This is a genomic window from Acinetobacter sp. IK40, from assembly GCF_035615075.1.
Classification (GTDB): domain Bacteria; phylum Pseudomonadota; class Gammaproteobacteria; order Pseudomonadales; family Moraxellaceae; genus Acinetobacter; species Acinetobacter courvalinii.
Genome location: NZ_JANBOE010000007.1, coordinates 230687 through 288357 on the forward strand (window position 1 = coordinate 230687; position 57671 = coordinate 288357).

53 protein-coding genes (1 of these 53 cut by a window edge) are annotated in these 57671 nt (G+C 43.1%); 19 read left to right on the forward strand and 34 right to left on the reverse strand.

Annotation, left to right across the window (positions count from 1 at the left end; genetic code table 11):
- The first annotated feature begins 73 nt into the window (after positions 1-73).
- Entirely contained in the window at positions 74-3544 is a 3471-nt protein-coding gene (locus MSG93_RS13935; RefSeq protein WP_324622240.1) for an indolepyruvate ferredoxin oxidoreductase family protein, read from the forward strand.
- 112 nt (positions 3545-3656) lie between these two features.
- Here MSG93_RS13935 and MSG93_RS13940 read toward each other — a convergent pair whose 3' ends face one another.
- The 4 genes from MSG93_RS13940 to MSG93_RS13955 form a co-directional block, all read right to left on the reverse strand.
- Positions 3657-4580, reverse strand: a complete 924-nt coding sequence (locus MSG93_RS13940) for a glyoxylate/hydroxypyruvate reductase A (protein WP_324622242.1) — start codon at positions 4578-4580, stop codon at positions 3657-3659.
- On the reverse strand, positions 4577-5332 hold the full coding sequence (locus MSG93_RS13945; RefSeq protein WP_324622243.1) for a class II aldolase/adducin family protein: 756 nt from the start codon (positions 5330-5332) through the stop codon (positions 4577-4579). The genes MSG93_RS13940 and MSG93_RS13945 overlap by 4 nt, the downstream gene beginning before the upstream one ends.
- Positions 5333-5413: 81 nt before the next feature.
- Positions 5414-6202: a 2-(1,2-epoxy-1,2-dihydrophenyl)acetyl-CoA isomerase PaaG gene (gene paaG / locus MSG93_RS13950; protein ID WP_324622245.1), complete on the reverse strand. Its 789-nt coding sequence runs from the start codon at positions 6200-6202 to the stop codon at positions 5414-5416.
- A 44-nt stretch (positions 6203-6246) separates the two neighbouring features.
- Complete coding sequence (locus MSG93_RS13955) at positions 6247-8049, reverse strand: acyl-CoA dehydrogenase C-terminal domain-containing protein (RefSeq protein WP_324622246.1); 1803 nt, start codon at positions 8047-8049, stop codon at positions 6247-6249.
- A gap of 324 nt (positions 8050-8373) precedes the next feature.
- On the opposite strand from MSG93_RS13955, the gene MSG93_RS13960 reads away from it, so the two are divergent.
- Positions 8374-8811 carry a PaaI family thioesterase gene (locus MSG93_RS13960; RefSeq protein ID WP_005287063.1) on the forward strand — a complete coding sequence of 146 codons (438 nt, stop codon included), beginning with the start codon at positions 8374-8376 and terminating at the stop codon, positions 8809-8811.
- Between the two features lie 15 nt (positions 8812-8826).
- On the opposite strand, the gene MSG93_RS13965 is transcribed toward MSG93_RS13960, so the two are convergent.
- From MSG93_RS13965 to MSG93_RS13990, 6 genes are read right to left on the reverse strand one after another with little or no spacing between them, the layout of a single operon-like run.
- Positions 8827-10044, reverse strand: a complete 1218-nt coding sequence (locus MSG93_RS13965; protein WP_324622247.1) for an MFS transporter — start codon at positions 10042-10044, stop codon at positions 8827-8829.
- 16 nt (positions 10045-10060) lie between these two features.
- Entirely contained in the window at positions 10061-11377 is a 1317-nt protein-coding gene (gene dcaP / locus MSG93_RS13970; protein WP_009515877.1) for an outer membrane trimeric porin-like protein DcaP, read from the reverse strand.
- Positions 11378-11416: 39 nt separating this feature from the next.
- Positions 11417-12070: a 3-oxoacid CoA-transferase subunit B gene (locus MSG93_RS13975; protein WP_324622248.1), complete on the reverse strand. Its 654-nt coding sequence runs from the start codon at positions 12068-12070 to the stop codon at positions 11417-11419.
- Complete coding sequence (locus MSG93_RS13980; RefSeq protein ID WP_324622249.1) at positions 12070-12738, reverse strand: 3-oxoacid CoA-transferase subunit A; 669 nt, start codon at positions 12736-12738, stop codon at positions 12070-12072. The genes MSG93_RS13975 and MSG93_RS13980 overlap by 1 nt, the downstream gene beginning before the upstream one ends.
- A gap of 47 nt (positions 12739-12785) precedes the next feature.
- Entirely contained in the window at positions 12786-14069 is a 1284-nt protein-coding gene (locus MSG93_RS13985; protein WP_324622250.1) for an MFS transporter, read from the reverse strand.
- 58 nt (positions 14070-14127) lie between these two features.
- On the reverse strand, positions 14128-15282 hold the full coding sequence (locus tag MSG93_RS13990; protein ID WP_324622251.1) for an acyl-CoA dehydrogenase family protein: 1155 nt from the start codon (positions 15280-15282) through the stop codon (positions 14128-14130).
- A gap of 315 nt (positions 15283-15597) precedes the next feature.
- Here MSG93_RS13990 and MSG93_RS13995 point away from each other — a divergent pair, with 315 nt between their 5' ends.
- From MSG93_RS13995 to MSG93_RS14020, 6 genes are all read left to right on the forward strand, one after another.
- Positions 15598-16386 (forward strand): enoyl-CoA hydratase, encoded by a 789-nt coding sequence (locus MSG93_RS13995; protein ID WP_324622252.1) that lies wholly within the window; start codon positions 15598-15600, stop codon positions 16384-16386.
- A gap of 29 nt (positions 16387-16415) precedes the next feature.
- On the forward strand, positions 16416-17177 hold the full coding sequence (locus MSG93_RS14000; RefSeq protein ID WP_324622253.1) for an SDR family oxidoreductase: 762 nt from the start codon (positions 16416-16418) through the stop codon (positions 17175-17177).
- Positions 17178-17238: 61 nt separating this feature from the next.
- Positions 17239-18762, forward strand: a complete 1524-nt coding sequence (locus tag MSG93_RS14005) for a 3-hydroxyacyl-CoA dehydrogenase (protein ID WP_324622254.1) — start codon at positions 17239-17241, stop codon at positions 18760-18762.
- A gap of 14 nt (positions 18763-18776) precedes the next feature.
- Positions 18777-19982, forward strand: a complete 1206-nt coding sequence (locus MSG93_RS14010) for a 3-oxoadipyl-CoA thiolase (protein ID WP_324622255.1) — start codon at positions 18777-18779, stop codon at positions 19980-19982.
- A 107-nt stretch (positions 19983-20089) separates the two neighbouring features.
- Complete coding sequence (locus MSG93_RS14015) at positions 20090-20932, forward strand: IclR family transcriptional regulator (protein ID WP_009515938.1); 843 nt, start codon at positions 20090-20092, stop codon at positions 20930-20932.
- Positions 20933-21001: 69 nt separating this feature from the next.
- On the forward strand, positions 21002-22177 hold the full coding sequence (locus MSG93_RS14020) for an MFS transporter (RefSeq protein ID WP_324622256.1): 1176 nt from the start codon (positions 21002-21004) through the stop codon (positions 22175-22177).
- 25 nt (positions 22178-22202) lie between these two features.
- On the opposite strand, the gene MSG93_RS14025 is transcribed toward MSG93_RS14020, so the two are convergent.
- Both MSG93_RS14025 and MSG93_RS14030 read right to left on the reverse strand, forming a co-directional pair.
- Entirely contained in the window at positions 22203-23048 is an 846-nt protein-coding gene (locus MSG93_RS14025; protein ID WP_005231232.1) for an IclR family transcriptional regulator, read from the reverse strand.
- A 162-nt stretch (positions 23049-23210) separates the two neighbouring features.
- Positions 23211-24428 (reverse strand): CaiB/BaiF CoA-transferase family protein, encoded by a 1218-nt coding sequence (locus MSG93_RS14030; protein WP_324622257.1) that lies wholly within the window; start codon positions 24426-24428, stop codon positions 23211-23213.
- A gap of 328 nt (positions 24429-24756) precedes the next feature.
- On the opposite strand from MSG93_RS14030, the gene MSG93_RS14035 reads away from it, so the two are divergent.
- Positions 24757-25908: an acyl-CoA dehydrogenase family protein gene (locus MSG93_RS14035; RefSeq protein WP_324622258.1), complete on the forward strand. Its 1152-nt coding sequence runs from the start codon at positions 24757-24759 to the stop codon at positions 25906-25908.
- Positions 25909-25971: 63 nt separating this feature from the next.
- Positions 25972-27222, forward strand: a complete 1251-nt coding sequence (locus MSG93_RS14040) for an MFS transporter (RefSeq protein WP_324622259.1) — start codon at positions 25972-25974, stop codon at positions 27220-27222.
- Positions 27223-27425: 203 nt separating this feature from the next.
- Here MSG93_RS14040 and MSG93_RS14045 read toward each other — a convergent pair whose 3' ends face one another.
- Both MSG93_RS14045 and MSG93_RS14050 read right to left on the reverse strand, forming a co-directional pair.
- A complete protein-coding gene (locus MSG93_RS14045; RefSeq protein ID WP_324622260.1) occupies positions 27426-28577 on the reverse strand; it encodes a winged helix-turn-helix domain-containing protein in 1152 nt (383 codons plus the stop codon).
- 91 nt (positions 28578-28668) lie between these two features.
- On the reverse strand, positions 28669-29445 hold the full coding sequence (locus MSG93_RS14050) for an AraC family transcriptional regulator (protein WP_199948767.1): 777 nt from the start codon (positions 29443-29445) through the stop codon (positions 28669-28671).
- Between the two features lie 150 nt (positions 29446-29595).
- Here MSG93_RS14050 and MSG93_RS14055 point away from each other — a divergent pair, with 150 nt between their 5' ends.
- A complete protein-coding gene (locus MSG93_RS14055; protein ID WP_199948766.1) occupies positions 29596-30819 on the forward strand; it encodes an MFS transporter in 1224 nt (407 codons plus the stop codon).
- 68 nt (positions 30820-30887) lie between these two features.
- Here the strand turns inward: MSG93_RS14055 and MSG93_RS14060 are convergent, their stop codons facing one another.
- The 7 genes from MSG93_RS14060 to MSG93_RS14090 all read right to left on the reverse strand — a co-directional run bounded on the left by MSG93_RS14060 (position 30888) and on the right by MSG93_RS14090 (position 37080).
- Positions 30888-32297 (reverse strand): molybdenum cofactor biosysnthesis protein MoeA, encoded by a 1410-nt coding sequence (locus MSG93_RS14060; RefSeq protein WP_324622261.1) that lies wholly within the window; start codon positions 32295-32297, stop codon positions 30888-30890.
- A 231-nt stretch (positions 32298-32528) separates the two neighbouring features.
- On the reverse strand, positions 32529-33395 hold the full coding sequence (locus tag MSG93_RS14065) for a cysteine ABC transporter substrate-binding protein (RefSeq protein ID WP_009515876.1): 867 nt from the start codon (positions 33393-33395) through the stop codon (positions 32529-32531).
- A gap of 34 nt (positions 33396-33429) precedes the next feature.
- Positions 33430-34332 (reverse strand): transporter substrate-binding domain-containing protein, encoded by a 903-nt coding sequence (locus MSG93_RS14070; protein WP_324622292.1) that lies wholly within the window; start codon positions 34330-34332, stop codon positions 33430-33432.
- Between the two features lie 18 nt (positions 34333-34350).
- Positions 34351-35082 (reverse strand): amino acid ABC transporter ATP-binding protein, encoded by a 732-nt coding sequence (locus MSG93_RS14075; protein WP_032866814.1) that lies wholly within the window; start codon positions 35080-35082, stop codon positions 34351-34353.
- Positions 35079-35750, reverse strand: coding sequence for an amino acid ABC transporter permease (locus MSG93_RS14080; protein ID WP_032866812.1), 672 nt, complete (start codon positions 35748-35750; stop codon positions 35079-35081). The genes MSG93_RS14075 and MSG93_RS14080 overlap by 4 nt, the downstream gene beginning before the upstream one ends.
- Positions 35740-36399 carry an amino acid ABC transporter permease gene (locus MSG93_RS14085; protein ID WP_324622262.1) on the reverse strand — a complete coding sequence of 220 codons (660 nt, stop codon included), beginning with the start codon at positions 36397-36399 and terminating at the stop codon, positions 35740-35742. Before MSG93_RS14085 ends, MSG93_RS14080 begins: the two co-directional genes overlap by 11 nt.
- A gap of 222 nt (positions 36400-36621) precedes the next feature.
- On the reverse strand, positions 36622-37080 hold the full coding sequence (locus tag MSG93_RS14090; RefSeq protein WP_324622263.1) for a hypothetical protein: 459 nt from the start codon (positions 37078-37080) through the stop codon (positions 36622-36624).
- Between the two features lie 308 nt (positions 37081-37388).
- On the opposite strand from MSG93_RS14090, the gene MSG93_RS14095 reads away from it, so the two are divergent.
- Complete coding sequence (locus tag MSG93_RS14095) at positions 37389-37898, forward strand: hypothetical protein (protein WP_324622264.1); 510 nt, start codon at positions 37389-37391, stop codon at positions 37896-37898.
- A 16-nt stretch (positions 37899-37914) separates the two neighbouring features.
- On the forward strand, positions 37915-38496 hold the full coding sequence (locus MSG93_RS14100) for a hypothetical protein (RefSeq protein ID WP_324622265.1): 582 nt from the start codon (positions 37915-37917) through the stop codon (positions 38494-38496).
- Between the two features lie 43 nt (positions 38497-38539).
- On the opposite strand, the gene MSG93_RS14105 is transcribed toward MSG93_RS14100, so the two are convergent.
- The 6 genes from MSG93_RS14105 to MSG93_RS14130 all read right to left on the reverse strand — a co-directional run bounded on the left by MSG93_RS14105 (position 38540) and on the right by MSG93_RS14130 (position 42081).
- Positions 38540-39394, reverse strand: a complete 855-nt coding sequence (locus MSG93_RS14105) for an Imm49 family immunity protein (protein WP_324622266.1) — start codon at positions 39392-39394, stop codon at positions 38540-38542.
- A gap of 395 nt (positions 39395-39789) precedes the next feature.
- The gene (locus MSG93_RS14110; RefSeq protein ID WP_324622268.1) at positions 39790-40149 is read right to left on the reverse strand and encodes a hypothetical protein; all 360 of its coding nucleotides are present in this window, start codon (positions 40147-40149) and stop codon (positions 39790-39792) included.
- Between the two features lie 285 nt (positions 40150-40434).
- The gene (locus MSG93_RS14115) at positions 40435-40893 is read right to left on the reverse strand and encodes a hypothetical protein (protein ID WP_324622269.1); all 459 of its coding nucleotides are present in this window, start codon (positions 40891-40893) and stop codon (positions 40435-40437) included.
- An 11-nt stretch (positions 40894-40904) separates the two neighbouring features.
- Entirely contained in the window at positions 40905-41234 is a 330-nt protein-coding gene (locus tag MSG93_RS14120; protein ID WP_324622270.1) for a hypothetical protein, read from the reverse strand.
- A gap of 98 nt (positions 41235-41332) precedes the next feature.
- Positions 41333-41782: a hypothetical protein gene (locus tag MSG93_RS14125; RefSeq protein ID WP_324622293.1), complete on the reverse strand. Its 450-nt coding sequence runs from the start codon at positions 41780-41782 to the stop codon at positions 41333-41335.
- An 11-nt stretch (positions 41783-41793) separates the two neighbouring features.
- On the reverse strand, positions 41794-42081 hold the full coding sequence (locus MSG93_RS14130) for a hypothetical protein (protein ID WP_324622271.1): 288 nt from the start codon (positions 42079-42081) through the stop codon (positions 41794-41796).
- Positions 42082-42364: 283 nt separating this feature from the next.
- Between MSG93_RS14130 and MSG93_RS14135 the strand changes: the two genes are divergently transcribed.
- From MSG93_RS14135 to xseB, 3 genes are all read left to right on the forward strand, one after another.
- Positions 42365-43723, forward strand: a complete 1359-nt coding sequence (locus MSG93_RS14135) for an amino acid permease (RefSeq protein ID WP_324622272.1) — start codon at positions 42365-42367, stop codon at positions 43721-43723.
- Between the two features lie 155 nt (positions 43724-43878).
- On the forward strand, positions 43879-45156 hold the full coding sequence (gene xseA / locus MSG93_RS14140) for an exodeoxyribonuclease VII large subunit (protein ID WP_324622273.1): 1278 nt from the start codon (positions 43879-43881) through the stop codon (positions 45154-45156).
- A complete protein-coding gene (xseB, locus tag MSG93_RS14145) occupies positions 45131-45334 on the forward strand; it encodes an exodeoxyribonuclease VII small subunit (RefSeq protein ID WP_005231258.1) in 204 nt (67 codons plus the stop codon). The genes xseA and xseB overlap by 26 nt, the downstream gene beginning before the upstream one ends.
- A gap of 81 nt (positions 45335-45415) precedes the next feature.
- Here xseB and MSG93_RS14150 read toward each other — a convergent pair whose 3' ends face one another.
- Positions 45416-46105: an LrgB family protein gene (locus tag MSG93_RS14150; protein WP_199948748.1), complete on the reverse strand. Its 690-nt coding sequence runs from the start codon at positions 46103-46105 to the stop codon at positions 45416-45418.
- Between the two features lie 11 nt (positions 46106-46116).
- Positions 46117-46548 carry a CidA/LrgA family protein gene (locus MSG93_RS14155; protein ID WP_324622274.1) on the reverse strand — a complete coding sequence of 144 codons (432 nt, stop codon included), beginning with the start codon at positions 46546-46548 and terminating at the stop codon, positions 46117-46119.
- A gap of 111 nt (positions 46549-46659) precedes the next feature.
- Between MSG93_RS14155 and MSG93_RS14160 the strand changes: the two genes are divergently transcribed.
- Positions 46660-47574, forward strand: a complete 915-nt coding sequence (locus MSG93_RS14160; RefSeq protein ID WP_324622275.1) for a LysR family transcriptional regulator — start codon at positions 46660-46662, stop codon at positions 47572-47574.
- Positions 47575-47690: 116 nt separating this feature from the next.
- The gene (gene yghU, locus MSG93_RS14165) at positions 47691-48542 is read left to right on the forward strand and encodes a glutathione-dependent disulfide-bond oxidoreductase (RefSeq protein ID WP_324622276.1); all 852 of its coding nucleotides are present in this window, start codon (positions 47691-47693) and stop codon (positions 48540-48542) included.
- 101 nt (positions 48543-48643) lie between these two features.
- Here the strand turns inward: yghU and MSG93_RS14170 are convergent, their stop codons facing one another.
- The 4 genes from MSG93_RS14170 to ptsP all read right to left on the reverse strand — a co-directional run bounded on the left by MSG93_RS14170 (position 48644) and on the right by ptsP (position 55520).
- Positions 48644-49792, reverse strand: coding sequence for a DUF1624 domain-containing protein (locus tag MSG93_RS14170; RefSeq protein WP_324622277.1), 1149 nt, complete (start codon positions 49790-49792; stop codon positions 48644-48646).
- 224 nt (positions 49793-50016) lie between these two features.
- Positions 50017-51729 carry a fructose-specific PTS transporter subunit EIIC gene (locus tag MSG93_RS14175; protein ID WP_324622278.1) on the reverse strand — a complete coding sequence of 571 codons (1713 nt, stop codon included), beginning with the start codon at positions 51727-51729 and terminating at the stop codon, positions 50017-50019.
- A complete protein-coding gene (gene pfkB, locus MSG93_RS14180) occupies positions 51716-52666 on the reverse strand; it encodes a 1-phosphofructokinase (RefSeq protein ID WP_324622279.1) in 951 nt (316 codons plus the stop codon). Before pfkB ends, MSG93_RS14175 begins: the two co-directional genes overlap by 14 nt.
- Positions 52659-55520 carry a phosphoenolpyruvate--protein phosphotransferase gene (ptsP, locus tag MSG93_RS14185; RefSeq protein ID WP_324622280.1) on the reverse strand — a complete coding sequence of 954 codons (2862 nt, stop codon included), beginning with the start codon at positions 55518-55520 and terminating at the stop codon, positions 52659-52661. The genes pfkB and ptsP overlap by 8 nt, the downstream gene beginning before the upstream one ends.
- A gap of 584 nt (positions 55521-56104) precedes the next feature.
- On the opposite strand from ptsP, the gene MSG93_RS14190 reads away from it, so the two are divergent.
- Positions 56105-57271: a hypothetical protein gene (locus MSG93_RS14190; RefSeq protein ID WP_324622281.1), complete on the forward strand. Its 1167-nt coding sequence runs from the start codon at positions 56105-56107 to the stop codon at positions 57269-57271.
- Positions 57272-57488: 217 nt separating this feature from the next.
- On the opposite strand, the gene MSG93_RS14195 is transcribed toward MSG93_RS14190, so the two are convergent.
- Positions 57489-57671, reverse strand: partial view of an RraA family protein gene (locus MSG93_RS14195; RefSeq protein WP_324622282.1) — the 3' end only. Its footprint extends 441 nt past the window's final position; only the last 183 of its 624 coding nucleotides appear in the window; the start codon falls outside the window, past its right edge — the gene reads right to left on this strand; it ends in the stop codon at positions 57489-57491.

The following is a 57671-nucleotide window of genomic DNA, read 5'->3' on the forward strand; positions in this document are numbered from 1 at the left end:
TTACTCCAAATATTCAACCGGATGTTGAAAAAAGAAAGTAGTCAAAACTACATACAATTCTAAGGAGACATAAATGAATATAGCGACAAAAGTTACTTCAAAAATGATCGCTACTAAAGATGTATCACTGGACGATAAATATATCAGTGATCACGGTTCAGCCTATATGACAGGCATTCAGGCACTCGTTCGGTTACCTCTAGCACAGACGCGCCGTGATGAATTGAACGGATTGAACACTGCCGGCTTTATTTCAGGTTATCGCGGTTCTCCAGTCGGTAACTATGACAATTTCCTTTGGCAAATTGGAGGCATACTTAAAGATCATCATGTCGTTTTTCAACCCGGTATTAATGAAGATTTAGCAGCAACCGCAATCTGGGGCACCCAGCAAGCCAATCTGGCAGGTCAGGGAAAATATGATGGCGTCACCTCATGGTGGTATGGCAAAGGCCCTGGTGTAGACCGTTCCGGCGATGTGCTGCGTCATGCCAATCTGGCTGGAACAGCTGAACATGGCGGTGTGGTCGCTTTATTTGGTGATGACCATTCCTGTAAATCATCTACCGTTCCCCATCAGTCTGAACATGTCATGATCGGTTGTGGCATTCCTATTTTCTATCCAACCTCGGTGCAACATATTCTTGATCTGGGTGTACATGCGGTTGCAATGTCACGTTTTGCTGGCGTATGGACTTCAATGAAACTGGTCAGTGAAATTGTAGAAACCTCTGCTTCTGTCAATGTGGATTTAGATCGGGTCACCCCCGTGATCCCAGAAGATGTGGACTTCCCTGCAGACGGCGTCAATATCCGCTGGCCGGATCATGGCATCCAGCAAGAACAGCGTCTGTATCAACATCGCTTACCCGCTGTGCTGGCCTATGCCCGCGCCAATCAGCTTAATCAGATTACTTGGCCGTGCGAAAATGCCCGTATCGGGATTGTGGCCAGCGGTAAAGGCTATCTCGACACCATTGAAGCCTTACGCATTCTAGGGATTGAGAACGAAACCGCACAACAGCTTGGGCTACGGGTCTATCAGGTTGGATTGATCTGGCCTTTAGAGCCACAAGGGATCCGTGAATTTGCCAAGGGCTTGCAAGAGCTGATTGTGGTTGAAGAGAAACGCCCTATTCTTGAATCACAAATCAAGGATGAACTGTATTCCCTGCCTGATCAGCAACGTCCACACGTCTTCGGCAAAGCAATTCATGGTAAAGGTGAATGGAGTACCTCAATTGAAGAAGCGCCGCTGATTGGTCATTATGAGTTCCAGCCTGAACCGATTGCCAAAATGCTGGCGGCACGTTTTCTACAACTTGATCTACCACAGAATTTAAGACAACAAATTCAGAATCGCATCGATCTATTACAAAAAGCAGAACAGGAGTCCCGCCGTGTGCTGGATCTGGCAGACCGCAAACCGTATTTCTGTAGCGGTTGTCCGCATAATACGTCCACGGTGGTTCCAGAAGGCAGTCGCGCCTTAGGCGGTATCGGTTGTCATTATATTGCGGTGTCACTGGATCGTGGGACGGAAACCTTCTCGCAAATGGGCGGTGAAGGTGTGAGTTGGGCGGGTGCATCGCACTTTACCAATGAAAAGCATATTTTTGCCAATCTTGGTGACGGTACCTATTTCCATTCAGGTTATCTGGCGATTCGGCAAGCCATTGCAGCCAATATCAATATCACCTATAAAATCCTTTATAACGATGCGGTTGCGATGACGGGTGGTCAGCATGTCGATGGACATTTGAGTGTCGCTCAACTCACGCGTCAGTTGGATGCCGAAGGCATTAAAAAACAGGTCATCGTAACGGATGAGCCAGCGTTGATTCATGCAGAAGAACACCTTGCGCCAAATGTAGAAATCCGCCACCGCAATGATCTGGACGCGGTGCAACGTGAATTGCGTGATATTTCAGGTGTCACCGCTTTGGTCTATGTGCAAACCTGTGCCAGCGAAAAACGTCGTCGCCGTAAACGTGATATGTATCCGGATCCCGCTGAACGTCTCTATATCAATAGCGATATCTGCGAAGGCTGCGGTGATTGCTCGAAAAAATCAAATTGCCTGTCGATTGAACCGGTCGAAACCGTGTTGGGCACCAAGCGTCAAATTAACCAGAGCAGTTGTAATAAGGATTTTACCTGTGTAGAAGGCTTCTGCCCAAGTTTTGTGACTGTGCATACCCGTGATATGAAACGTCCCGACAAGTTTGAAGGTTTTGCCACAGGCTGGCCTGAACGACCGATTCTTCCTCAACTCGATCGTACACCAAGCCGGATCATGGTCGGTGGTGTGGGGGGGACCGGTGTGGTCACTGTCGGGGCTTTACTCGGTATGGCAGCACATCTGGAAGGTAAAGCAGCACGCGTCATGGACATGGCTGGCCTAGCACAAAAAGGCGGTACGGTGTATTCCTACGTACAACTGGCCTCAGACGATGAACAAATTTCTGCAACCAAAATTCCCGCCGGTCAATGTGATCTTCTGATTGGTGCCGATGCCGTGGTGGCAGGCAGTAATGCCGCCCTATCACGTTTAAAACCGGATGCGATGGTGATCGTCAATGAAGATGGTTCCCCAACCTCTGACTTTATCAATAAACGTGACTGGTTTGCCCCGATTACCGATTTGATCAACCGTCTGCGTGGTCGTGTTGATCAGGGCAAACTGGTGTCTTTACCGGCTGCACGTATTGCGACACAGGTCTTGGGCGATGCCATCTTTGCCAACCAGCTCTTGCTGGGAATGGCATGGCAATCGGGGCAGATTCCATTACTGCGTGAGAGCATTGAAAAAGCCATTCAACTGAACGGTACGGCAGTCGAAAAGAATCTGGAAGCATTCCGCGTTGGTTGCCATCTCGCCAGCGATCCGGATCTGGCCAAGCGACTACTGAATAGCTTACCTAAACAGCATGTGCCGCAAACACTGCCAGAACTGATCGATGATCGTTCGGTCCGTTTGCAAGACTACTGGAATGATGCGTATGCCAATACATACCGAAATCTTGCACAACAGGCCGCGAAGGTATTGCCAGAAGAACTGGCCACCACGATTGCCACACAGCTTTATCGGGTCATGGCCTATAAAGATGAGTATGAAGTTGCCCGCTTGCTGACAGGTGCCAGCTTTAAAAAATCAATCGAATCACAGTTCGGGCGTGGCGTACGTTTATCCTATCACCTTGCCCCACCGACACTGGGTACCAACGTGCGCAAACGCATTTTTGGTTACTGGATGCGCTTCCCGATGATGTTACTCGCCCGCTTACAATGGCTGCGTGAAACCTTCCTAGACCCATTTGCACGTCAGGAAGAACGCCAACATGAACATGCTTGGCGTAATCGCTACATTGAATTTGTGAAAGCACTAGTTGCAGCACCACAACAGTATGATTTGACGGTGGCTGCACAGATTGCCGAGCTTCCAGCGGAAGTACGTGGTTTTGGCCATATTAAAACGCAGGCGATGCAATCCGCAAACCAACGCTGGGATGAGCTATCAACTCATCTGAATAACAACACTTAAAAAAACAAAAATCACTGGCTGAGTCGGTCCCAACACAAGGGAGTGGCTCCGCCAGCCGATTCAAAATCAATTGCAATAAATGATCGTCCACACAAATAGCCGTTTCCCCGATTTAATAGCCTTTTAAGGTATCCACCTGATTGAACAAAGCTTGGCCCTGCATCACCCGTTGATCATTTTCCAAAATCTGATTCACCACAATTGACCAGGGTGCATGTGAAGCAACATGCGGCGTGATCACCACTTTTTCATGTTGCCAAAGTGGATGATGTTCAGCCAAGGGCTCTTTGGTAAAAACATCCAGAATCGCGCCACGTAAACGTCCAGAATCCAGATAATTTAATAAATCCTGCTCAACCAGATGCTGACCACGACCACAATTAATAATACAGGCCTGTTCAGGAAGCTGGTCAAATAAAGATTTTGATAAAATCCCCTGATTACTTTCCGTAAGTGGCAATAAATTAATCAGAATTTCCGCCTGTGCTAAAAACTGATGAAAATCTTCAGCACCGGCATAGCATGTGACCTGTGCGATCTGTTTAGGACTACGAGACCAGCCAGCAACCTGATAACCCAGTGCGGCAAACTGTTTCGCCATATAGGCGCCCATTTGCCCGAGGCCCATAATTCCGATTTTTACTTCAGCATGCGCTCGTTGCGGATATTGTCGCCAGCGTTGTTGCTGCTTTTGTGCAAAGGCCTGATCAAAGAACCGTTGATAATATAAAACACCCCATTGCAGATAATCGAACATCCCTTGTTGATGGAGCTGATCGACCACCCGACATACTTTATATTGTGACCCAATTCTTTGTAGATTCAGGTGTTCAACGCCAGCGGCCATTGAATGAATCAGTTTTAATTTAGGTAACTTCTCCAGATGATCCAGATCGGGAAACCATGAAACTGCCGTGGTGGCAAATTGAGCCTGCTCACTGTCTGCCAGACAGTACGAACCTGGTGGAGCATATTGTAAAAATGCATCTTCAAGCCATTTTTGAACCTTGGGCACCGTGGTTGCAATTACAATCATGTACAGTATTCCTCACGCTGCTGTTCAATTAAAGACAAGGCGGCGTTCCAGGCATTTAGAATAATTTTTTCAACACCGTTAGATTCGAACTGCTGGGTTGTATGTTCACACACTGCTTCGGAAGGAAAATGCAATTGCGCCCCACCCGCAAGCGCCTTGATCTGGGCCTGACATGCTCGCTCTAAAAAATAAATTTCATGAAAAGCACGCTGCACACTATCCCCTGTTGCCAGCAGGCCATGATTTCTTAAAATCATGACACGATGATTGCCCAGATCCTGAACCAGCCGTACTCTTTCCTCAGTCGATAGTGCGACACCTTCATACTGGTGATAACTGACTTTTTTATAAAATTTCAGTGCGTGTTGTGAGATGGGCAACAAACCCTGCTGCTGTGCTGAAACTGCAATTCCATCGGCAGTGTGGGTATGAATGACACAGTGAATATCTTCACGCGCAGCATGCAATGCGGAATGGATGACAAAACCGGCGACATTGACTGTTTTACCTTGATCATAATCTTCTACGATATTGCCTGCACCATCAATTTTCACCAGATCCGAGGCTTTCATTTTTTCAAATGGAATGCCATAGTGATTAATCAGAAAATGCCCCTTCTCATCAGGTACACGCAGACTAATATGGGTATCGATCAGATCCGTCATCCGATAATAGGCAATCAATCGATATAAAGCCGCTAACTGACAACGCGCGTCCCATTCGGTTGTCGAAACCATGTCTTTTAAACTCATGTTATCTCCCTATTTAAGTGCTTCCGATAGCAAATACTCTTTTTCATTTTTAGATGTAAAGGCCATGCATAGTCAATGCATCTAGTTAAAGTCAGGTTTCCTCTTTTGCATAAATGCGGCCACACCTTCTTTATAATTGTCTGATTGTCCTGCGATACGCTGAAATTCGCGCTCCAGTTGCAACTGCTCAGCAAGCGTGTTGTCTGCAGCATGATTTAACGCTTTTTTTATCAATGCAATTGAACTACCGGGACGTTCGGCCAACTGTTCAGCCAATGCGGTGACATTTGCTTCGAACAGCTCATCTTCATAGACCTCCCAGATTAACCCCCAATCCAGGGCTTGCTTGGCAGAAAGCTTTTCTCCCAGCATGGTCAGCCCTTTGGCACGGGCCAAACCGACCAGTTGCGGTAAATTCCATGTTCCCCCCGCATCAGGGATCAGGCCAACCTTGCAAAAAGACTGTATAAAGACAGCAGACTGTTTAGCCACCACCAAATCACAGGCCAATGCCAGATTGGCACCTGCGCCGGCAGCGACGCCATTTACCGCAGCAATGACGGGTTTGGTCATGTCTGTAATTTTAAGTACCAGCGGATTATAGAGTTTTTCTAAAGCTGCGCCTGCATCATAATCCGGCGCAGCAATAACATCCATCCCCCGTGATCTTAGATCCTGTCCAGCACAAAAACCTTTGCCTGCGCCAGAGATGACTACCACTTTGATTTCCTTGGAAACTGCCCACAGATCTAAGGCTGCTGCAATTTCACGATGCATGTGTTCATTGAAACTATTCAGCACTTCTGGACGATTCAGCGTCAAATAACCGACCCGATTGTGTTGACGAAGCAAAATATGTTCAAATTCCATTTCTGTTTAGACTCCTAAATAAATCCAGACCGTTCCACACAGACTTAGAATGCAAAAGCCGCTGCATCCAGTTCCATCACAGCCTCAGCTCCAGATGCAATAGCAGCGGCATGTGCTTGGGTACGATGTAATAATTTCTGAAAGAAGAACTTGGCTGTCGTGAGTTTGGCCTGATAGAACTTTTCTTCTGTCGTTCCTGCAAGCAACTGTTCTTGAGCAACCTGAGCCATCCGTGCCCAAAGATAGGCAAAGACCACATAGCTGGAAAAATAGAGATAATCGACCGAAGCCGCACCAATTTCTTCTGGGTTTTGCTTGGCTTTTTGTGCAATATCGCGGGTCAGCGATAACCATTGCTGCTTCAGTTCAGTGAGTTTTTCCCCGTAAACTGACAGGGTTGTATTGGACTGATGCTCAATAATCCACTGCTCAATTAAATCGGTCATGTTTTTTAACAGTTTGCCTTCGGACTTCAATACTTTCCGTGCCAGTAAATCTAAAGACTGGATTTCAGTAGTGCCTTCATACAAGGTAGATATCCTTGCATCACGCACAATCTGCTCCATGCCATGCTCAACAATAAATCCATGCCCGCCAAAGATCTGCATGCCATGCTTGGCAGACTCATTTCCCGATTCAGTCAGGAAAGCCTTGGCAATAGGCGTTAGCAAGGCCAGTAAATGATCTGATTTTTCACACTGCTCCGGGTCATTGGAACTTTCCACAATATCGACATGCTGCGCCAGAAAATAAGCCAACGCCCTCCCTCCTTCAGAGAAAGCTTTTTGGGTCATTAACATGCTGCGAACAGCAGGATGGACAATAATTGGATCTGCATTTTGATCCGGGCATTTTGCACCCGCTAAAGAACGCATGGCCAAACGATCTTTGGCGTAGGCTAAAGCACCCTGGAAAGAAATCTCGGATGCAGCCAGTCCTTGCACAGCCGTGCCAATGCGGGCGGTATTCATAAAGGTAAACATACAGTTTAGCCCACGGTTTTCAGGGCCAATCAGATAACCTTTTGCAGCATCAAAATTTAAAACGCAGGTGGCATTGCCATGAATTCCCATCTTATGTTCAATCGCGCTACATATCACATTGTTTCGGCCTTGTAGATTTCCCTGATCATCAACATTCATTTTAGGCACAATAAACAGCGAAATTCCTTTGGTACCCGCAGGCGCATCCGGTAAACGTGCCAACACAATATGGATAATATTTTCAGAAAGATCATGTTCCCCTGCAGAAATAAAAATCTTTTCCCCCGTGATGGCATAACTTCCATCTGGATTGGGTAGCGCTTTCGTCCGGATTAGCCCCAGGTCAGACCCTGCATGCGACTCTGTCAAACACATGGTGCCGGTCCAGACACCTGTGATTAACTTGGTTAAAAATAGCTGTTTCTGCTGTTCAGTGCCGTGATGCTCAATGGTGCGCATCGCGCCATGGGATAAACCCGGATACATCGCCCACGCCCAGTTCGAGCCACACAACATTTCTGAAATCGCGATACGCAGCAGTGTCGGTAAACCTTGACCGCCATATTCAGGATCGGCTGTGAGTGAAGTAAAACCGAGTTCCACATATTTATCATAAGCTTCTTTAAAGCCTTTCGGGGTGGTGACTACCCCTTGGTTTAAATGACAACCTTCCTGATCGCCATTTTGATTCATCGGTGCCAACTCATTTTCACAAAAATCTGCTGCAGCCTCTAAATATTGATCCACCAGTTCACGACTAACGACATCCTGATATTTAGATAATTTTTGGTAGTTTTGTTCGGTTTGAAGCAATTCATGCAGCACAAATTGCATATCGCGTTGAGGAGCTTTGTATAAAGGCATGGTTTTTTCCTTATCTATCTTTCACCAAGATGCAATCAAGCGATAATCCTGAATGAACTTTTCTTATTCCTGACTTTAAAAATATCAAATAAATTTCTTATTGCAAAATTTATTTTCATTTTAATAGCTTTAATTTTGTAAAACCACTTCCAGATTCACATTAAAAAAATCGTAAGACACTGTATAAATATAAAAATATAAATCTAAAATGCATTTCCATAAAAAATAAAGCTGAAAATAAAATTTTGCTTTACGAAATTATATTCCGTAAAAAATTAAATTATAGTATGTTGATGAGATTGCTTAGACTTGCAAGGATGATTTATGGATAACCCGAAATACACTGGTCTTGAATTTTTAACTGCTTTAAAAAATGGTGAGGTCTCTGCTTCTCCCATGGCTCACACCATTCCCATGGAACTGGTCGAAGTCTCAAAAGGAAAAGCGACTTATAAAGTGACCCCTGGACAGCAACATCGAAATATACAGGGTGGTGTGCATGGCGGCTTTTGTGCAACAGCGCTGGATACTGTCACCGGGAGTGCAGCACATACCTTACTTGAACATGGCGTTGGCTATGGAACCATTGATTTAAATGTAAAAATGATTCGTCCTATGCAAGTTGATAGTATTTATTACGCGCAGGCCGAATTGATTAATGCCGGACGAAATATCATTACGACTGAAGGTAGAATTGTCGATGAGAATGGAAAAGTGTATGCATTTGCTGCTGCGACTTTAATGATTATTCGCAAGGCCTAGAAAGAAAGCGCCTCTTTATGAGGCTTGCTTCTCCAGCTCAGCATTCTTTACTGCACGAAAATCCAGACGATCAATCATAAAACTGATCACAGCCATGCTAAGCCCCAAAGCTACACAGGCCGGCCATCCCCAATGTTTCCATGCATACACAGCAATGAAGGAACCTAATGCTGCGCCACCAAAATACAGGGTCATATAAATCGAGTTAATACGGGAACGTGCTTCTGCGGAAATCCGGTACACCAGATTTTGATTTAAAACATGAAAGGCAGACAAACCAAAGTAAGCCAGAATAACCCCGATGGCATAGGCAAATAATGACTGCTGGGCAAAATACAGCGGTATCCATGCGATTATCAGTAACCACATACAAATAAGTGCGACCCGATTTTCCCCACCTGCTGCAATCTGCTTTCCCGCCCACGGCGTTGCAAAAACACCTGCCAGTCCAACGATACCAAAAAGACCAATCTGGAAATCGTTAAAGTGATACGGTTCATTCGCCAAAATAAAAGTCATCGTGGTAAAAATCAGTGCCAAAATACCGAAGCCAATTCCGCCCGCCAGACCACGACGGAGTAAATGGGGTTGATGTGTCGCCAAAGAAAATAAAGAACGATAAATTTGTAGAACCGTTAATTGATGGGATTTTCGGGCATCGGGTAACTTTAACCACATCACTACTGCAAACGCTAAAATCAACAAACCACTTAATAAATAGACGGCATGCCACGACCAGATTGTAGATAGTAACCCTGCAACCGATCTGGCCAGTAAAATCCCCAGAAATAAACCGCTCATTAAGGTCCCTACAATTTGCGGACTTTTTTCAGGTCTCGCCAATCCTGAGGCAAATGGGACCAGCACCTGTGTTGCGATCGAAAAGAAGGTCGCTAAAAAGGTGAAACCATACAGTACTGGCAAGGACTGGCTAAACGACAAGCCCACTTGGGCAAATCCGGTGCAGCACATCAACACACAGATATAGCGCCGCTTTTCAAAAAAATCCCCAAGCGGAACCAGAATAAAAAGACCAACTGCATAAGACAGTTGGCCAATGACGATGGTAAACGCTACCTGCTCTGCATTCACCTGCAAGGCTTGAGCAATTGAATAAATCAGAGGCTGGTTATAATAGTTCGACCCTGCACAAAGGCCACATGTCACTGCCATGATGAAAATAAAACTTTTTGACAATATCGTGTCTGTGTCGGGCCGAACCATTTTTTCCATTTAGCCTGTCCTATTTTTAAAACTTGTACATGGATACAAAGTTAAGACGCGATACATCCGCTGTTCTGCCATCAAATACTTCACGTTTGCCCTGATGATATTCGAGCCCGATATCAATTTGCTCGGCTGGTGAGTAAAAGATATTGGCAGCATAATCGGTTAAACGTTTATTCGCATCCTGATTCAGCTTGGCATATTCAGTATTGTCATCATATTCAAATAAAGAAGCAGATAGATTGCTACGCCACTGATCATTGAATTTATACGAATAACCAATATTAAAGCTATGCAGTTTATTCATCAGCAAATCGGTTTTATCCTGATCTAAAGAGAAATCACCTGCCGCATTCAATGCAGTTGCATTTGCCAAACCACTTTGCGTGGTATAAGGCATGAACTTCTGATCCCCTACAATATATTGATAATTCGCCTGAACAGATTGTTGCGGATCAAATTGGTATTTTAATCCTGTTCCAGCGCCCCAACTGACTTTCTTGACCGTATCTTTGGCTACATCGACTGATTTTTCGTTCACGAAACCTTGCGCCAATGCAGTCAGAGGGCCTTGCTTAAAGGTATATCGCCCCGTCAATGAAGGAAAAGCGGAAACCCGTGACCCGGTATGCTCCAAAGCAACTTTCAGGTCGTGATTCTGATCAATTTTCCAGTCATAACGCACTTGCGGCGTACGGGTATATGACGTCCCCATAAACTGAGTATAGTCCACGGACTCGGTTCGGGTTTCCATATTGGACATCAATGACCAGGTTTGACCAAAGGTCCAGTCTTTATAGGTAAAATAGGCATGGCGAATACGGAACTTGCCATCTCCCGTTCCCATATTGGAACTGTCAAAGAAATCAGCTTCGACATTGCCTGTGACCGCCTTGTCCGGACTATTGAAATATACTCCCAGTCGGCTGGCATTAATACTTGCATCGGAACGGGAATGATTCGCGCGTTTATCATTTTCAAATGGAGTCCGATAAATACTGCTGGTGGTTCTTCCGCCGGAATCGGGTGAGGATTTAAAATCAACTGCGGCATCCAGCCGGGCGATTCCATACACCTTTACATTATCGGTCCAGGTCACCCATGACGGTGCAATCGGCTTTGCCGTCTCGGCAGTGATATTTTTTTCTACATTTTCTTCAATTTTTGCCTGTTTAACCTGCAAATTATTTTGCGTCTGCTTTTGTGCTTGCAGCTCTGCCTTTAATTTTTGCAATTCGGTTTCTAACAGATTGATCCTTTGTTCTGTCGTGGTTGCCGTATTGGCAAAAATAGTCCCTGAAGCGACAGCACATGCTGTCGCTAAAATGAGTTTTTTCATCTTTTAATCCTTTAAGATAGTTGTTTCCGTGTGCTTCAGTTAAGCCACTCGCGCATCAATCAATGGACAGGCTGTCAGCGCCTGTAATTGTTCAAAACTTAAACCTGATACCATTTCCTTGACATAGGCTTGCTGATCTTTGAGCTCAATAATGCATAAATCGGTGTAAATACGGTCGACACATTGCTCGCCAGTGATGGGATATGTGAGTGCTTCAACAATTTTTGCCTCACCTTTTTTAGTCACATGTTCCATATACACATAAATACTTTTAGCGCCCACAGCCAAATCCATTGCCCCACCTACAGCAGGTACATCATCAGCTTTGCCGGTGTGCCAGTTGGCTAAATCCCCATTGACCGCAACCTGAAAGGCACCAATGACACAAATATCCAGATGCCCGCCACGCATGATGTCGAACGAATCACCATGATGCATAAAACAGCCACCCTGCAGTAAGGTCACCAACTCCTTGCCAGCATTGACCAGATCCTCATCTTCTTCGCCAGGTTGTGGAGGTGGCCCAAAAGCCAAAACACCATTTTCAGAATGCAGGAATATCTCCTTATCCTTAGGCAGATACTTGGCGACATTGGTGGGAAGGCCAATGCCCAGATTGACATATGCACCTTCAGGAATATCCTGTGCAATCAACATGGCAATCTCTTCACGAGAGCGTTTTTGAACTGACATTAGATATCTCCTACTTTCACAACATGTTGTACAAAGATTCCTGGGGTAATAATACACTCGGGATCGAGTGTTCCTATCTCAACCGTATCGTTAACCTGAACAATGGTGGTTTTTGCAGCCTTGGCCATAATCGGCCCAAAGTTTCGTGCCGCCTTGCGATAAGTTAAATTGCCCCAACGATCGGCTTTGTCGGCATAAATTAGGGCAAAATCAGCATCAATCGGATATTCAAGCACATAGTTTTTCCCATTAATGCTGCGGGTTTCTTTGCCTTCAGCAATTTTGGTTCCATAACCTGTCGGGGTAAAAACTGCCCCTAAACCCGCACCTGCGGCCTGGATACGGCATGCCAGATTGCCTTGGGGTACCAGTTCCAACTCGATTTTTCCTGCGCGATACAAGTCCTGGAATACTGTTGAACCTGCTGACTTTGGAAATGAGCTGATCATCTTCTTTACACATCCGGCGATGATCAATTTTGTTAATCCCCGATCACCGGAAGCGGCATTGTTATTGACAATGGTCAGCTCTTTTTTTCCCAGATCAATTAAGGCTTCGATGAGCTCTGCAGGTTGACCTGTAACCCCAAAACCACTGGTCATGATGGTTGCACCATCTGGAATTGCGTTTAAAATCGGTTCGATATTCGCTGTGATTTTATTTATCATCTCACGTATCCTTTTTCATCCTTCAATTGAAGTAACAGCGCAAGCCATCACTCTGCTTTTTGCGGGTTAAATAGTCGGTCTTTAATAAATAACAATGGAATTACGCCGCAGATAAAGTAAGCACCCGCCATCACTAATAGACCTAAACCAATCGAGCCATTTTGAGATAGAAAACCAATTGTTAATGGAGAGAAAATAGAAAGTACTTTACCAATGTTATAAGCGCCACCCACTGCCGAGCCCCGAATAGAGGTCGGGAAACTTTCTGTCATATAGGTGGCATTAATTGCGTAAGGAATACCGTAAAGGAAACCGAAGAACAGCATCATCCATAAAATATTCGTTGGTGTATTTAAGTAGACAATGACTGGAATAAATAAGGCTGTACCAATGGTTCCAAAAGCAAATACAGCGCGACGTCCTAATTTATCGGCAACAATCCCTGCAATTACTTTGGCAAACATCATAATCAGGAAAGTACCGACCATATACATGGCCATTTCTTTAAACTTGATGCCAAGATCAGACTCTAAATAAGCCGGTAACCAGTTACTTACGCCGTAATAACCGAACTGCAATGCACCTGTACTAATAATCCAAAGTACAAACATGGTGCCGTGTTTCTTATCTCTTAAAATTTCAAGATATGGGTTTTGACGTTTTTTAGGTAGGTTACTTTGAGCGACTTCTAGCGCTTTTAATTGACGTGCTTTTTTCCAAGACTCAGGTTCAGGTACACAAAAGTGCATTAAAACTGACAACACCACAGGCGTAATTGCAATCCAATAAAGGAAGCGCCAGCCATGTTCAGGAATAATATGACCCGCTAATAAAGTCGCTAACAAAGAACCTAAGGTATAACCCGTCATGAGAGTAGCCAAAACAGTCGAGCGATGTTTGGTTGGCACCATTTCTGACATTAAAATATTACAGGCAATATAGAGCGCACCTAAGCCCATCGCCCCGAAAGTTCTTAAAACTGCAAATTGCAGATAAGAATCAGTAAAACCCAGCGCACTAGTTAAAACTGAAGAATAAGCAATAAAGAATACAATGATGCGGACCCGACCAAAGCGGTCACAGGCCCAACCACCAATCAGGCCACCAATTGCTGAACCTAAAAGTGTTAAACTGCCTAATGTTCCAGCTTGTACACCCGTTAAATGAAATTCTGTTTTAAGACTGGTCAGGCTCAATGCCAAAAAACCTAAATCTGCCCCGTCACATAACAATGTTAAAAAAGCGAATATAAATGCGGTAATCCAAATCTTTTTAGGTGTTTGAATCGCTTCCCCGCGATCAATTTTTTGTGTAGCTGTATCTGTTGTCATGTCCATATCCTCAGCAAGAATATGAGGCATCCCCTGCCTCATGGCACTTGATTTTTTATTAGGTCGTCGCTTCCCGAATCATGTTTTTTGCAATAATTAATTGTTGAACCTGCGTTGTTCCTTCATATAAACGGAACAGGCGTACATCGCGGTAAAAACGCTCAATTGCATATTCACTGATATAACCCGCACCTCCATGAATCTGTACACAGCGATCAGCCACGCGCCCACACATTTCAGTGGCGAACATTTTTGCGCAAGACGCTTCTGTACTAATATTTTCACCTTGGTCACGGCGGCGAGCCGCATCCAGCACCATACATTTGGCTGCATAAATCTCGGCTTTTGAGTCGGCCAACATGGCTTGGATTAACTGAAAACTGGCAATCGGTTGACCGAACTGCTTACGTTCGATGGCATATCGTAGTGCATCGTCCAGCATACGTTCTGCCACACCCACACTGTACGCGCCAATATGTAGTCGACCTTTGTCCAGAACTTTCATGGCGGTCTTAAAACCAACGCCTTCGACGCCACCAATCAGTGCAGTGGCAGGTACACGACAATTTTCAAAAATCACATCACAGGTATGAGAACCCTTTTGCCCCATTTTCTGATCGATTTTGCCCAGACTAATACCTGGTGTATTTGCTTCAACCAAAAAAGCAGAAATACCACTAGCACCTTTAATGTCAAGATTGGTGCGGGCCATAACGGTAAACGTCGCCGCATGGGGTGCATTGGTAATAAAACGTTTGGTGCCATTTAGAATATAAAAGTCACCGTCTTTGACTGCACTGGTTTTTAAAGAGGCAGCATCTGAACCGGCTTCAGGTTCAGTCAGACAAAATGAACCAATAATTTCACCGCTGGCATAGCGTGGCAGATACTTTTGTTTCTGCTCTTCTGTACCATCAATCAGAATCGCGCTAGAACCAATGCCATTATTGGTCCCAATCAAGGAACGAAATGCAGGTGAGGTTTGTCCAAGTTCAAATGCAACATTGACCTCCTCTTCCATGGTGATTCCTAAGCCGCCATATTCCTCCGGAATGGTGAGTCCGAATAAACCCAACTCACGCATTTGCTGGACAATGTCATCAGGAATCTTGTCCTGCTCAGCAACTTCATGCTCACGCGGAATCAACTCATTTTTTACAAAGTCGCGAATTGTTGTAAGCAACTGCTGCAACATCCCTTCATCACGGATCATCTGTGATCTCCCTTTTTATGTACTTACATCGTATTCCTCAGAGCTACTTCCCATCTGATTGCAGAGACGATGTTTTAAATCTTGTTTACTGTGGATGTGTTTCATAGTACGAGAATAAAAACCTAAATTTCAAGTTTTTTTGAAAATTAATTTCGTTAAACGAAATTTAAAAATCAACCAATACTAAATATCAAATACTTATGTGAATAAAACCCTAAAACACAGCGGAGAAAAATAAAAAATGCTTGAAATAAATTTCAAAATAAGCATGATTAAAACAATATAGTTTTGATCTGCGAAACAAGGAATTCAAAAATGAGCGAAATAACAGGGAATAATTTCATTGAGCTTGATTATTCCACTCCGCAAGTGGCGATTGTCAAAATTAACCGTCCCGATGCCAAAAATGCACTGAATACAGAAGTCCGCAAGCAACTGGCTCAGGCGTTCACCGAGTTAAGTTTCAATGATGATATTCATGCCATTGTGCTGACAGGGGGTGAAGAAGTGTTTGCAGCGGGAGCAGATCTCAAAGAAATGGCAATAGCCACATCAACTGAAATGTTACTTCGCCATACCGAGCGCTACTGGAATGCAATTGCCCAATGTCCGAAAGCTGTCATTGCTGCGGTAAATGGTTATGCCCTTGGTGGTGGCTGTGAACTGGCAATGCATGCTGACATTATTATCGCTGGTAAAGGCGCAACCTTTGGTCAACCTGAAATTAAAGTCGGCTTAATGCCAGGTGCTGGTGGTACCCAACGTTTATTTCGCGCTGTAGGGAAATTTCATGCCATGCGCATGATCATGACAGGTGCAATGGTCAAGGCAGAAGAAGCTTATTGCATAGGCCTGGTTTCACAAGTCACTGAAGATGACCAAACCATTGCAACTGCGATTCAAATGGCGCAAAGCCTAGCCAAAATGCCGCCTATTGCCCTGCAACAAATTAAAGAAGTTGCGCTGATGAGCGAAGACGTTCCGCTGAATGCCGGACTGGCACTCGAACGTAAATCATTCCAGCTCTTATTTTCGACTGAAGATAAAAACGAGGGTATTCAAGCCTTTATTGAAAAACGAAAACCGTCTTATCAAGGTAAATAATTTAAAACGATAATCACAAAGGAATGATAATGAGCAGAAAAGTATTGATTAGTGCAGGTGGTTCCGGGATTGGACGATGCATTGCCGAAGCATTTTTAAATAATCATGATGAAGTTTTCGTTTGTGATATTAGTACTAAAAGCCTAGAACAGTTTCAACAAGACTATCCAAAACTGCATATACATAGCTGTGATTTGGCTGATCAAAAACAAATTAAACTGATGTTTAGCGAAGCAGTTCAAAAACTTGGTGGAATTGATATTTTAGTCAACAACACGGGCATCTCAGGCCCGACTGTTGGCGCAGATGAGCTAAGTTTTGAAGACTGGAATCAGGTCATTCACCTGAATCTGAACAGTACTTTTTTAATTACCCAGTCAGCCATTCCCTATTTAAAAAAAGCACAGGCAGGCGTAATTATTAATATGTCGTCAATTGCTGGCCGCTTAGGCTATCCATACCGCTTGGCCTATTCAACCTCAAAATGGGGGCTGATCGGTTTTACCAAAACCCTGTCCATGGAACTTGGCTCTGACAATATTCGGGTCAACGCCATTCTTCCGGGTGCGGTCGATGGTGATCGGGTTCAGCGTGTATTACAGGCCCGTGCCGATATAGCCCATACCTCACTTGAAGAAGTGACTCAAAACGCACTGAAAAATCAGTCACTCAAATACTTTGTCAATCCAAAACATATTGCAGATTTATGCCTGTTTCTGGCCTCAGATAGCGGACGTTCAATTTCAGGCCAAATCTTACCGATTGATGGTGATAAACAATGCCTAAGCTAAATCACCCAACCCTATTTTTCCGTTTAATTTCAAATATAGATTAATCATCAGGATGATCGACATGACTTATGATATTAAAAGCATGGCTGTGATTGGTGTCGGGATTATGGGCAGCGGAATTGCCCAAATTGCTGCCCAGTCAGGCCATATCACTTATCTATACGACACCAAAGCAGGTGCAGCTGAACAGGCAAAAGATAAACTGGCAGCAACTTTCCAGAAGCTGGTGGATAAGAATAAAATTACAACTGAACAGGCGGCTGCAGCAAACAAGAACTTAGTTGTTGCGCATCAACTGGAAGATTTAAAAGACTGTGACCTGATTGTAGAAGCGATTATTGAACGTCTGGATATCAAACAAAGTTTGATGCAGCAGCTTGAAGCAGTGGTTTCTGAACACACCATTTTAGCATCCAACACCTCCTCTCTTTCGATTACTGCAATTGCCGCGAACTGTAATAAACCTGAACGTGTGGCCGGTTTTCATTTCTTTAATCCCGTTCCGCTCATGAAAGTGGTTGAAGTCATTCAAGGCTTGAAAACCGATCCGGCGATTATTCAAGCATTAATTGAACTGTCTCGCGCATTTGGTCATCGTCCTGTCGTGGCCAAGGATACGCCTGGATTTATCATTAACCATGCTGGTCGCGCTTATGGCACGGAAGCACTTAAAATTTTAAATGAAAATGTTTGTGACATCAGTGAAATTGACCGTATTTTACGCGATGGTGTCGGTTTTAGAATGGGACCATTCGAACTGATGGATCTCACAGGACTGGATGTTTCCCATCCGGTCATGGAGTCGATTTATCATCAATATTATGAAGAAGCCCGCTATAAACCCAATCCACTGACCAAACAAATGCTGGAAGCAAAACAGCTTGGACGTAAGGTCAAGCAAGGTTTTTATAATTATGCAACGGGTGAAAAAACAGGTGAACAACCTGCCCAGTTTGTAGAGCGTTTAGCACAATACCCTAAAGTTTGGATTGCAGCCGATTTTCCTGAAGATAAAAAACAGCTCGAAGCTTATTTAACCCAGCAAAATATCGACATAGACACCAACTCCGAACCTCAAACAGATAGCTTATGTTTACTCGCTTGTTATGGGGAAGATACAACTCAAGCAGCTATACGCTTAAGGGTTAACCCTGAACAGGCGATTGCGATAGACATGCTTTATGGTATTGCCAAGCACCGTACTTTAATGCCATCACTGATTACCAAACCTGAATACCGTCAGGCAGCTCACTCTATTTTCAATCTGGATGGCGGGATGGTCAGCATGATTGCTGAAAGTATCGGCTTTGTTGCACAACGTGTTTTAGCAATGGTCATTAATTTAGGCTGCGATATTGCCCAGCAAAATATTGCAACGGTAGATGACATTAATGCCGCGGTACGTCTTGGCTTAGGCTATCCATTTGGCCCAATTGAATGGGGTGATCAAGTCGGCAGCCAAAAAATCTTACTTATTTTGAACCGTATAACAGCACTTACGCATGACCCGCGTTACCGCCCTAGTCCGTGGTTACAGCGTCGTGTCGCACTTCATTTACCTCTTACTTTTACTTATGAGTCTTGAAAAGGAATTTCTCCATGTTAAATGCCTACATCTATGATGGTTTACGTAGTCCCTTTGGCCGTCATGCCGGTGAACTTGCCTCCATTCGTCCTGATGATTTAGCCGCAACAGTCATTCAAAAGTTGCTAGAAAAAACTGCTGTGCCGGGTGCTGATATTGAAGATGTGATTTTAGGTGATACCAATCAGGCGGGTGAAGATAGCCGTAATGTGGCGAGGAATGCGTTATTACTTGCGGGATTACCTGTCACTGTGCCGGGCCAGACAGTCAACCGCTTATGTGCCAGTGGTCTGGGTGCCGTAATCGACTCGGCACGTGCCATTACCTGTGGTGAAGGCGATCTGTATATCGCAGGTGGTGTAGAAAGTATGTCACGTGCACCTTTTGTCATGGGCAAAGCGGAAAGTGCTTATAGCCGTGATGCTAAACTTTATGACACTACCATTGGCTCACGCTTTCCCAATAAAAAGATTATTGCCCAGTACGGCGGTCATTCAATGCCAGAAACTGGTGATAACGTTGCGGCTGAGTTTGGTATCAGTCGTGAGCAAGCAGACTTATTTGCAGCTCAATCACAAGCCAAATATCAAAAAGCCAAAGAAGAAGGTTTCTTTGCCGATGAAATTACGCCGATTGAGGTATTTCAGGGTAAAAAATTACCGCCTAAACTGGTTTCAGAAGATGAGCATCCTCGCCCAAGCTCTACGGTTGAAGCCCTTACCAAACTAAAACCACTGTTTGAAGGTGGCGTAGTGACTGCGGGTAATGCATCAGGGATTAATGATGGTGCAGCAGCCCTCTTGATTGGTTCAGAAGCAGCAGGTCAAAAATATGGCCTAAAACCAATGGCAAAAATCTTGTCAGCAGCAGCAGCCGGGATTGAGCCACGCATTATGGGTGCAGGCCCGATCGAAGCGATTAAAAAAGCAGTTGCGCGTGCTGGCCTGACTTTAGATGACATGGATATTATTGAAATTAATGAAGCCTTTGCTTCACAGGTTTTATCCTGTCTAAAAGGCTTGAATGTTGATTTTAATGATTCACGTGTCAATCCGAATGGTGGCGCCATTGCAATCGGACATCCACTCGGTGCTTCTGGCGCCCGACTTGCCTTAACAGTTTCACGTGAACTGATACGCCGTAACAAGAAATATGCTGTGGTCAGCCTATGTATAGGGGTTGGTCAAGGGTTGGCCATGGTGATTGAAAACGTCTCATAATCATGTCATTGACACTCCATTCATCACAACGACACAGTGATGAATGGATTTATTTTGCAGAGCGAAATATAATGGCAAGCTATTGCTTTATTATATTTGAGGATCGAATGTCTCAGAAATCAGAAACTGAACAACCCATAAATTTTGATGAGATACGCCTAGATCCGATTTCACATATTCATCGGGAAAATAATCCGCAATTTATCGCCTCTTTGGCACGCGGTTTGGAACTGTTACGCTGTTTTTCGGTCAACAATCAAGTGCTGGGCAATCAGGAACTGGCCAAGATGACCGGTTTACCCAAACCCACCATTGCCCGTATTACCAATACTTTGGTGTCCTTGGGTTATTTGAAACAATTGCCGGGCTCAACCAAATATACACTGGATATTGGGGTTTTATCTCTCGGTTATGCCGCCCTGTCCAATATCTCCATCCGTAATATTGCGCATCAATATATGGAAGAGATGAGTCAGTATGTTCAAGCACCTGTGGCCATGGCCACACGTGACCGCCTGAATATGGTGTATATCGATGTGGTCCAGACCGAAACCGCATTAAATATGCGTCGCCCGATCGGATCAACCTTACCACTGCACAGTAGTTCGATGGGACGGGCTTGTTTAGCCGCAACTCCTGAACGTGAACGTAATTTTTTACTTGATGCGCTTAAACAGAAAAATCCTGAAAACTGGCCTGCAATCAAACGTTCTCTGGAACGGGCATTCCGTGATTATCAGGATTATGGCTACTGCCTGTCTCTAGGTGAATGGCATAAAGAAGTGAACTCGGTCGCTGTGCCTCTGGTCAGCTCGAAACACGGTCTTTATGTGTTTAACTGCGGCGCCCCAAGTTTCCATTTAAATCCGGAAAAACTCGAAGGTGAAATTGGGCCACGTTTAATCCATATGGTGCATAACATTCAAGATGCCTTGAGTGAAACGCATTAATACAGCCAGATTGAGCGATGCCTGATCATGGTTGAGGATTAAAATGCCAATTTCATTGTGACAATAGACATGATGAAAAATGCACTCTATACCCCGACCATCATCCTGATGGCAATTGCAGCAGGTATCTGTACCGGCGGCAATTACTTTAGCCAGCCCTTAATTCATTCGATTGGCCTGAGCATGAATCTGGATGAAACCACCACGGCCTGGGTACCCACACTGGCGCAGATCACCTATGCCTGTGGTTTGCTTTTCCTGATGCCCTTAGGCGATATTCTGGAAAAACGTAAACTGCTGTTTAGCTTCATGTTACTGGCAGCATTCGGACTGATTCTCAGTGGTTTTGCCGCTAATATTTATCTTTTAATCTTGGGAACCATCATTACCGGCCTGTTCTCCAGTTCGGCACAGCTGTTATTACCTCTTGCCGCCAGTCTGGTTCCGATCCAGCAGAGCGGACGTGTAGTGGGCTTCCTGCTCAGTGGTCTGATGATGGGGGTTTTACTGGCGCGTTCCCTTTCCGGGCTGATGTCCACCCTGTTTGACTGGCATGTGATTTATCTGCTGAGTGGATTTCTGTTACTGACCATTGCCATTATCCTGTACCGTAATATCGGATTGTTTCCCCCAACCAAATCCGAGAACTATCTTTCCAGCATACGTTCACTACCACAGATTTTTCTCAATAGTCCTCGCCTTAGAACACGCACCTATATCGGGGGCTGTACTTTTGCCTGTGTCAGCCTGATTTTTACCACCATGTCCCTGCTGTTGGCGCCTGCGCCCTATTTTTTTAGTGATTTTAGTATTGGTTTATTTGGGTTCGTCGGTATTCTGGGAACTTTTATTGCCAATTTTTCAGGCAAGTTTATTGATCAGGGCTATATCCATAAAATTTCGGTTTATTGTGGTCTTGGCCTGATTTTAAGCTGGCTGTTCTTTCTCCTGCTTCCCTATCATTTTCTCTTTTATATCCTTGGCTTACTTCTGCTCTACGCTGCATTATCGGCAGTCCATGTCACCAACCAGAGTATTGTATTCAAGCTGAATCAGGAATTACGTTCACGCTTTAATGCGCTGTATATGACGGGGTATTTTGCAGGTGGAGCGCTCGGCACTACGGCTGGAAGCTATGCCTGGAAACATTTTGGCTGGACAGGCGTTTGTATTCTGGGACTTGTTTTTGCGGTTTTATGTTTATTTTTCTGTATTCGGGATGCCAAAAGCCAGCATACTGAATGATGCTGGCTTTTTAAAACGATAAGACTTAACTAATCTCGGTACGGATATTATTCACCATATGTAATAAACGCGGTGCAATATCTTCCTCAAGTTTTTCACGGTTCATAATAAAGCTTGGCCCACCACAGTTAAACACCAGCAAACCATGCTGTTCATGAACCAAGGGCACAGCGACCGAGTTGACATCCTTATGCCATTCACCTACGGAAAAACAATAGCCAAAGTCCTGATAATCCTTAAAGGCCTTATCCAGATCACGGTTAATCTTGATCCAGTCCTCTTTATGCTTGCTACGAATCGCATCCAGCAAAAACTCCCGTTCATCTTCTGGCATGGCAGCCAGACAGGCACGTCCCATGGAGCTCAGATGAATGGGTAAGTAGGTCCCCACCTGACGGCGCATGGTCATATTGCCTTTGCCCTGTACCACATCCAGATAGATCATATTCAGGCGATCACGTGTAGCCATGGCAACTGCGGCACCGGCATAGTCCGCCAGATTTTTCATATAGGGATGTGCAATTGAGCGGATCGACACATTGGACAGCATGGAATAACCAAAAGCTAAGACCCCAACCGAGAGCTGGAATTTACTTGAATTTGGAACCTGCTTGATATAGCCCAAACGCGATAAGGTATGGGTTAAACGGGTAATGGTTGGCTTGGGTAAACCCGTCATCTGCGCCAGTTCCTGATTGCCCAGATGTTGATGCTTGGGGGTAAAGCAACGTAGCAGCTCTAAACCGCGGGCTAAAGCCGTGATAAATTGACGGTCATTTTCATCCTGCATGTCTTCAATCGGATGCAATAGTTCATGCCTTAAAGGCGCTAATAATTTTTCTGTCTGTTCTGCATCTACGGCATCATTCATGATTCTACCAATCTACTTCTTTATTTCGCACTGCGAAAATTATAATCTATTTTTTCTATAATAAACAGTGAAAAGCATTTTCTGCTTTATCTGGGCAAGCAAAATAATAGTCACCTATAGCCCATGCCAAAATATAGATGCATTTTGACATGGGTGCATGTTTTATCCAACAATTCCTTTCAGCTTGAGTTGCTGCAGTTTTTCCGGTGAAAGTATCCGGCTGAGAATCGTATCGGTATGTTGCCCCAATAAAGGCGGTGCAGTTTTATACTCGACTGGCGTTCTTGAAAGTTTAATCGGCGATCCAATCACGGTCAGCTTTTCGCGTTGTGGATGCTGCATCTCAACCAGCATTTCCCTTGCCTGCACCTGTGGTTCCTGAAAAGCCTGCTCCAGATTATTGATCACACCCACCGGAACTTTGGCGGCATGAATGGCAGCAACCCAATCATCTGCACTCTTGCTTAAAAAATGCTTGGATAAAATTCCGATGATTTCCTCACGATAGCGGATACGGTCGGCATTGCGTCGAAACCGGGGATCATTCGGTAAATTAGCTAAACCGATACTGCTACATAACTGAATAAACTGGGTATCATTGCCACAGGCAATAATAAACTCCCGATCAGCAGCTTTAAACACTTGATAAGGCACGATATTGGCGTGTGCATTACCATAACGCTTGGGGATATTTCCTGAGGAAAGATAATTCATGCCCTGATTGGCCATGGTGGCAATTTGCACGTCAAGCAGCGCCATATCAATATATTGTCCCAAACCTGTCTCATGGCGGTTAAGCAACGCAGCCTGAATGGCAATGGTTGAATAAAGCCCGGTCGCCAGATCCGAAAATGCCACCCCGACTTTTTGCGGACCGCCACCCGGCAAATCATCCTTTTCACCAGTGATGGACATTAACCCGCCCATGCCCTGGATAATAAAATCATAACCAGGCTCTTCTGCACGCGGGCCATTTTGCCCAAAACCGGTAATTGAACAGTAAACCAGACCAGGATTGATTGCAGATAAAGCGGCATAATCCAGACCATATTTTTTTAGCGAACCCGCCTTATAGTTTTCAATGACAACATCGCTATCCTGAACTAAAGCCTTGATCAGCTCCTGCCCTTCAGGACTGGCAATATCAATCGCCACCGAGAGCTTGTTCCGGTTGGTCGACTGATAATAAGCCGCCTCTTGCGTGTCTTGTCCTGAATTATCCTTCATCCAGGGTGGTCCCCAAGATCGGGTATCATCTCCAAGCTTTGGCCGTTCTACCTTGATTACTTCTGCACCCAGATCAGCAAGTATCTGGCCACACCACGGTCCAGCCAGCACCCGACTCAAATCAAGTACACGAATTCCATTTAAAGCACCCATGTTTATCCCTTCAATTTACAGCACATTTCCCAGATGAAAACTTATTTAACAAAGTTTCGCATAGCGATATATATTTTTAATATACAAACAAGATTTATAAAAATCAAACCCTAATTTTCCATTAAAAAATATGATTAATTTCCAATAAATATAGATGAAGTAAATCAACAGATTAGAAAAAACAAAATATAATTAACATATCGCATTGCGAAATTTATTTTCAAAATATGTTGTTTTGCGGCTTTTCTTTGATTACTATCACATCAATATTGATGATTTTACGAACACCGTATGGCTGTTTTTAGCTGTATGTACAAAGGATATGACTATGATTCGTGATCAGGAAACGCTGAACCAGCTGGTGGATATGATTCGGCAGTTTGTTGAAGGTGTTTTAATTCCTCATGAGAATGAAGTCGCTGAAACAGATGAGATTCCTGAAGATATCGTTGAGCAAATGAAAGCTCTCGGATTATTCGGTTTAACCATTCCAGAACAATACGACGGACTTGGGCTGACCATGGAAGAAGAAGTCTATATCGCCTTCGAACTTGGTCGTACCTCGCCTGCCTTTCGTTCTCTTATTGGAACGAATAATGGCATTGGTTCTAGTGGACTCATTATTGATGGGACTGAAGCACAAAAATCTTCTTTCTTACCCCGTTTAGCACGCGGTGAAGTGATCGGCTCTTTTTGCTTGACCGAACCGGAGGCCGGCTCGGATGCTGCCGCCCTAAAAACAACTGCAGTCAAACACGGCGATTGCTATGTTTTAAATGGAACCAAACGCTTTATTACCAATGCACCGCATGCAGGTGTATTTACAGTGATGGCGCGAACCAGTCCGGATGTTAAAGGTGCAGGTGGTATTTCGGCCTTTATCGTGGACAGCAGCACCCCGGGGATTTCTCTCGGTAAACGCGATAAAAAGATGGGACAAAAAGGTGCACATACCTGTGATGTGATTTTTGAAAATTGTCGCGTACCCGCTTCGGCATTGATTGGTGGGATCGAAGGGGTCGGTTTTAAAACGGCGATGAAAGTTCTGGATAAAGGCCGACTGCATATTGCAGCGCTCAGTGTCGGGGCAGCAACACGGATGCTGGATGATGCATTGAATTACGCGATTGAGCGTAAACAGTTTGGTCAGCCGATTGCCGAATTTCAACTGATTCAAGCCATGCTGGCTGACTCTAAAGCCGAAATCTATGCAGCCCGATGTATGGTGCTGGATGCAGCACGCTTACGCGATCACGGGCAAAACGTCAGTACAGAAGCCTCTTGCGCCAAAATGTTTGCCACTGAAATGTGCGGTCGCGTGGCGGATCGTTGTGTACAGATTCATGGCGGCGCCGGCTACATCAGTGAGTATGCCATCGAACGCTTTTACCGCGATGTACGCCTGTTCCGTTTATATGAAGGTACCACGCAAATTCAACAAATGATTATTGCCCGAAACATGATCCGGGCGGCGTCTTAATCAACTCCCCAGCACTTTAAACGACTTAAGGTGCTTTAAAAAATCAAATGTAGGTAATGGATTATGGCTACACACGACAACTCACTCGTTTCCGCTGTACAGGCCCGCACCTGGAAAATTGCTTTTATTTTTGCCTTTCTGGCTCTACTGGTCGATGGCGCCGATCTGATGCTACTGTCTTATAGCTTAAACAGTATCAAGGCAGAGTTTGGCTTAAGCTCGGTTCAGGCCGGGATGCTGGGTAGTTTTACCTTAGCAGGTATGGCGATTGGCGGGATTTTTGGCGGCTGGGCATGTGATAAATTCGGACGCGTCCGCATCGTTGTGATTTCTATTCTCACCTTTTCGCTATTAACGTGTGGCTTGGGTTTTACCCAAAGCTTTATGCAATTCGGAATTTTAAGATTCTTTGCTTCACTTGGTCTGGGTTCACTTTATATTGCCTGTAATACCCTCATGGCAGAATATGTTCCCACCCGTTATCGTACCACTGTACTCGGCACCTTACAGGCTGGCTGGACTGTGGGATATATTGTGGCAACGCTTTTGGCTGGCTGGATTATTCCTGATCATGGCTGGCGTATGCTGTTTTATGTCGCGATTGTCCCGGTCATGATTGCCGTATTGATGCATCTGCTTGTGCCAGAACCTGAAGCATGGCAGCAGTCCCGTTTAAAACAGTCAAATGCCCCAGCAAATACCGAAAAAGCTTCTGCCTTCAAACTGATCTTTCAAGATAAACGCAATCGGAACATGTTTATTCTGTGGGCTTTAACCGCAGGTTTCCTCCAGTTCGGTTATTACGGCGTAAATAACTGGATGCCGTCATATCTGGAAAGTGAACTGGGCATGAAGTTTAAGGAAATGACCACGTATATGGTCGGCACCTATACTGCCATGATTCTGGGTAAAGTACTGGCAGGTATGATGGCAGATAAACTGGGACGCCGTTTTACCTACGCCTTTGGTGCAATTGGCACTGCGATTTTTCTCCCCCTGATTGTGTTTTATAACTCTCCAGACAATATTCTGTTTTTACTGGTCACATTCGGCTTCTTATATGGCATCCCATACGGCGTAAATGCAACCTATATGACAGAGAGTTTTGCTACTGCTATCCGTGGTACCGCGATTGGTGGTGCGTACAATGTCGGTCGTTTAGGTGCCGCAATTGCGCCAGCAACCATCGGCTTTTTAGCCTCTGGCGGTTCGATCGGTTTGGGTTTTGTGGTCATGGGTGCAGCCTACCTGATCTGTGGTGTGATTCCGGCACTGTTTATCAAGGAAAAACAATATGATCCACAGAACTCTTAAGAGGATACGACTGAACATCATGGGGTAGCGTTACGCGATGATGGCTTGAATATACTGATCTGTTCAATGTATTCATGCAGGAGAATTTATGTTCTTCTTACCCAAAAGCTTAGGGTATTGAGCACTCTAAGATTGAACTTTTTAGGTAAACCTAGTCCTCTCGAGGGCTAGGTTTAAAAAAGCAAACTTATCAATTGCATACCTTAACGCATTAAATGGCGGATCTTTTCTATATCAATCATCATACACTGATTAAATTGAGCGAAACGCTGTAACTCCAGCTCTAAAGCGTTGATAAAAGCCTCCCGATCCTGCATATTCGGATCTTCCAAATGCAGAGCAATGACTTCCAGTCGCTTTTCACGTCGATGCACTTTACAATCGATACGACCCACAAAGCGATCTGCATACAACAGCGGTAAACAAAAATAACCGTATTGTCTTTTCGCGGCGGGTACATAGCATTCAATGCGATAATTAAAGTCAAATAAGCAATCCAAGCGCTCCCGATGAATCACCAGATTATCAAAAGGAGACAATATTTTTAGTTCCGGCTGAAGGATGGGCTGATGTTCCAATATGGCGCTGGCAGCATAAACCGTCTGTCCATTTTCGAGTTGCACAACCTTCACCAAACCCGCATCAATATAGTCATCCAGAACAGTACGCATTACATGACGCAGCTCTTTTCCCTTTAAATGTAATAACTGTTTCCATGTAAATACGCCATGGGCCCGTATATTCATTTTTAATAAATAATCAGCATATTCATGCAAGGTCGGTGTGCTGAGATCGATGCCCTGAGGTATACAGCGCTCCCTCAGGTCATAGACTTTCTCCATCCCGTTACGCTCACAGATCATCAGGTCACCTTGCATAAATAACTGTTCAAGCGCTTTTCGGTTTGGTCCGGCATTCCACCAACCAGCGGAACCTTTCCGCGTTTGCTTTTCCATCTGTCGAAGCTGAATTTTACCTTCTGCCCTGACCCGTGCCAGAATTTCATTCATCAAACGCTGATCAGCCCTGAAATAGCGGCTTTCACCCTTTCGGATTGCATTCATCAACGGTATGGCATAACGATAATCCCGCATCGGCAGATAAGCAGCTGCATGCGCCCAGTGTTCAAAAATCAGTTGCTGTTGCACCAGCTGATTTAAATGATCCAGCTGATAACCAGGCACCCGATTCCACAAGACATGGTGATGGGCACGCTCAACCACTGAAATGGTATCAATTTGCACATAGCCCAGATGTTCAATCGCGTTCAGGGTTCCGGATAATCCCTCACCGAATATGTCATTTTTGTGCAGACCTTGATGAGACAGGGCCAAAGCTTTTAATAATGAAAGCATAGTTTTATCGTTTATATTGTTTTCGTGAATCCAGAGGAAGTCTCATGCATTGAGTCAACCCAGCCCCTATACATTAACACATCTGGCCTGATCATTTGGCCTGTATATAAAAGCGTGGCGCCTGACCTAAAGAACGTTTAAATGCTGCTGTAAATGCACTGCTACTGCTATAACCAAGCGCAATTGCCACCTCGGTAATCGACTGTCCCAGCTCCATACGCGTCAAGGCATTGAGTAAACAAGCCTGTTGCCGCCAATGACTAAAACTCATCCCCGTCTGTTGCCGAAAAATTCGGGTGAAATTACGACGGCTCATCCCGACCCGTTCAGCTATCTCATCCAGATCATGATCTAAGCTCGGTGCTTTTAATAGTTGCAGACATAATGCTGCCAGACGAGGCTCTTGTGGCAAAGGCGCATTCAACGGCAATTCAGGCATCAAGGCAATTTCTGCAATAATCAATTGCATCAAATAGTCATCCCGCCCGCCCAGTTCATATTCAGCAGGCAAATCTACAGCGCTAGATAACAGTTCATGTAATAACGGCGATACATTGATCACCGCACAATCATCAGGCAAACCTGCCTTGCTTGCAATGTCTGGAAGTATATAGGCACTACGCGTTTTGGTGAGTCCACCCATGTGTACCTCATGGTCAATTCCAGCGGGAATCCAGAGTGCCCGTTTTGGCGGCACCACCCAGCTGCCTTTACTGGTCGTGACGGTTAATACACCTGTGATCGCATACAGGCATTGTCCCCGGGCATGACGATGGCTTGCCAGAATTTGGCCATCCACATAATCATTGCCCGTTGCCATCACATTACGGGCGACATCTTCAAAATCGTTGACCTGAATATTACGCATTGCCTTGGTCCTTCAAAATGGCCTGAACTCGATACTATATGTCCCAAATATGATTGTGGGCCGCTTTCAGTTCAGTTTAGGATATAAATGCTGAAAAACAAACCTTCTTCAATATCACGATTTAAGCTAAAACAGCATGTTGGAGCACGCATGGCAAATCATACAGGGACGCTTGAGAACACAGGTCCACAAGCGCAATGTCCACCACAGGATCAACCACAAAAATTCGTGTTAGGTATTGTCGGTGCAGTCGCATTTGCCCATCTCTTAAATGACTCGATTCAGGCGGTAGTCACTGCAAGTTATCCCCTGCTCAAAGCAGAGTTTTCATTGAGTTTTGCGCAGATTGGCTGGATTGCTTTGGTTTATCAAATCACGGCCTCATTATTACAACCCTGGATCGGCCTGTATACCGATAAACATCCTAAACCGTATTTACTCCCGGCCGGGATGTTTGCCACGCTCATTGGTATTGGACTGATGGCAACAGCAGGCAGTTATCACAGCCTACTTTTTGCTGCGGCACTGATTGGGGTGGGTTCATCCACCTTTCACCCTGAAGCTTCCCGTATTGCGCGTACGGCTTCGGGTGGCCGTTTTGGTACGGCGCAATCCATGTTTCAGGTTGGCGGAAATACCGGCTCAGCCCTTGGCCCCTTAGTTGCCGCAGCCGTGATTATTCCTCACGGACAAGGTGCAATTGGCTTATTTGTTTTAGTCGCCGCTCTGGCTATTTTCGTGTTGTTACGCGTAACCAAATGGCTGGTTAAACAAGCACCGGTACAACGCCTCGCCAGTCAACGTGCTATGTCGACCTTGACGCGTCAACAGGTCATTCAGGCTATGGCCGTGATCTGTATTTTACTGTTTGCCAAGTTTATTTATATCGCAGCCATTACCAACTATTTTACCTTTTACCTCATTGAAAGATTTAATGTTTCAATTCAAACCTCTCAGCTCTACCTGTTTATATTTTTAGGTGCTGTTGCACTCGGTACTTTTGCAGGTGGTCCAGTCGGTGACCGTATCGGACGTAAAGCCGTGGTTTGGGTGTCTTTTCTGGGGATTGCGCCATTTGCCCTGATGCTGCCTTATGTCGGCCTAACGGGAACTGCCATTCTGGTGATTATCATTGGTCTAGTGATGTCTTCGGCTTTCTCTGCGTTGGTGGTCTATGCACAGGAAGCGGTACCCGGTCGGGTGGGCATGATCGCAGGCTTAATGTTTGGACTGATGTTTGGCATTGGCGGAATTGGTGCAGCAGGTTTAGGCCATTTGGCGGATACACATGGCATTGTCTGGGTCTATAAACTTTGTTCTTTCTTACCTTTGTTAGGCTTTATGACTGCGTTATTACCCAACACTAAAAAGTAATTTTTATCTTCCCATTCAGACAACAGCCACTCTCGGCTGTTGTCTGACTTGTAAAACATTAAAGTGATTCAGACCTGATCTATTTTAATAAAATACACGGCTTCACCAGACTGAATCGGCGGCTCTGCAAATGGAACAATGATAATGCAATTGGCAGCAGCAAAACCATCGATCTGAAAAGCTTGTTGTGGAATGATCTGTAGCGAATATTGACCATCTGCTTCAAACTGGTAGCGTCCCCATAATAATGTTCTATATTTTGGATCAGGCTCAAGCTGCTGGTCGATCCTGCCTTGCAAATACAAATTCTCAAAAAAATCAGGATCATGCTTATTTAAAATATATTTCACAAATACGTGCATCAACAACGCAACATCATGCATTTTGCCAGGTAGGCTGATAATTGTCGTTCGATCTTCAGTGATCTCGGTACGTATTTCCCTTAACTGCCCACGTTCACCATAACGGTTTACGACCTGAGAGATTCTAGGGCTTCGGTCATTACTCTGAAAAATCCGGAATTCACTGGCTGGCACACAACAGGTCGTAACGGGACCATCACCATTGCCTTGATAAAAGTTAGCCAGCTTTGAAAGCCCTAATCCAGAACCATAATGATTTAAAGGTGACCAGCATAAAATAATGTCAAACTCAGGAATTTGCTCATCAAAAAACTGATGATATTCGTCCCAAGCGGAAGTCAAGCTTCCATCTAATGCGGGATGTCCAGCTTCTTGATGGTAATTAAATGCCCTGTCATAACGTGCCGGTTTATGCGGTTTAATTTCAACCTCGCCATACCCCCATGTTTTTAACAGATCTTTGAGGTATAAACACTCTTCACTGATTTCCCCCGCTTGATCGAAAGGAAACATATTAACAATCAGGATTTTAGGATGTCGATAAATAGAAAGCTCTGTAATACCCGCACGTCTGAGTGCGATTAAGCGTTCAGGTGTAATTTTCTGGTTTTTTGCAATGATTAAATCGCCTTGTTTAAACACACTGCCTTGTTGAATAACACCTTGCATCGGCGCAATTGTTTTTTTTATTTTTACATTTTCAATATCAGAGAAATCTAAGCGCTTATCCTGTTCTAAAATAATGGCATTTATCCCTTCAGGAAGTCTGGTAAATTCAGGAATCTTGATTATATATCCGTCCAGATCGAGTTTATAAGGGTTAATAGAGTAATATAACTGTTTTTTCCAAAAATATATCCCTTTTGCAACAATAGGATTTTTTAAATTTGCCTGCTGAGTGATATTCGAATCAATGCCCCAGCCTTCATAGGCAGAAAAATTATGCAGGGGGAAATCCTGTAATGCATACAGATCGTCGGTATTGATCTGGTTAAGTGCATCATCCAGCTTAACCCGCTGTTTTACATTTCCTTTTGGTAAATATTGATGAATGCGGTAAAAGGCATCCGTTAATCTACAGGGAAGGTTTTCAGGTACAGGCAATCGATTGAACATCTATATTATTCCGCAGCGTACTGATAAGGTAAGTACGACTCTATTATTTATAATGATAAAAATATGACAGCTTTTTAAAATATGATTATCCCTTCATACTGAAGAATAAAGATATTAAAGAAAAAGCCCCAGCAAAAAAGCCAGGGCATTTTAAATGATTTACTAGAAAAATAGCGCTTAATATATAAGCACTTAAAACCTATATTTTTATAATATTGAAGACAATTTAAATCATTCAATAATCAAATCTTTGGCAGGGATACCCTCACCATAAACAGGTTTTAAAGTTTTTTCATAAGCTTGATGAATGACCCCCTCTTTAGCCAACTTTTCTAAATCCTGGTTTAACCAATCCAGCAATTCTTTATTGCCTTTTTGTACAGCAGGTGCAATTAAATCTTGCTCACCCAGATTGGTAATGCCGACAGTGTAATTTGGATTTTCTTTCGCCCAGGCCAGTACCAATAGATTGTCATGGGCCAAAGCAGCACCGCGACCATCTTTTAGCGCATCAAAGGTTTCGGTATTTTGCTCATATTTTTGCAGCTTAATTTCAGGATGTTGCTTGCTAAAAAAAGAGTCCGCTGTGGTGCCCTTATTCACCAATAAAGTCTGATCCTTTAACTGAGCAATATCCGTTATCGGTTTATTTTTTGGAGACACCACACCTAAGGCAACTTTTAAATAAGGCTTGGCAAAATCCACCACTTGCTTACGTTCAGGGGTCACGGTGAAATTGGCAAAAATAATATCGACTTTATTGGCTTTCAGATATTCGACACGATTGGCAGCTTCAGTCAGTACAAACTGAACCTTGTTTTCATCTCCCAATAAATCCTTGGCCACATGCTTGGCAATTTCCACATCAAAACCCTGGTTTTTACCTTGTGCATCCAGATAACCAAAAGGCGGCTTATCGCTAAATACCCCAATACGTACCACACCATTTTTCTTGATCTGCTCGATACTGGAAACCTGAGCTGAGCTATCCGCTGATTTTTCTGCCGACTGTGGGGTCTTGTTACATGCGGTGAGACCCAGACTGAATACAGAAGCCAGCAACAGTTTTTGAATATTTGAGAATGTTATTGTCTGCATATCGTTACCTCTATTTTTAACCTTTTCATTTATGTTATTGCTTCGCTAAATCGACATCTAAAAAGATATTAGGATTCACTTTTTCACCGTAAATCGGCTTTAAGGTTTGGTCATAAATCTTTTGAACTTCGCCCGTGCTGCGTAGCTGTTTGATTTCATCATTGAGCCAGTGCAGCAATTGGGTATTGCCCTTTTTCACGCCTGCGGCGATAAAATCTTCATTGCCAATCTGTGGAATACCGACCACATAATCCGGATTGTTGGCAGCCCATGCCAAAGCATAGGTACTGTCTTGGGAAATCGCATCGCCTCGACCATCGGTGAGGGCATTAAACGCATCGGTATTTTGTTCAAACTTCAACAAATGCACTTTCGGATAATTTTTAGTGAAATAGCTGTCCGAGCTTGAGCCTTTATTCACAATTAAAGTTTTGCCTTCCAGACTTTTCACATCGGTAATGGCTTTAGCTTTAGGTGAAACAATGCCTAGTGATGCCTTTAAATAAGGTTGAGAAAAATCCACCACCTGTTGACGTTCGGGTGTCACAGAAAAGCTGGCAAAGACTACATCGACTTTGTCTGATTTTAAAAATTCAACCCGATTGGCTGCTTCTGTGACGACAAACTGGATTTTATTTTCATCTCCGAGCAAATCTTTGGTCACACGCTTCGCCAAAGCGACATCGAAGCCCTGATTTTTACCAGCACTGTCCACATAACCAAACGGTGGGTTATCCGCGAACACCCCAACCCGTAGCACATCATTTTTCTTGATCTGCTCCAAGGAGCTGTCTGCTGTACTCGTTTTGGTTTCAGATGAAGTCGGTTGATTACACCCTGTTAATATCCCTGCCACCAGCACACAGCTCATGCCAAGACTAACTGTTTTTATTTTCGGTGTATTGCCAGATCGTCCGGCGACTAAATGTAATCTCATCATGTCCTCTGATTGCTTTTAATAGTTCAAGATATTTAAAAAAGTTTTGGCCCGTTCCGTCTGCGGATGCTGAAAAAAATCCTCAGGGGTGCTTTGCTCAATAATCTGGCCCTTGTCCATAAAAATAATGCGATCTGCCACTTTGCGGGCAAAGCCCATTTCATGCGTAACAATCAGCATGGTCATGCCCTCTTGTGCCAGTTTTAGTACCACATCCAGCACTTCGCGTACCATTTCCGGGTCTAAAGCTGCAGTAATTTCATCCAGTAGAATGACTTTGGGCTGCATCACCAAGGCACGGACAATGGCAATCCGCTGTTTCTGCCCACCTGATAGATTAGATGGATAATCATATTTACGATCCAGTAAGCCCACGCGCTGCAATAACTGATCTGCCAGTTGTTCCACTTCTGCGCGTTGGCGTTTTTGTGCTTTTAACGGACCCAGCAGAATGTTATCAATCACATTCATATGCTTGAATAATTCATAGTTCTGAAACACCATGCCAATCTGCTGACGGACACGATCCCAAGGCAAGTCCTGCCCAAGCACGCCCACATCTTTGAGCTGAATTTCTCCCTGCTGTATCGGTTCCAGCCCATTGATACAGCGTAACAAGGTGCTCTTTCCACAACCTGATGGCCCCAGAATCACCACCACTTCACCTTGTTGCACATTCAGGTCAATGCCATGCAATACCTGACTTTGCTTATAAAATTTATGTAAATGCCGTATCGATAACAAAGTCATGCGTTTTCCCACACTTTTTCTAAATGCGCTGCTAAAAGCGATAATGGATAACAAATCAGGAAATAAAGAATAAAGATAAAACCGTAGATCCATAACGATGCGCTAGGGACTGTTAATAATGAATTTTCAATAATCTGCTGCCCTACCTTCAGCACTTCCACCATACCGATCAATACTGCCAGAGAGCTGGTTTTGATCATTCGAGTAAACAAATTCAGTGCGCCTGGGGTAACCCGTTTTAGGCTTTGCGGGAAAATCACATAAACCAGAGTTTGTACATGATTTAGACCTACGGCATAAGCTGTATCACGTTGATGCTGATCGATCGAAGTGATGGAAGCACGAACCAGATCTCCCATTTCCGCAGTTCCCCATAAAGTAAAGACAAAAATACAGACCCAAAATGATGACAACTGCCAGTTAAACCATGTTGCCAGACCAAAATAGAACACAAATAACAGCACCAGAATCGGCACAATCCGAATGGTTTCCAGATAGAAACGGCACAGGATCTTGACCAGCAAATTTCTGGAAGTCATGATCACCCCAAAAATGGTGCCGAAAATGGCAGATAAGAATACCGATAAAAAGGCAATTTCAATGGTTTGCAACAAGCCATACAGTAAACGCTCGACATGGCTCGGCTGAAATAAATACTCAAGTCCCATGGCTCACCTTACGACTGCGATATTCCAGATAACTGGTCAGCGCTGAAACGGGTAGCAAAATCATCAGATAAGCCACGATTAACAGAAATAAAGCTTCGGTGGTTTTGTAATCCATCCCGATCAGGTCTTTGGTCACAAACAGAAGTTCTACCACTGCTATTGCACTCAAGACCGAGCTTTCTTTAATAAGGAACAAACAGTTTGCGCCAATGGCAGGAATGGACAGCGATAACGCTTGGGGAAATACCACATATTGAAAGACTTGCACGGCGTTTAATCCTACACTTCGGGCCGAATCAATCTGCCCTTGCGCCACAGACTGCAAACCAGCACGGAACGCCTCGGCCATATAGCTGCCGCCAAGAAAAGTCAGGCCAATCACACCACAGCTAAAACCATCCAGTTTGATGCCGATCTTGGGCAAACCGTAGTAGAGAAAAAATAGCTGAATGAGCAAAGGGGTATTGCGGGAAACCTCGATATAGACTTTGACAATTTTATTGAGTATTCGAACCTGATATGTGCTGATGATGCTACAGATCAGCCCAAGCAGAATAGAGAATACGATACCGATAAAGGAGATTTTTAAGGTCATGAGGGTAGCCGCATAGAACTGCGGCAGCACACTCTGTATATACTGCCAATCCAAAGAAAACATCCGAATGAAAAATTGATTCTTTTGATAAATACATTGTTGTTATTTATCTTTGGATGAGTCTAATCTGGTTGAAAATTCACATAAAATATTATTATTTGCTAAGCTTTGCTGAAATTCGGATGATGGGTTTTAACTGAAGTATAAAAATAAAAAAGCGAAGATATTTCAGATTAAATACCGCCGCTTTCTCTCTATTCAAATTGATCAATCAAATCATAAAAAATGCAAATTCAACCTTTTTGCCTCAGCCTCATCGCCATACCACCATACGGCTTTGTCTTTAGCTTGAGCTGTCATTTCTTCATCGACAGCATAATCTTCCTCAGGATATTTGGGATATGGGCTACCATCCTCAAATCTAGTTGAGGTCATATTATTAATAAACAAATCATAAGCCTGCTCATGGCAATGAGGACAAGCAGGTAACGATTTTAGAAAGCGCATTCTTCTTTCATAATAAGATTCTTGATTATTTGGAGCCTCCTTAAATAAAATTGGATCACTACGCCCTGTTATCCATACAATCGTATGACAATTGCCACATTGTGCACCTAAAGGCTCTGCCCTTTCATATTGATTGATTCCATATAACGCCCCATGTTGTTGACAATCTTCCAAATAATAAGGAATCACCGCTATTTCGCTTGCTGCAACCTGATGTAATGCTCTCACAATCTAACTCCTTATTTCTTATCAATTAAAATTGGTTTATCCAATACTGGCTTAATTTTAGCTGGGTCATAGCGATCACCGAATAACGCCATCCGATTATTGCTTGCCTCAATATTCCCCCACTTTTTAAAATGATAATTGAATCACACTTAACACAGCTCAACCATTAACATTACAAATATAAAAAAAGGAATTTCATAATTTTTATTAATGCATTAAATTATTTATTAAAAATCCCAAACAAAATAGATTTTACGAAATATTTTTATTATAATTATTTAATCAATTTTTATTAAGAATTCTAAAACATGAGTATTAAAAATAAGTTATTAGCTTTATTTTCGTCTCTATTTACTTTAGGTATAACCCAAGCTCAAATTCCTGCAGAACTTTTACATCATCCTCCCACTAATCTAACGAATAAAGAATTAGCATCAATTCAAGGTTTTCAAAAAACTAATACGGCCCTTCAATTGATTAAAGCCAGTATTTATATAACTTATATCAATAACAAGGCCACACTCAGTAAATCAAATGAGTGGGATAAAGTCTATGTTATAACCCCAACCCCGACAGAAATTCAAATCATTTCAGACACACCAAACTATTTTACTCACGGCCATATCACTTTTGACGCAAAAGCAGGACAGCACTATCAAGTCAAAAACAATCAATCCGATATTAAGCTGAATAAAGAGCCTATTTTATTTTGGGTCGAAAATGTAGATACAGGTGAAATGGTAACACCAAAACAAGTTTTAAACGGCTCTCCTTCCTCTACAAATATAAGCTTTATCCCATTGATAACAAGTAAATAACCTCAAGGAATAATTCGTGAAAAAACTTCTTTCATTCTTCAGTATAATCGGTATTGCTACTGGACTAGCAGGCTGTATCTCTACACAAGCACAAAAGCCTTTAGAACCTATTCAATACTTTACCCAACCGACAACGTCACAAAATGTAGCAACAATTATTGGAAACCGAGAAAAAAGCCAATCTATAATGGCAGATAAAATTGCATACGTTTTCGCAATTGATCAACAAAAAATTAATCATGGTCGAGAACAATTACAATCCCCATTAGCTCTCACAGCTGGAGAACATAATTTACAAATTTGGTGCCAACGGGGTGGGTATAAATATACCAATTTAGTTAAAGTCAATCTGGAAGCTGGTAGAAACTATCAAGTTGGCTTTGAAATGAATGTTAATCAGCAAACCAATTGTTATTTTTGGATCTATGATTTAGAAAAAAAACGAGCGATTGGGGAACTTGTAGAAGGTATAGAAGTTGGAGAGTATGCTGATCCGAATAAACTTCGTCCCATCCTCCACAAACTGGAGCCACGACCAACAACCAGACAAAATTTATATGTCCCTATTCGCGTAATAAACAAAATGGGGCATAACTAAATCCCATATAAAGAGAGTCTAGATAGACTCTCTTTTGCAATCTTCAATTACCTTGTAGGGGTGACCAACTTACATATTCCCCATCAAATTCGGTCCAAAGATCAAATTCTTTCATGAAATCCCATGGCTCAGGATATTCATCCAATGGCTGTATAGGTAACCATTCTTTAGGTATCCATGGCGTATCTATAGCCAGCTGATAACCATTTCTCCAAGCCAGCTTTGCATAAATTACCGCAAACGTGGAAATAAAATGCTCTGTAAACGTAAATGCAAATTCATGATTACGAATCTTTGAAATTTTAGGGCTAGTTAGTTCTGTTAATACTTTTTCCATTTCTGTTTTATCTCCATTTGCCAGTGCAAGATAAAAACGATGGTCAATTAAATACTTACGATCTTTCTTTAGCTCTGTACTCAAAATTAATTCGCAACGCTCCCGTAAAAGTTCCCATTCTTGATTAAGGGCTAAAATCAATTGATAGCCATGGAAGTCAGGTTTACGTGGATTATCACGGTCTTTAATTGAGCCTTGTCGATCATAAGATACTCGGTGCTGACGGTACCAAGAAATGATTTCTTCATTGTCTGATAATAAAGCATATAAATGTTTATAGGCAGGAAACCATTCTATAACATCAAACTGAAACACCATACGATTCAATTTAGCTGCAATAAAACACCACTGTTTAAAGGCTATTAAGTCACCATCTCGAAACCAGGCTATCACTGCGTTCGCTTCCGCATAACTCCCTAACATTCCTATACAAAATGGCACATCACCTTTATTATTAGTAATGTAGTCAATCAAACTCACTGTATTCTCATTAAATTCAGCATGTTGAATCACATGTGCCAAAGCATTTTGGTAGGCTTCATTGTTTTTTAGATCAGACATAATTCTTTCCCAATTATTTTTTAGTTGTTGGATCAATACGAACTAACATTAACTTTTCCGTGCTTTTATCCACATATGCAGCGCCCTTTACTAATGTTCCATTTTTTGGGCAGCAAAAATCGTTCTACCCCTTGCTTGCAATCAAAAAAGTCCATGTCATCTTTAGTTAAGACTCTACGAATCAAATAATGCTTTACCTATCTGAAAATTATGTATATTTCCCTCTAGTAAATATTCTCCACCTTTAGGATCAAGAATAAAAATTCGCTTTCCAACAAGGTATTAAGCACTCTAATAAAGAGGTTAGCTTTAATACTACTAGTCTTAAAAAACTATCCAAGTTAAATACTTTACCCATATTAATTTACTAACTTAATTATTAAATTTACTCCTTTTCAAATCAAAAAATAAATACTCAAGAGAAAATTAAGAAAAACAAAAAAACAAAAGAAATACCATACACCCCACCCTCTAATCAAAAAAGAAAAAATTAAAACAAAAAGTGAAGCAAGGGAAAAAAACAACCACAGCGCACCAACTATTTGAGAATTCCCCCATAAATTATTTAAAAATGATTCTTTGAATCCTTGCCATAAAACAGGTATAAAAAATATTGCAAAAAAAGATGAATACCTTAAAATACTAATTCTAAAATCTTTTACAAAAAAAGAAAAAATTAAAGAGATAGGTAAAATAAAAATAATACATATAAAATAAATTAAAATATAACCAACCCCAAATCCTGCTACAGTCATTTTTCACATCCTTTTGAAAGTCCCATACGGATAGATTCTATACTTTTTTTGAATTTCGACAGACTATATTTTCTTCATAGGTTGCATTACTATCTTATTGTATCTTCCATTTCTAAACAGTCATACCTTCGACTGTAAAAGACTATAACTTAAACCTGTATTTCAGTAAATTTTGTCCTTTATAGATAATTAATCTGTATCTTTCCGTCTTAACTCAAAATAAAAAGCGACGATATTTCAGATTAAATACCGCCACTTTCTCTCTACTCAAATTGATCAATCAAATCATAAAAAATGCAAATTCAACCTTTTTGCCTCAGCCTCATCGCCATACCACCATACTGCTTTGTCTTTAGCTTGAGCTGTCATTTCTTCATCGACAGCATAATCTTCCTCAGGATATTTGGGATATGGGCTACCATCCTCAAATCTAGTTGACGTCATATTATTAATAAACAAATCATAAGCCTGCTTATGGCAATGCGGACAAACAGGTAACGATTTTAGAAAGCGTCTATTATGATCATGATAAGATTCTTGATTATTTGGAATCTCCTTAAATAAAATTGGATCACTACGCCCTGTTATCCATACAATCGTATGACAATTGCCACATTGAGCACCTAAAGGCTCTGCTCTTTCATATTGGTTGATTCCATATAACGCCCCATGTTGTTGACAATCTTCCAAATAATAAGGAATCACCGCTATTTCGCTTGCTGCAACCTGATGTAATGCTCTCACAATCTAACTCCTTATTTCTTATCAATTAAAATTGGTTTGTCTAAGACAGACTTGATTTGAGCTGGATCATAACGCCCACTAAACAACACTACTACCCGATTATTATTTGCTTCAGTATTACGACTACTGTTGTAGATGATACCTGTATAACCTTTGGCATAGGCTTGATTGGCAATATTGTTGGTATAAGCATATATTGCATTTTTCTTAGCAATTTCAGCCTTTGTCGTACCATCGGGTACTGCTTCAGTCAGTTTCTTCTGATCAATGCCCATTTCTTTTAATATTTTTGGATCGGTTAAATCCAACATATTTTTTAACTTCTCTTGACCAACAAACAAAGAGTTACCATTGACGGCTGTTTCACCTCAAAATAAAAAGCGACGATATTTCAGATTAAATACCGCCTCTTTCTCTCAAAGCAGATTAATAAAACAAATCATAAAAAATGCAGATTTAACCTTTTAGCCTCAGCCTCATCACCATACCACCATACTGCTTTATCTTTGACTTGAGCTGACATTTCTTCATCAACACCATAAAATTCATTTGGGAATGGACTACCATCTTCAAATCTTTTTAATGTAACATTATTAATAAATAGGTCATAAGCCTGCTGATGGCAATAAGGACAAGTAGGTAACGATTTTAGAAAGCGCATTCTTCTTTCATGATAAGACTCGTAGTTGTTCGGTTTTTCTTTAAATAAAATTGGATCACTACGCCCTGTTATCCAGACAATCGTATGGCAAGTACCACATTGAGCACCTAAAGGTTCAGCCCTTTCATATTGATTAATTCTATATTGCAAACCATGTTGTTGATATCCTTTTAAATAGTAAGGAATCACCGCTATCTCACTCGCCGCAACTTGATGTAATGTTCTCATCATCTGACTCCTTATTTCTTATCAATTAAAATTGGTTTGTCTAAGACAGGCTTGATTTGAGCTGGATCATAACGTCCACCAAATAAGACTACTGCGCGGTTGTTACTTGAACCTGTATTACGACTACTGTTATAGATAATACCCGTATAACCTTTAGCATACGCTTGATTGGCAATATTGTTTGTATAGGCATATATCGAAGCCTTTTGAGCTTCATTCGCGTCATCAATTTTTTGAGTTAACTTCTTCTGATCGATGCCCATTTCTTTTAAAATCTTCGGATCGGTTAAATCCAACATATTTTTAACCTCCACCTGCCCAACATAGAGAGATTTCCCCCCAACAGCCTGTTTTACCTCAAAATATGAAGTGGCAATATTTTCCCTAAATATTAAAAAAGTTATAAGAAAATTAGGTTTTGACTCGCTGAATCGCTTCGAACTCGTTCCCTCCTAAAGGTTTTCGTTAAATTGCCTTCACCTAAAGAAATGAGAGGAATTAAGCCTATATTCTTGTTTTCAAACTAGTCGATCCTGTCACGATCCATTACAATCACTTCTTTTTTGTTCAGCGCATCTTATTTTGAGTAACTCTTCCCCCCAATTAAAACGTGGACTAAAAAACCGTCATATCCACCTGATCGCTATGGGCGGTGCGGTGGGTACAGGTCTGTTTTTAGGTTCTGCTCAAGTGATCCAGTCTGCTGGCCCTTCGATTATTTTGGGTTATGCCATCGTTGGCCTGATCGCATTTCTGATCATGCGTCAAATGGGTGAAATGATTGTAGAAGAACCTGTCGCAGGCTCTTTTAGTTATTTCTCACAAAAATATTGGGGAAGATTTGCTGGTTTCTTATCGGGCTGGAATTATTGGGTCGTCTATATTTTGGTGGCAATGACTGAGCTGACAGCCATTGCCAAATATGTCCATTATTGGTGGCCACATATACCTGCGTGGATCTCGACCTTATTTTTCTTCATTGTGGTAACCTGCTTAAATCTGGGCAATGTGAAGTTTTACGGCGAATCTGAATTCTGGTTAGCGATTATCAAAGTCGTTGCTGTCATTTCCATGATTGTGTTCGGTCTGTACCTGTTGCTGACTGCAGGAGCTGATTCGACGGCCAGTTTCACCAACTTATGGCAACACGGCGGATTTTTCCCGCATGGTTTCTCCGGTTTGTTTTATATGCTGGCCTTTTTAATGTTTGCGTTTGGCGGCATTGAACTGATCGGGATGACCGCCGCAGAAGCAGAAAATCCTGAAAAAAGTATTCCGCAAGCCATCAATCAGGTGATCTTCCGGATCTTGCTTTTCTATGTCGCTTCACTTGCCATCATTATGTCACTCATTCCATGGAATCAACTGGATTTGGGCGGTCTGGATAAAAGTCCTTTCGTGATGATTTTCAGCCAGCTCGGGATTAATTGGGCAGCGCATTTACTTAATTTTATTATTTTAACCGCTGCACTTTCAGTCTATAACAGTGGTATGTATGCCAATAGCCGTATGTTATATGGCTTGGCTGTTCAAGGTAATGCTCCCAAAGTGTTTGCAAAAGTCAGCCCACAAGGTGTGCCGATGCCTGCGGTGATCTTTTCTTCTGTGCTGATTTTTGGCTGTGTATTACTGAATTATTTTGTGCCGGAACAAGCCTTAAGCCACTTAATGTATATGGCAGTTGCAGCGCTGGTTCTAAACTGGGCCATTATTAGCTTTACCCATTTAAAATTTAAACGTGCCTTTCAGGAACAAGGCAAAACCGTCAAATTCCCGGCCCTATTCTCACCCCTGAGTAATTATCTGGTTTTGGCATTTATCGTGATGATTTTATATATCATGTGGACGCAAGGCTTTAAGGAATCGGTGATTTTAATTCCGGTCTGGATCATGTTTATGTTTGGATTATTTAAATTCTTGAAATGGAATAAATCCCTCTAATATCTACCTCACAATACGCATCTACAGTAATCTTTAAAAATAGACTGTAGATGCGTTATGACTTATCAAAAATAAATAGAAACAAGATAGGTCTGATTTGTTATCAGGTTAATCCATTTGCTACTATAGCCCTATCCTATTCATTGTCTGACCTAATGTCTGAACTGCAACTTTCTCTTAGCGACTATCTAGCAACCGTACAGGAAATCATTCGCCTGACCTTTGACGAGCCAGTCTGGGTGAAAGCCGAGATTCGCAATCTCAGTATCAAAGGTGGACATTATTACCTTGAACTGGCTGAAAAAGAACAGGATACCGACAAAGTCATTGCCAGCTGTAAAGCCACGATCTGGAAATTTACTGCCGCAAAAATCGTGCTGAAGTTCGAGCGTGAAAGTGGTATTGAACTATCCAGAGATTTGAATGTACTGATCAAAATTAAAGCTCGCTTCGATCCGCAATACGGCTTCTCTGTCAATATTGAAGATATCGACTCAAGTTTTACCCTCGGTGATATTGCCAAACGTTATCAGCAAATCCTGGCCAGACTCAGCAGTGATGGTTTACTTACTCTCAATAAAGCGCTTCCTACACCGTTTGATATTGAGCATGTATTGGTGATTGCACCTGAAAATGCAGCCGGCTTAGGTGACTTCAAGAAAGATGCCGACGCATTACAGCAAGCAGGTGTCTGCACTTTTGTCTATCACACCGCGACTTTTCAGGGAAATACAGCAGCCAATAGCATTATGGAGTCCTTAGGCACAGGACTTCGTCAATGGGCAGCAGATTACACCATCCCGCCCGACCTGATCGTGATCATTCGAGGTGGTGGTGCAGTCAACGATCTGGCCTATTTAAATGACTATGATCTTGCGGCCCTGCTATGTAAACGCAAAGTACCGATTTGGGTCGGGATTGGACATGAAAAAGATCGAACCATTTTAGATGAAATTGCGCATCGTTCCTTCGATACGCCAAGTAAGGTGATTGCCGGGATCCGCAATCTGATCTCGGAACGTTCTGTAGAGGTGATGGAATATTTTCAATCCATCAAATTGCTTTCTCAACATCAGATTACGGCTTATCAAAGCCAGAATGAGCAGTTGATTCATCGTATCAGGTCACAGGCTGAGAACCAGATCAGCACCAGCCATTTGCAGCTTCAGGTTGCCAGATCAACGCTACAATATTTTGCCAAGCAGCAACTCAAAACAGCCTCGACTCAAATCGAAACCTTGATGCGGGAAACTTTATTGCAAAATCCCAGAAACGTACTTGCCAAGGGTTATGGCATTGTCCGTAGTGAAAACAAGGCGATTCGCTCTATCCATCAAGCGAGTTCATCCCTATCAATTGAAATGCAGGATGGCTATATCCATGCCCAGCTTACCGAGGTGATTGACCATGACGAAGAAAGAACTAAGCTTTAAAGACGGTTATGCATTATTAAAAAACAATGCCGAACTACTTGAAGCCCAGGAACAACCGGATATTGATAATTTGATGAAAATCGTCGAAGAATCAATGACGGCTTATAAAGCCTGTAAATCCAGAGTCGATGCAGTGCAACAGGCCTTGAATGAAACCTTTAAGGACAGTGAGTCATAGAGAACCCAAAAGCCACTTGCTGTGATTAACAATCAGCTTTGACTCACACCCTATTTTCTTATGTAACAGTCAATTCAAGTCTTAAATTAATAACCATAGGTGAATGGCAAACGGCCCGACCAATACCATCAGGATACCCGCAATCACCATGGTTAAACTGGCAATCACCCCTTCCTCACTATTACGTTGCTGCGCCCGGGCTGTACCAAAACCATGAGCTGCATTACCGAATGCGGCACCATTGGCTACCGCTGAACGGATTTTGGTGAATGCTAAAATGGCATCACCACAAATCATCCCGACCAAGCCGGTAATCACCGTAAATAGCGACACCAGTGCAGCCGAACCATGAATATCTTCAGCGAGAATCATCGCAAAAGGTGTTGAAATTGAACGGGCCATCAAACTGTTGGTGACTTCGGGACTGAAATGAAACAGTTGCGCCATCTCATAAGCCGACATTACCCCAACACTCATGCCGACAATGATCGCGATGGATAACACCCCCAGGTTTTTACGGATGGTATCGCGATAACGGTAAATAGGCACAGCAAAGGCAACTGTTGCGGGTCCAAGCAAATTCACGATCCATTGCGTATCTTGGGCATAAGTCTGATAGGAAATACCAAAAATCGCCATCAATACAATCGTGAGCACCGGCACACTAATCGCGGGAGAAAACCACAATTTGGGATGTTTCTGATAGAGACGTTTTGCAACCACATAGGCGAGCAAGGTCCAGATCAGACAGAGGATTGACCAGATATTCATATGAAATGCCTTTAGATATGCTTATGCTGGAAAGGTTTACGTGTTTGCAGATAGCTTTTGAGACGGTTGTAGTAATGAATGGTGAGACAGGTGCTTAACATCACCAGAATTGTGCCTAAGGCAATACTCAGGACAATCTGCCAACCTTCAGTCATAAATAAGGTTTTGTATTGGACTACGGCGACAACCACAGGCACAAAAAACAGCAATAACTCGCCTAAAACCACTGTAGCCCCCATGGCCACCTGCTCTATTTTAATCAGTTTTAGAAACAGACAGATCAGCAATAACAACATGCCTAAAATCCCTGCGGAGATCGGGACACCGAGTTGTTGATGCAGAATATAGCCTGCGCCCCAAAAAGCCGCCAGAATTAAAATCTGTTTGAGCAATGTGAACAAGTTATTGTGAGAAAACGTTGCAGAAGTGGATTCAGTACTCATGACAAGCAAATAAATTGGTGAACTACCTCATTATGCTAGCCCAGTGCTATTCGGATAATATGAATTATTCATGTTAATATTATGCCTAAATGGAATAATTTTATATTCATTATGCTTTCCTTCAAATCACTACAATGCTTTATCACGCTGGTCAAAACCAAAAGTTTTACCCGTACCGCTGAACAGCTCTACCTGACTCAACCGACCATCAGTAAAATCTTGCAGCAGTTGGAAGAACAACTGCAGGTACAGCTCTTGGTCAAACCTGAACATGGCAGAAAAAGACAGGTTGAACTGACGGAAATTGGCCAGCGCATCTATCAGCATGCGCTCGAGCTGCTACAAGCAGAACAAAATATTTTTCTGGAAATCGAAAATTATCAGCAACTAAAAACAGGTACCTTAAAGTTGGGGGTTCCCCCTTTAGGCTCGCAACTGCTGACCACCGCCCTATTTGATTATCATCAACAATGGCCAGAGATCGAGCTTGCCTTTCTTGAGGTCGGTTCCAAAGGAATTGAACAGGCGTTAATGAATAATGAGCTGGATGTGGGCGTATTGCTGCATCCTTTTGAGCAGCAGATTTTTAATAGCATTGAATTATGTAACTATCCTTTGATGGTGTTATTACGGCGTGATGCGATCTGGGCAACACGCAAGAAAATACACCTGGAAGAATTACAGCATCAATCCTTTTTGATGTTTCCTGAAAACTTCTCGCTGAATCGTATTATTCTGGATGCCTGTGAACAGCATGGTTTCTACCCAAGCATTGCCTGCCGTACCAGTCAATGGAACCTGCTGGCAGATATGGTGCTGCAACGTATGGGCATTGCCCTGTTACCGCAATATTATACCGACATGCTCGATCCCGATTTGTTTGCCGCCATTCCACTTGAAAAGCCCAATATTCAGTGGCATCTGGCTATGGCATGGAAAAAGAATCTGTCCGTCTCTCCGGCAGTACAGGCCTGGCTGCATGTGATTGATCAACACTTTCAGATCATGCATTCAAAATCTGATTAATCAGGCTTCAGTCTTGTTGATTCAAAAACGGTTAAAGTTTTGCCACAAAAAACCCACTCAATCCTGCGCTGGCTCACCTACACTGAATCAATCGATTCATGACATGGCCAATAAAAATGAAGGATTCAAATTACATTCCGCCACAAATCTGGCAATGGACGGGAGAAAAGACCGATCTCAACCAGCCCACCTCGGGGAGTCGCTATGAGCACAAGCTTCCGGTCGGAAAGCACCCATTACAGTTATATTCACTTGCCACCCCGAACGGGCAAAAAGTCACGATTCTGCTGGAAGAATTACTCGCGCTTGGACATGTCGGGGCTGAATATGACGCATGGTTAATCAAAATTGGTGAAGGCCAGCAATTCGGTAGCGGCTTTGTTGAAATTAATCCGAACTCTAAGATTCCCGCCTTGGTGGATCATAGTCAAAATCCACCACTCAGGGTATTTGAATCAGGTTCAATCCTGCTGTATCTGGCTGAAAAATTTAAAGCCTTTATTCCCACTGACATTGCTGCACGCACCGAATGTTTGAACTGGTTATTCTGGCAAATGGGCAGCGCACCTTATATTGGCGGTGGTTTAGGACATTTTTATGCCTATGCGCCAGTAAAAATTGAATATGCGATTAACCGTTTTGCGATGGAGACTAAACGTTTACTGGATGTATTAGACCAACATTTAGCAAAGCACGAATACCTCGCAGGTCAGGAATATAGCATTGCCGATATTGCCGCTTTTCCGTGGTATGGCAGCGTTGTCAAAGGCTGGGTTTATAATGCGGATGAGTTTTTAAGCGTCGATCAGTATAAACATGTGCAACGCTGGGCCGACGCCATTCTCGCGCGTCCTGCGGTACAACGTGGTCGTATGGTGAATCGTACTTTTGGCGATTTAGCCAGTCAACTGCATGAGCGGCATGATGCCAGTGACTTTGAGACCAAAACCCAAGATAAGTTGCAATGAGAGTAAAAAACCTCTTGGCTTAGACAAGAGGTTTTTATGAATCTTTAAATAGTCGATCTCATTCAAACTGAATATGAAAAAACAACTCTATTATCAATAAACTAAAAATATTTAAGCAACGGAATATGCTTATTACGATGTTTAAATGAAGAGAATTTCAGCATCGCCGGATATAAAACAATGCTTAAAATCACAGTCATCCCCCACACTGTCGCCATGTGATCCACGCCATAATAATCTCCATAATTATGTCCCCAAATACCTACAGCAATGACATATAAGGCTTTAAGCACAAATAAATGCACGATGTAGAAGAACATAGGCACAGAGCCAAAGATGATTAAAGGCTTGACCCAGTTTTTGGTTTCAATCCTCTGTAATAAGACCAGAATAATAAGCCCGATCCCCACATTCCATAAAATGAAAAATAATGAAGGTGGATATTTGGTCAGGTTTAGGAAACTCATCAATGTTTCACTCCACGTTGGCATCATTTCCCAAGCTTGGTCACCATAAATGTTGAGCATCCTTAATACGAAAAATAAAGCAATGCCCATCAACCCAAAAGTGAAGAGCATACGATTCTTTTGCTGAGTCGTCTTCGGTTTGCCAAAAACAACATGGCCAAGACCATAACCTAAAGTAATCACGCCAATCCAGGGCAACACGGGATACGATGTTCTGACCCGTAGCACCTCTCCAAAGTTGATCCAGCCCCGTTCATGTAAGACCAACCATATCGCATTCATCACAGAATCCTGTGCGAATGAAATATTGTCCATTAAATTATGCCCAAAAATGATCAGCAAACTGATTCCCCACAGCAGTTTTTGTGGCAAGCCAATGAGTAATGCCAAGGCAATCATACTAAAACCAATGGCCCAAATGACCTGTAAATAAATCACATCGGGCGGGAATTTACCTGTCCATGCGAAATTGACAATCAGTAGTTCAAGTCCAATTAAAAATAAACCGCGCTTCAACAAAAATTCGCGTGTCATCGCAATACTATTGTTCTTGGCCTGATAGAGATAAGCAGATAAACCAGTCAGCACCACAAAAACGGGTGCACAAAGATGGGCTAAAACCCGGCTAAAAAACAGTAATCCTTCTGTTTCAGAAATCACCATCGGATCTGGGACTTGATAATGTAAGTAAAAGGTTTCCCGTACATGATCAACCATCATGATCAGAATCACTAACCCTCTTAGTGCATCAATTGCTTGTAAACGTTGAGATAAACCAGACATAAAATCATAAATAAATTAAAGTTATGTTATATCATAACAATAATTGGTGATTGAATGAAATAAAGGCTGGCAAATGAAAGATAAAATTCATTGAATTAACAAAAAAACTCGCTGTGATTTTCGATGCATTGATTAATGTAATCTAGATGTAATGACAAATAAAAAAGGCAGATCATTGTGCCCAATGATCTGCCTTATATACTTTAATAGATAGGAAGCAAAGCCTAAGCAGCCTGGGCTTCCACCACTTCACGGCGTTTTAATAGTGCATAAATCACACCGGTAATACCGCTGCCAATTGCTATAGCGGCAAGATAAAGCCAGGCATGACTAATCGCATTAGGAATGAGTAATACAAAAATACCGCCATGCGGTGTCACCAGTTCACAATGGAATAATGCCACCAAGGCACCTGTGACTGCTCCACCTGCAATACATGCTGGAATGACCCGAATCGGATCTTTGGCTGCAAAGGGAATCGCCCCTTCGGAAATAAAGCACAGGCCCAGTACAAATGCAGCTTTGCCGGCATCTCGCTCACTCTGGTTAAACTTTTGCTTTGCCAAGAGAGTTGCAATCGCCATTCCAATCGCAGGCACCATTCCTCCGGCCATGGTCGCGGCCATTGGCATATAGGTATTGGTGGTCAATAAACCCACGGTAAAGGCATAGGCGGCTTTATTAATCGGCCCGCCTAAATCAATACACATCATCGAAGCCAGTACGATACCCATTAGCACGGCGTTGGTGGTGCCCATATTGTTGAGAAAGTCCTTCATCATCTCAAAAATTTGCGCGACCGGATGTCCCACCACATAAAACATGATTAGACCGACCGATAATGTTCCCAATAAGGGCACAATTAAAATCGGCTTTAAGGCTTCAAGACTGGTAGGTAGCTTGATTTTTTTGGCCAGGAATAAGGCAATATAGCCAGCTAAAAAGCCAGCGACGATCCCCCCTAAGAATCCCGCATTTAATTGCGTTGCGATGAGGCCACCGACCAGACCAGGTGCCAGACCCGGACGATCCGCAATCGAATAAGCAATATATCCGGCAAGCATCGGCACCATCAGGCTAAAAGCAGCCGCACCAATCTGCTTTAACACAGCAGCCAGACTTCCCGCCTGCTCTGCGGCATTCAGTCCAAAACACAGAGATAGCGCGATAAGCAAACCGCCCGCTACCACCATCGGCAACATAAAGGACACGCCAGTTAACAGGTGTTTATAGACACCTGTTTTTTCCTTATTGGCCTCTGGATTGGCCTTTTGGCTATTTTGTTTAGAGGATTCTAAAAGCTTGGCTTCCGTGATTGCTTCCGCAAATGCCTTGTCAGTTTGCTTCAATGCAAAGCCTGTACCGCAACGATACACACGTTTGCCTACAAAGCGGTCGGTATTGACTTCAATATCGGTAGCAAGAATCACAATATCCGCAGTAGCAATGGCTTCATCCGTCAGGATATTTTTAGCACCAACCGAACCTTGTGTTTCGACCTGAATGCGATAACCCAATTTAGCTGCACCCTGTTGTAATGCCTCTGCCGCCATAAAGGTATGTGCCACACCTGTTGGACAGGCCGTCACTGCAACAAAATTCTGTGCCTGAGGCTGAGCATTTGGCTGTGTTGCCAATTGCGCAACTGTCGTGGTCTTGCTTAAAGCATCCTGCAAAGACTGCTCGGCATTATCCATCGCTTGCTGCAATGAAATGGTGGCAACCGCATAGTCATTAAAAGCCTCAAGTTGTGAGGGTGCTTGCCCAATAAAAACAGCCGTATCAAAATCTTGTTCAGGAAGTTGATCCTGCACAGCAATGATCGCGCTGTCATAGCCTTGCTGCTGTGCAAGCTGAGACAGTTTTTTTGCCAGAATCAACGCATTGACATACTGTTGCGAATTGATCACAAATAAAACAGATTTAATTGTTTGCATCAGACTTATCCAAAGTGTTGATTATGGTTTGTTGTTTTAGCACTTCCAGTCGCTGAGCTTCAGGCACACGAAAGCCGACTTGCGTCACTGCATGACTAGCAATGGCGGTAGCCGTTTTGAGAGTTTGCTCAGCTGTCATGTTACTTACCAAGCCATGCACCATGCCTGCCAGTAATGAATCACCTGCACCGACGGTACTTTTTACAGTGACTTGAGGCGGACTGGCATGCAAGGCCAGTGCCGGATTGATCCAGTTGACACCGGCTTCTCCCATCGAAATGACAATATGTTCAATCTGACAATCTAAGCGCCGGAACAAGGCGAGCTGTTGGGAAAAATTTTCAGCCGCTTCGCCAAAACTTTCCTGTAATTCATCGGTATTGGGTTTGATCATCCACGGATTCATTTCAATCGCAGCCACCAAGGCCTGCCCGCTGCTATCAATCGCAACATGCTTGTGCTGTTTGTGCAAGATCGAGATCAGGTACTTAAAATCATCTATGCTAAAACCCTGAGCCAGACTGCCAGCAATCACGACATAATCGACGTGTTGCGAGCAGGCCTGAATACGCGCAAACAAGGCCCGTTTATCATGCTCAGATACCCGAAAGCCCATGGCATTAATATCGGTCATTCGTCCAGACTGTTCAGCAATCTTGATATTCTGGCGGGTTTCACCCTCAACATAAACAAATTGATTATCAAACTGCATCGCCTGAAAATGCTGCTCAAACAAGGCCCGATTCTGTTTCCCCAAAAAGCCTGACACAGTCAGCTCATGTCCAAGATCATGCAACACCTGTGCAACATTGAGTCCCTTACCTGCAGCATGAGATTGTACCTGTTGCTGGCGGTTGACCTCACCCACTCGCAATTCATCCAGTTCAAGGGTGACATCAATCGCAGGATTTAAAGTAATGGTTAATATTTTAGCCATGCGTCAACTCCATCAAATCACGGACTGCTGTGGCACTTTCACACTGTAAAGCACGTTGAGCAAGCTGCTGGCAATCTGCATAATTCAAGGTCCGAATTTGTGCTTTGACCAAAGGAATACTGGATGAAGACATACTCAGTTCATCCACCCCCAAGCCTAATAAAACCGGGACAGCCTTTGGATCGGCTGCCAGTTCACCACACACCCCGACCCACTTCTGGTAGGCATGTGCTGCCCGAACGGCTTGATCAATCAATAATAAAATACTTGGGTGTAAGCCATCCGCCTCGGCAGACAATACCGGATGTCCACGGTCAATCGCCAAGGTATATTGAGTTAAATCATTGGTACCGATACTAAAGAAATCCACTTCTTTGGCCAGTAATGGCGCGAGTAAGGCAGCTGAAGGAACTTCAATCATGATTCCCACTTGCAGGTTTTCACATGGATATTCTGCCAGTACCTCATCCAGAATATGTCTGGCTGCACGCCATTCTTCGATTCGCCCCACCATCGGGAACATAATCCGTAAAGGACGTCCATCTGCTGCTTTGACCAAGGCTATGAGCTGCTGTCGTAAGAGTTGCGGCTTCCTCAAGGTCAGGCGGATTCCGCGTAAACCGAGAAACGGATTTTCTTCGGTAGCAATCGGCAAATAAGGTAACGGCTTATCACCACCGACATCCAGTGTCCGTACCACCAGTGGACGCCCTGCAAGGGTATCCAGCACATGACGATATTCTTTTTCCTGCGTGATTTCATTGGGCGCCTGACGATGTGCCATAAACACCAGCTCGGTCCGCAATAAACCAATCGCCTCCGCACCATGATCAACCGCCTTTGCGGTATCCAGAATCTTGCCAATATTGGCTGCAATCTCAACCTGATGCTGATCCACTGTCATAGCTGCTTCCTGACAATGGCGTTCCGCTTGCTGACGTCGCTGTTTTTGCTGCTCACGCTCACGAATCGCTTGCTCAATCTGCTCAGCTGCTGGATCAATATCAATTGCGCCCGTGTCACCATTAATCAGCACGGTGGTTTGTGTCTCAATATTTAGAATCTGCTCACCCGCACCCACCACAGCAGGTATGCCCAATGCGCGTGCCACAATCGCACTATGTGCCGATGCACCACCAACCGCTGTTAAAATTCCTGCTACGCGGTCTTTGTCTAAACGCGCCACATCCCCAGGCCCAAGATCATGCATGACCAGAATATAAGCTTGCTCGGGTTCAAGCGGCATCACCTCATCACACAGCACACTTAAAACCTTGTCGCCAATATCGCGTAAATCCGCTGCGCGCTCTGCCAGCAGTGGATCATTCAACGCTGCCTGAGTTTGTGCAGCCTGTTCAATATAGTCATGCCATGCTGCAGCTGCTGTTAAATTCTGATTTAAACCCTGATGCACCTGCTGAATCAGGTCGGGGTCGTCCAGCATTTCCAGATGAGCCTGAAAGATTTGTTTAATCTCGTCAATCTCGGTTTTCAGGATGAGCTGGTGAATCGTGTTTTTTACGCTATACAGTGCGATTTCCAATTTTTCTTTTTCTGCTTTAAGGTTGCGCCCAAAACGTTCATATTGAAATTTTTTCGGTTTGATCACATGGGCTGGGCCAAAAGCAAGCCCTGAAGATGCAGCTGTTCCCTGAGCAGGTAAATCAGTATCAACAATTTCTTCCCACGCTGTTTTTGCTTGAACAATTGAAGCGGTTTCAGATTGGTCAACTGGTTCAACCTCTTCACCCAAACCATTTTTAACCGCCTGAACAATTGCCGTGAGACCTTCTACGGCATCGGTATTAGGTTCAGCAATAAAGGTCAGGGTCTGCCCATATTGACAACCCAAAGCCAGTAATTTGGTCAGACTTTTAGCAGAAACATAGGGGCCGCCATCCACTGCAACCTGAATGTCACCTTTAAATGTTTTACTGATATTGACCAGTTGCGTAGCAGGACGGGCATGTAAGCCATGCTTATTGGCAAGTACTACCGGTTGGTAAGGCCAGTCCGGAATAATTTCTGCACCAATCAGCTTGGCGATTTCATGGCGACTTTGTTCAGTTTGAAGTTGCTGTTGAATATTTGACTGAAATAGAAGATCAATTAAATGATTCAACTGTACCGTATCAAGTTGCTCATGCTGGGCAATGCAGATTAAGGTCTGGATTTGTCCTTGCGCGAAATTCAGAACCTGCTCTGCTTGAACAATACTGACGGCGGCTTCTGTAACGTAATTTTTTCCTGAAATGGTCCAGATGGCATCCTGAATCTGAATCAGGTTTTTAGGATCTAACTGACTCAGGAAACCCGCTTCCACCAGTTTTTGCTGTTTCAATAATTTTGCTGCGGCCCAGAAAAAATCATCAATATCTTCAACATGGGTCTGGGTCTGGATTAAATTTTCATGGATAACCAACGTATCCGGGCGTACCTGCAAAATATCGATAATTTGCTCAGCCGTGGTTGCCGTTTGTACCTGAACACTGACATCGTGATTTAAAGCGCGGGTCAGGATTTGCAGAACCTGTAAATGCTCATCTGATTTGGCAGCAATGACCACAGCCAGATAAATTTTATGTTCCCCGTCCCACACCACGCCTTCCGGGAAATGCGCAAGCCGGATCCCGGTCTGTTTGATAAATTCACGCGACTGAGGTGTACCATGCGGAATGGCGATGCCCTGTCCCAGATAAGTGGCACCCTGCGCTTCACGATCCTGTAAACCCGTCAAATACTCTGCTGTCGTTAACTGATCTTCTACCAGAATATTAACTAAACATTGCAGTGCTGTTGCCTTATCCTTGGCACGTAGATTCATATGTACATGCTTTGGCTCAAGTACAAACATAAAGTGTCCTTCAAAAAAGTTGAAACCGTTATTGTTCGTTAAGTATGAATGAAGGAAATATAAAAAAAGTTCATCCAATTTGACTCCATTCTACAATAAGGTGTCGAGTTCTCGTTTTAACAGTCACAAATCTTATGAAAAATAAAATCACTCACAGAGTATTTTTTAGACCAGTCTTGTTCTGGCTTCCAGTTTGTGCCAAAGAGTCGAGCACTTGAATCATAAAGTTTCACTCAAGCTTCATAGAATGAAAAAGCAAAGCGCTCGATCTACTGCCCTCACACATGCCAGTTCAGGCTTATATAGGTCGGTTTTTAATCAACACATTCACAAAGCCACAATCTGTATCCGACCACATAAAATTAAGCTTAAAAGATTAAAATTCCACACTGGCCAACTGACCAAATTTTCATCGAATCCCGATGTTTTTTAGGCTTAAAAACGCCTTTCTGCAGCCACGAATTCCCTACAAAAACTAGACCATTCTGTTATGAACAATTACCATAAAACGCCTTGAGACCTTTCAACATGTATTTTCTTTTATAGAAAATTAATTAACTTATTGAATAAATACGGATAATATTTTGGAAAAAATCTACGCACAATCTGCTTTAAGCTTTTTACTCTTCGCAATTTCTTTACCAGCCACTGCTGGCATCACATTAGGTGATGCGCAAAATCAATTGGGTGCCTTAACCGTTTCAGGAACATTACGCGCCAACTACCAAGATAAGCACTATGGCGAACCAGCTTCCGATCAAAAGATTAAGTTCGATGCTGCCATTTTACGTTTAGATTATGAGCGCTCAGACTGGTTTGGAAAGCTGGAATATCGTTGTTATCAATATGATCGTTTATGTGACTTTTCAACCTTGGTCTATGGTTATGCGGGCTATCGTTTAAATGCCACGGATAACATTACACTGGGCCTGCAACCAATTCCTTTTGGTCCGGGAAGATTTTGGGATAGTAGTTTTTATGCAGGGATCAACAATACCATGGGGCTGCAGGATGCGACCAACTTAGGGATAAATTATCACACTGAACTGCCTTCCTTAACCAAAATCGATCTGGCCTATTTTGCCAGTGATGGAGGCAACTATCATGGCGCAAGTCAGGATTCAGCCCGTTACACAGCCAATATGGTTCACTCTTCCGATCCATTAAAAACCAATTTAAACGAAAAAAATATGTGGATGGCGCGAGTGGATCAGGCGCTTTTAAGCCGTGATGATCTCGATGTATCGGTAGGTGGAAGTTATTGGTACTCAGACATTGAAAATAACAAGAATGGGGCTGACGGTTCGAGAAATACCTGGGCATTGTTTAATCGCATTCATTATAAAAACCTGAATGTTGTGCTGACGGGCGGCAAACAGTCGATTCGCAATAAGGATGCCTTAAGTCCTGATCAGTCAACTTTTGGCTCATTTGATAGCGAATATGACATTGCCAACACAGGTTATTTCTATACGATAGATAGCAGCTATGTATTTAAAGACGTGATGGAGTCGCTCAATGTAACCCCTTATCTGGTATTCAGTGGTTTTCATAAACAGGAACAAAACTTTAACGACTCTCAAAGAAATATTCTAGGTGTCACTTGGGGATACAAGAATATGTCTTTAAATACAGAATATGTGATGAGTAAAAATGATCCCTTTGTCGGCGGAAACAGCAGTTCACTCGCACAGGGAGATGACGGTAAATGGAATAAACTCGTGAACGTCATGTTCCAGTACCACTTTTAATTTGTCTTAGACATAATGAAACAAGCGCAATCTGGTGTGATAGCGCTTGTTCCCCAAATACATCGTGTATTTACGATTCATTATCGCATGGGTCAGGTGTGATGCCGTGTATCCAATCGCTTTGCCCAAGTCACTTATACCACTCAGATTAAACAAGTATTTTTACAGCATATCTGCGATATTTTTAGTTGAATCTATCTTGGTGGAAAACATAGTGTCATCTCATCATTTTATACTTTGACAAGAGCTCATTAAATCGAATCCTATCTTGTTCTTTTTTTTCTATAAATATTGCAGCTAGCTCATTGGCTCTTGTGGGTTCTAAAATAAAAACCCCATTACTGTCAGCAATAACTAAATCTCCTGCTTGTACACAAACACCACCTACACTAATGACAGA

Excerpts from the sequence above, each read along its gene's own strand:
- MSG93_RS13935 (WP_324622240.1), top strand. The coding sequence starts at position 74 with ATGAATATAGCGACAAAAGTTACTTCAAAAATGATCGCTACTAAAGAT.
- MSG93_RS13940 (WP_324622242.1), bottom strand. The coding sequence starts at position 4,580 with ATGATTGTAATTGCAACCACGGTGCCCAAGGTTCAAAAATGGCTTGAA.
- MSG93_RS13945 (WP_324622243.1), bottom strand. The coding sequence starts at position 5,332 with ATGAGTTTAAAAGACATGGTTTCGACAACCGAATGGGACGCGCGTTGT.
- paaG (WP_324622245.1), bottom strand. The coding sequence starts at position 6,202 with ATGGAATTTGAACATATTTTGCTTCGTCAACACAATCGGGTCGGTTAT.
- MSG93_RS13955 (WP_324622246.1), bottom strand. The coding sequence starts at position 8,049 with ATGCCTTTATACAAAGCTCCTCAACGCGATATGCAATTTGTGCTGCAT.
- MSG93_RS13960 (WP_005287063.1), top strand. The coding sequence starts at position 8,374 with ATGGATAACCCGAAATACACTGGTCTTGAATTTTTAACTGCTTTAAAA.
- MSG93_RS13965 (WP_324622247.1), bottom strand. The coding sequence starts at position 10,044 with ATGGAAAAAATGGTTCGGCCCGACACAGACACGATATTGTCAAAAAGT.
- dcaP (WP_009515877.1), bottom strand. The coding sequence starts at position 11,377 with ATGAAAAAACTCATTTTAGCGACAGCATGTGCTGTCGCTTCAGGGACT.
- MSG93_RS13975 (WP_324622248.1), bottom strand. The coding sequence starts at position 12,070 with ATGTCAGTTCAAAAACGCTCTCGTGAAGAGATTGCCATGTTGATTGCA.
- MSG93_RS13980 (WP_324622249.1), bottom strand. The coding sequence starts at position 12,738 with ATGATAAATAAAATCACAGCGAATATCGAACCGATTTTAAACGCAATT.
- MSG93_RS13985 (WP_324622250.1), bottom strand. The coding sequence starts at position 14,069 with ATGACAACAGATACAGCTACACAAAAAATTGATCGCGGGGAAGCGATT.
- MSG93_RS13990 (WP_324622251.1), bottom strand. The coding sequence starts at position 15,282 with ATGATCCGTGATGAAGGGATGTTGCAGCAGTTGCTTACAACAATTCGC.
- MSG93_RS13995 (WP_324622252.1), top strand. The coding sequence starts at position 15,598 with ATGAGCGAAATAACAGGGAATAATTTCATTGAGCTTGATTATTCCACT.
- MSG93_RS14000 (WP_324622253.1), top strand. The coding sequence starts at position 16,416 with ATGAGCAGAAAAGTATTGATTAGTGCAGGTGGTTCCGGGATTGGACGA.
- MSG93_RS14005 (WP_324622254.1), top strand. The coding sequence starts at position 17,239 with ATGACTTATGATATTAAAAGCATGGCTGTGATTGGTGTCGGGATTATG.
- MSG93_RS14010 (WP_324622255.1), top strand. The coding sequence starts at position 18,777 with ATGTTAAATGCCTACATCTATGATGGTTTACGTAGTCCCTTTGGCCGT.
- MSG93_RS14015 (WP_009515938.1), top strand. The coding sequence starts at position 20,090 with ATGTCTCAGAAATCAGAAACTGAACAACCCATAAATTTTGATGAGATA.
- MSG93_RS14020 (WP_324622256.1), top strand. The coding sequence starts at position 21,002 with ATGATGAAAAATGCACTCTATACCCCGACCATCATCCTGATGGCAATT.
- MSG93_RS14025 (WP_005231232.1), bottom strand. The coding sequence starts at position 23,048 with ATGAATGATGCCGTAGATGCAGAACAGACAGAAAAATTATTAGCGCCT.
- MSG93_RS14030 (WP_324622257.1), bottom strand. The coding sequence starts at position 24,428 with ATGGGTGCTTTAAATGGAATTCGTGTACTTGATTTGAGTCGGGTGCTG.
- MSG93_RS14035 (WP_324622258.1), top strand. The coding sequence starts at position 24,757 with ATGATTCGTGATCAGGAAACGCTGAACCAGCTGGTGGATATGATTCGG.
- MSG93_RS14040 (WP_324622259.1), top strand. The coding sequence starts at position 25,972 with ATGGCTACACACGACAACTCACTCGTTTCCGCTGTACAGGCCCGCACC.
- MSG93_RS14045 (WP_324622260.1), bottom strand. The coding sequence starts at position 28,577 with ATGCTTTCATTATTAAAAGCTTTGGCCCTGTCTCATCAAGGTCTGCAC.
- MSG93_RS14050 (WP_199948767.1), bottom strand. The coding sequence starts at position 29,445 with ATGCGTAATATTCAGGTCAACGATTTTGAAGATGTCGCCCGTAATGTG.
- MSG93_RS14055 (WP_199948766.1), top strand. The coding sequence starts at position 29,596 with ATGGCAAATCATACAGGGACGCTTGAGAACACAGGTCCACAAGCGCAA.
- MSG93_RS14060 (WP_324622261.1), bottom strand. The coding sequence starts at position 32,297 with ATGTTCAATCGATTGCCTGTACCTGAAAACCTTCCCTGTAGATTAACG.
- MSG93_RS14065 (WP_009515876.1), bottom strand. The coding sequence starts at position 33,395 with ATGCAGACAATAACATTCTCAAATATTCAAAAACTGTTGCTGGCTTCT.
- MSG93_RS14070 (WP_324622292.1), bottom strand. The coding sequence starts at position 34,332 with ATGAGATTACATTTAGTCGCCGGACGATCTGGCAATACACCGAAAATA.
- MSG93_RS14075 (WP_032866814.1), bottom strand. The coding sequence starts at position 35,082 with ATGACTTTGTTATCGATACGGCATTTACATAAATTTTATAAGCAAAGT.
- MSG93_RS14080 (WP_032866812.1), bottom strand. The coding sequence starts at position 35,750 with ATGGGACTTGAGTATTTATTTCAGCCGAGCCATGTCGAGCGTTTACTG.
- MSG93_RS14095 (WP_324622264.1), top strand. The coding sequence starts at position 37,389 with ATGAGTATTAAAAATAAGTTATTAGCTTTATTTTCGTCTCTATTTACT.
- MSG93_RS14105 (WP_324622266.1), bottom strand. The coding sequence starts at position 39,394 with ATGTCTGATCTAAAAAACAATGAAGCCTACCAAAATGCTTTGGCACAT.
- MSG93_RS14110 (WP_324622268.1), bottom strand. The coding sequence starts at position 40,149 with ATGACTGTAGCAGGATTTGGGGTTGGTTATATTTTAATTTATTTTATA.
- MSG93_RS14125 (WP_324622293.1), bottom strand. The coding sequence starts at position 41,782 with ATGAGAACATTACATCAAGTTGCGGCGAGTGAGATAGCGGTGATTCCT.
- MSG93_RS14130 (WP_324622271.1), bottom strand. The coding sequence starts at position 42,081 with ATGTTGGATTTAACCGATCCGAAGATTTTAAAAGAAATGGGCATCGAT.
- xseA (WP_324622273.1), top strand. The coding sequence starts at position 43,879 with ATGTCTGAACTGCAACTTTCTCTTAGCGACTATCTAGCAACCGTACAG.
- xseB (WP_005231258.1), top strand. The coding sequence starts at position 45,131 with ATGACGAAGAAAGAACTAAGCTTTAAAGACGGTTATGCATTATTAAAA.
- MSG93_RS14150 (WP_199948748.1), bottom strand. The coding sequence starts at position 46,105 with ATGAATATCTGGTCAATCCTCTGTCTGATCTGGACCTTGCTCGCCTAT.
- MSG93_RS14155 (WP_324622274.1), bottom strand. The coding sequence starts at position 46,548 with ATGAGTACTGAATCCACTTCTGCAACGTTTTCTCACAATAACTTGTTC.
- MSG93_RS14160 (WP_324622275.1), top strand. The coding sequence starts at position 46,660 with ATGCTTTCCTTCAAATCACTACAATGCTTTATCACGCTGGTCAAAACC.
- yghU (WP_324622276.1), top strand. The coding sequence starts at position 47,691 with ATGAAGGATTCAAATTACATTCCGCCACAAATCTGGCAATGGACGGGA.
- MSG93_RS14170 (WP_324622277.1), bottom strand. The coding sequence starts at position 49,792 with ATGTCTGGTTTATCTCAACGTTTACAAGCAATTGATGCACTAAGAGGG.
- MSG93_RS14175 (WP_324622278.1), bottom strand. The coding sequence starts at position 51,729 with ATGCAAACAATTAAATCTGTTTTATTTGTGATCAATTCGCAACAGTAT.
- pfkB (WP_324622279.1), bottom strand. The coding sequence starts at position 52,666 with ATGGCTAAAATATTAACCATTACTTTAAATCCTGCGATTGATGTCACC.
- ptsP (WP_324622280.1), bottom strand. The coding sequence starts at position 55,520 with ATGTTTGTACTTGAGCCAAAGCATGTACATATGAATCTACGTGCCAAG.